Annotated in this window: 39 protein-coding genes and 1 pseudogene (1 of these 40 running past the window's edge); 31 read left to right on the forward strand and 9 right to left on the reverse strand. The window is 37.2% G+C overall.

What is annotated here, in order from left to right; translation table 11 throughout:
- Nucleotides 1–118: 118 nt before the first annotated feature.
- The 27 genes and pseudogenes from F0475_RS09780 to F0475_RS11890 all read left to right on the forward strand — a co-directional run.
- Nucleotides 119–925, forward strand: a pseudogene (locus F0475_RS09780) (bile acid:sodium symporter); the annotation flags it as partial.
- 67 nt (nucleotides 926–992) lie between these two features.
- The gene (locus F0475_RS09785; RefSeq protein ID WP_234422996.1) at nucleotides 993–1,757 is read left to right on the forward strand and encodes an SGNH/GDSL hydrolase family protein; all 765 of its coding nucleotides are present in this window, start codon (nucleotides 993–995) and stop codon (nucleotides 1,755–1,757) included.
- A 438-nt stretch (nucleotides 1,758–2,195) separates the two neighbouring features.
- The gene (locus F0475_RS09790; protein WP_155716487.1) at nucleotides 2,196–3,860 is read left to right on the forward strand and encodes an AMP-binding protein; all 1,665 of its coding nucleotides are present in this window, start codon (nucleotides 2,196–2,198) and stop codon (nucleotides 3,858–3,860) included.
- 374 nt (nucleotides 3,861–4,234) lie between these two features.
- Nucleotides 4,235–5,230 (forward strand): AAA family ATPase, encoded by a 996-nt coding sequence (locus tag F0475_RS09795; protein WP_155716488.1) that lies wholly within the window; start codon nucleotides 4,235–4,237, stop codon nucleotides 5,228–5,230.
- Nucleotides 5,231–5,287: 57 nt separating this feature from the next.
- The gene (locus tag F0475_RS09800) at nucleotides 5,288–6,160 is read left to right on the forward strand and encodes a DUF58 domain-containing protein (RefSeq protein ID WP_004383664.1); all 873 of its coding nucleotides are present in this window, start codon (nucleotides 5,288–5,290) and stop codon (nucleotides 6,158–6,160) included.
- Nucleotides 6,157–7,188, forward strand: a complete 1,032-nt coding sequence (locus tag F0475_RS09805) for a DUF4381 family protein (RefSeq protein ID WP_155716489.1) — start codon at nucleotides 6,157–6,159, stop codon at nucleotides 7,186–7,188. Before F0475_RS09800 ends, F0475_RS09805 begins: the two co-directional genes overlap by 4 nt.
- Nucleotides 7,189–7,205: 17 nt before the next feature.
- Nucleotides 7,206–8,162: a vWA domain-containing protein gene (locus F0475_RS09810; protein ID WP_155716490.1), complete on the forward strand. Its 957-nt coding sequence runs from the start codon at nucleotides 7,206–7,208 to the stop codon at nucleotides 8,160–8,162.
- Nucleotides 8,163–8,217: 55 nt separating this feature from the next.
- Nucleotides 8,218–9,213: a VWA domain-containing protein gene (locus F0475_RS09815; protein ID WP_009434153.1), complete on the forward strand. Its 996-nt coding sequence runs from the start codon at nucleotides 8,218–8,220 to the stop codon at nucleotides 9,211–9,213.
- A gap of 8 nt (nucleotides 9,214–9,221) precedes the next feature.
- A complete protein-coding gene (locus tag F0475_RS09820) occupies nucleotides 9,222–9,914 on the forward strand; it encodes a tetratricopeptide repeat protein (RefSeq protein WP_009434213.1) in 693 nt (230 codons plus the stop codon).
- An 11-nt stretch (nucleotides 9,915–9,925) separates the two neighbouring features.
- On the forward strand, nucleotides 9,926–12,490 hold the full coding sequence (locus F0475_RS09825; protein ID WP_199879807.1) for a BatD family protein: 2,565 nt from the start codon (nucleotides 9,926–9,928) through the stop codon (nucleotides 12,488–12,490).
- A gap of 36 nt (nucleotides 12,491–12,526) precedes the next feature.
- Nucleotides 12,527–13,222, forward strand: a complete 696-nt coding sequence (locus F0475_RS09830; protein WP_155716491.1) for a phosphatase PAP2 family protein — start codon at nucleotides 12,527–12,529, stop codon at nucleotides 13,220–13,222.
- Between the two features lie 10 nt (nucleotides 13,223–13,232).
- Complete coding sequence (locus F0475_RS09835) at nucleotides 13,233–14,504, forward strand: S-adenosylmethionine:tRNA ribosyltransferase-isomerase (protein WP_155716492.1); 1,272 nt, start codon at nucleotides 13,233–13,235, stop codon at nucleotides 14,502–14,504.
- A 132-nt stretch (nucleotides 14,505–14,636) separates the two neighbouring features.
- On the forward strand, nucleotides 14,637–15,857 hold the full coding sequence (locus tag F0475_RS09840) for a DUF2027 domain-containing protein (RefSeq protein WP_155716493.1): 1,221 nt from the start codon (nucleotides 14,637–14,639) through the stop codon (nucleotides 15,855–15,857).
- A gap of 15 nt (nucleotides 15,858–15,872) precedes the next feature.
- Nucleotides 15,873–17,843 (forward strand): NAD(+) synthase, encoded by a 1,971-nt coding sequence (locus F0475_RS09845; protein ID WP_155716494.1) that lies wholly within the window; start codon nucleotides 15,873–15,875, stop codon nucleotides 17,841–17,843.
- Nucleotides 17,840–18,352, forward strand: coding sequence for a hypothetical protein (locus F0475_RS09850; RefSeq protein WP_155716495.1), 513 nt, complete (start codon nucleotides 17,840–17,842; stop codon nucleotides 18,350–18,352). Before F0475_RS09845 ends, F0475_RS09850 begins: the two co-directional genes overlap by 4 nt.
- Nucleotides 18,353–19,282: 930 nt before the next feature.
- A complete protein-coding gene (locus F0475_RS09855) occupies nucleotides 19,283–22,039 on the forward strand; it encodes a hypothetical protein (RefSeq protein WP_155716496.1) in 2,757 nt (918 codons plus the stop codon).
- Between the two features lie 196 nt (nucleotides 22,040–22,235).
- Nucleotides 22,236–24,824 (forward strand): DNA gyrase subunit A, encoded by a 2,589-nt coding sequence (gene gyrA / locus F0475_RS09860; RefSeq protein WP_155716497.1) that lies wholly within the window; start codon nucleotides 22,236–22,238, stop codon nucleotides 24,822–24,824.
- 70 nt (nucleotides 24,825–24,894) lie between these two features.
- Entirely contained in the window at nucleotides 24,895–26,154 is a 1,260-nt protein-coding gene (locus F0475_RS09865; protein WP_004383494.1) for a tetratricopeptide repeat protein, read from the forward strand.
- A 91-nt stretch (nucleotides 26,155–26,245) separates the two neighbouring features.
- On the forward strand, nucleotides 26,246–27,370 hold the full coding sequence (locus F0475_RS09870) for a tetratricopeptide repeat protein (protein ID WP_155716498.1): 1,125 nt from the start codon (nucleotides 26,246–26,248) through the stop codon (nucleotides 27,368–27,370).
- Between the two features lie 37 nt (nucleotides 27,371–27,407).
- Complete coding sequence (locus F0475_RS09875) at nucleotides 27,408–28,574, forward strand: tetratricopeptide repeat protein (RefSeq protein ID WP_155716534.1); 1,167 nt, start codon at nucleotides 27,408–27,410, stop codon at nucleotides 28,572–28,574.
- Complete coding sequence (locus F0475_RS09880; RefSeq protein WP_155716499.1) at nucleotides 28,564–29,880, forward strand: DEAD/DEAH box helicase; 1,317 nt, start codon at nucleotides 28,564–28,566, stop codon at nucleotides 29,878–29,880. Before F0475_RS09875 ends, F0475_RS09880 begins: the two co-directional genes overlap by 11 nt.
- Before the next feature lie 215 nt (nucleotides 29,881–30,095).
- Nucleotides 30,096–31,166 (forward strand): 3-phosphoserine/phosphohydroxythreonine transaminase, encoded by a 1,071-nt coding sequence (gene serC / locus F0475_RS09885; protein WP_155716500.1) that lies wholly within the window; start codon nucleotides 30,096–30,098, stop codon nucleotides 31,164–31,166.
- A gap of 99 nt (nucleotides 31,167–31,265) precedes the next feature.
- Nucleotides 31,266–32,183, forward strand: a complete 918-nt coding sequence (locus F0475_RS09890) for a 3-phosphoglycerate dehydrogenase (protein ID WP_004383499.1) — start codon at nucleotides 31,266–31,268, stop codon at nucleotides 32,181–32,183.
- 90 nt (nucleotides 32,184–32,273) lie between these two features.
- A complete protein-coding gene (locus F0475_RS09895; protein ID WP_155716501.1) occupies nucleotides 32,274–33,521 on the forward strand; it encodes a DUF1015 domain-containing protein in 1,248 nt (415 codons plus the stop codon).
- Between the two features lie 20 nt (nucleotides 33,522–33,541).
- Nucleotides 33,542–34,135, forward strand: coding sequence for an IMPACT family protein (locus F0475_RS09900; protein WP_155716502.1), 594 nt, complete (start codon nucleotides 33,542–33,544; stop codon nucleotides 34,133–34,135).
- Between the two features lie 19 nt (nucleotides 34,136–34,154).
- Nucleotides 34,155–36,539, forward strand: coding sequence for a TonB-dependent receptor domain-containing protein (locus F0475_RS09905; RefSeq protein ID WP_155716503.1), 2,385 nt, complete (start codon nucleotides 34,155–34,157; stop codon nucleotides 36,537–36,539).
- Between the two features lie 232 nt (nucleotides 36,540–36,771).
- Nucleotides 36,772–37,056, forward strand: a complete 285-nt coding sequence (locus F0475_RS11890) for an energy transducer TonB (protein ID WP_262885098.1) — start codon at nucleotides 36,772–36,774, stop codon at nucleotides 37,054–37,056.
- Between the two features lie 99 nt (nucleotides 37,057–37,155).
- On the opposite strand, the gene F0475_RS09915 is transcribed toward F0475_RS11890, so the two are convergent.
- From F0475_RS09915 to F0475_RS09935, 5 genes are all read right to left on the reverse strand, one after another.
- Nucleotides 37,156–37,617 carry an HU family DNA-binding protein gene (locus F0475_RS09915; RefSeq protein WP_009434106.1) on the reverse strand — a complete coding sequence of 154 codons (462 nt, stop codon included), beginning with the start codon at nucleotides 37,615–37,617 and terminating at the stop codon, nucleotides 37,156–37,158.
- Nucleotides 37,618–38,406: 789 nt separating this feature from the next.
- Entirely contained in the window at nucleotides 38,407–41,289 is a 2,883-nt protein-coding gene (locus F0475_RS09920) for a PD-(D/E)XK nuclease family protein (RefSeq protein ID WP_155716504.1), read from the reverse strand.
- Between the two features lie 66 nt (nucleotides 41,290–41,355).
- The gene (locus tag F0475_RS09925) at nucleotides 41,356–44,652 is read right to left on the reverse strand and encodes a UvrD-helicase domain-containing protein (protein ID WP_155716505.1); all 3,297 of its coding nucleotides are present in this window, start codon (nucleotides 44,650–44,652) and stop codon (nucleotides 41,356–41,358) included.
- A 523-nt stretch (nucleotides 44,653–45,175) separates the two neighbouring features.
- Complete coding sequence (locus F0475_RS09930) at nucleotides 45,176–46,792, reverse strand: OmpP1/FadL family transporter (protein ID WP_234422997.1); 1,617 nt, start codon at nucleotides 46,790–46,792, stop codon at nucleotides 45,176–45,178.
- Nucleotides 46,793–46,833: 41 nt separating this feature from the next.
- Nucleotides 46,834–47,853 carry a hypothetical protein gene (locus F0475_RS09935; protein WP_155716507.1) on the reverse strand — a complete coding sequence of 340 codons (1,020 nt, stop codon included), beginning with the start codon at nucleotides 47,851–47,853 and terminating at the stop codon, nucleotides 46,834–46,836.
- Nucleotides 47,854–48,034: 181 nt separating this feature from the next.
- Here F0475_RS09935 and prmA point away from each other — a divergent pair, with 181 nt between their 5' ends.
- A complete protein-coding gene (prmA, locus tag F0475_RS09940; RefSeq protein WP_155716508.1) occupies nucleotides 48,035–48,901 on the forward strand; it encodes a 50S ribosomal protein L11 methyltransferase in 867 nt (288 codons plus the stop codon).
- A 146-nt stretch (nucleotides 48,902–49,047) separates the two neighbouring features.
- Here the strand turns inward: prmA and F0475_RS09945 are convergent, their stop codons facing one another.
- From F0475_RS09945 to F0475_RS09960, 4 genes are all read right to left on the reverse strand, one after another.
- Nucleotides 49,048–50,721: a hypothetical protein gene (locus F0475_RS09945; protein ID WP_155716509.1), complete on the reverse strand. Its 1,674-nt coding sequence runs from the start codon at nucleotides 50,719–50,721 to the stop codon at nucleotides 49,048–49,050.
- Nucleotides 50,722–50,748: 27 nt separating this feature from the next.
- Nucleotides 50,749–50,916: a hypothetical protein gene (locus F0475_RS09950; protein ID WP_155716510.1), complete on the reverse strand. Its 168-nt coding sequence runs from the start codon at nucleotides 50,914–50,916 to the stop codon at nucleotides 50,749–50,751.
- A gap of 824 nt (nucleotides 50,917–51,740) precedes the next feature.
- Complete coding sequence (locus F0475_RS09955) at nucleotides 51,741–52,538, reverse strand: glycoside hydrolase family 25 protein (protein ID WP_155716511.1); 798 nt, start codon at nucleotides 52,536–52,538, stop codon at nucleotides 51,741–51,743.
- A 106-nt stretch (nucleotides 52,539–52,644) separates the two neighbouring features.
- Entirely contained in the window at nucleotides 52,645–54,288 is a 1,644-nt protein-coding gene (locus F0475_RS09960; RefSeq protein WP_004383638.1) for a diphosphate--fructose-6-phosphate 1-phosphotransferase, read from the reverse strand.
- A gap of 203 nt (nucleotides 54,289–54,491) precedes the next feature.
- On the opposite strand from F0475_RS09960, the gene F0475_RS09965 reads away from it, so the two are divergent.
- The 3 genes in view from F0475_RS09965 to F0475_RS09975 are tightly spaced (at most 2 nt apart) and all read left to right on the forward strand, a layout consistent with a single transcriptional unit that may run on beyond the window.
- Nucleotides 54,492–54,764 (forward strand): hypothetical protein, encoded by a 273-nt coding sequence (locus F0475_RS09965; protein WP_004383637.1) that lies wholly within the window; start codon nucleotides 54,492–54,494, stop codon nucleotides 54,762–54,764.
- A 2-nt stretch (nucleotides 54,765–54,766) separates the two neighbouring features.
- Nucleotides 54,767–55,333, forward strand: coding sequence for a 1-acyl-sn-glycerol-3-phosphate acyltransferase (locus tag F0475_RS09970; protein ID WP_155716512.1), 567 nt, complete (start codon nucleotides 54,767–54,769; stop codon nucleotides 55,331–55,333).
- Nucleotides 55,323–57,671, forward strand: the 5' portion of a protein-coding gene (locus tag F0475_RS09975) for a golvesin C-terminal-like domain-containing protein (RefSeq protein WP_155716513.1). 243 nt of this gene lie beyond the right edge of the window; 2,349 of the gene's 2,592 nt are visible here — the first part of the coding sequence; it begins with the start codon at nucleotides 55,323–55,325; its stop codon lies off the right edge, out of view. Before F0475_RS09970 ends, F0475_RS09975 begins: the two co-directional genes overlap by 11 nt.

Genomic DNA, 57,671 nt, shown 5'->3' on the forward strand with positions numbered 1-57,671 from the left:
CTAGTCCTTCTATAGTTTCCCTATCCTGTAGGCTGGTTCTTCCTTTTGACAACAAAGGTAATGAATCAACCTTGCTTCCTAAAGGGGATTATACCCTGTTTAAGTTTCTTGCTGCAAACTTAGAGTTACCTTCTGTAAGGTTGATTACCATAAACTACTTCCCGTGAAGTGGCACTTGTGGGTAGGACTCTTCCAAATAGTTAGCGTAATTGTCATAGTTGGATGGATATTGTACTTCCACGCTACGGGTAAAGCTTTAATTCTTTTAGAAGCTATACTCACCTGTATTATAGGACCTTGCGCCTCAGCTGCTGCCGTCGTTACACAGAAAATTGGAGGTGACTTGACAGAGATGGTTACTTACACTTTCATTTCAAATTTCATTTGCGCTATTCTTATTCCAATTTGTTTCCCTTTGATAGAAACGAACATGGGCTTTACTTTTACTGGAGCCTTCTTGCTCATTCTTAATAAAGTGAGTTTAGTGCTAATCGTACCGATGCTATTGGCATATATTACAAAGCACTGGCACTTGTTACGCCCCCTCTATAGATGGATTATTAATGTGAATGATCTAAGTTATTATCTCTGGTGTGCGTCCTTACTGATTGTTTCTGGAACAACCGTTAAGAATATTGTCCATGCTAATGTAAGTGTTTCTTTCCTCTTACTCATAGCTATTTCTAGTTTGGTACTATGTTTGTTACAATTTATAGCAGGGAAATCAATAGGAGCCTTCTTCCATAATGCAGTCAATTCTGGACAAGCTTTAGGTCAGAAGAATACAACCTTTGCCATTTGGATAGCCAACACTTATCTTAATCCGCTCTCTACAGTAGGACCAGGATGTTATATCCTTTGGCAGAACATTATTAATAGCGTTGAAATTTGGCATTACTCAAAGTCAAAGAAACGCACTAATTAAAATATATTTTGTTGTGAAAAGTATTAAGTATTTAATAGCATTTATTTGTTTACTTTCCGTGCAAGTTATGAAAGCACAGAAAGGTATCGTAGACAACACAAACATTGATCAGGCAATGCGAACCAGGATGGATATTCAACCTGATGAAATGCCCAGCCAGTCTATAAGCCAGAAACCAATAGAAGACGTGAGTGAAATGTCTTTAGAAGCGAAGCCCGTTTCTTCCGTTCAGTCAACAATGCATATTGCTAATTCTCGCAATCAAGTTGTTTTGCTAATTGGTGATTCAATGGTCGATGGGTTAGGTGCTCGTTTTAATGATTACGCAGTAAAGAATGGCTTTGAATTTCACTCAGTTGTATGGTATGGTAGTACCACACGTAATTGGGCTAATACACAAGACCTTCAATACCAAATTGAGAAGTTCCGTCCAACCTATGTAATCATAAGTCTTGGAACAAATGATTTGGGCTATTATGACTTTACTAGACGTTCAGAGGCTATCCAAACTATCTTAGATTGTGTTGGCAATATCCCTTACGTATGGGTTGGACCATTATCATGGCGTAAGATAAAGAATAGAAACATTGTAAATGTAATTCGTGAGCGCACTGGTGCTGAACGTTTCTTTGATAGCAGTTCTATTGTTGCCGCTCGTATAGATGGTATTCATCCTACTCGGCAAGGTGCAGCACACTGGGTAGACAAGATAGTAGAATGGATGGGGGAACCAGAACTTAATGCGAATCCTATAGAGATGGATAAACCAGACTTCACGACAACCTTTCGTCACGATGAGAAGCATGGTATGAGTTATCATGGCAGACGCTAATAAGTTCTCATAACATAAAACTTATTTTATCAATAATAAACAAAGGGACTCCTTAGAGTCCCTTTATTTTTTGTTTCCACCTATTTAAAGTAACACTTGAAATAGACTTATAGTAATTATCTATTTAAAATGCTATATACTATTGTATATCAATATTATATATTCTTTATTTAACTTATGATTTCTCTTAAATCAGTGGGAATTAAATAAACGAATTATTCTCTAACTTAAAGTACGATTGACGTTTAACTTAAAGTACAATCGTTGTTTAACTTAAAGTACGATTGTCGTTTAACTTGAAGTACGATTGACTTACAACAGCGTTGGAATCGTAGTCCCGTTACATAATCCCCGATAGCTAACCTTTATTTATGCACATTTTATTTTGTAATGTGCCAATAAGTATGTACCTTTGCGCACATATTGAAGTAATGTGCAATGGAACAGATTTCGAGTTTTAATGAACTAGTAGAAGAGAGTATCATTAAGTATTGGGACATGGATGCTCTTACAGATTACAAGGGTAAGACCCTTCAGTATCATGATGTTGCCAGAAAGATTGAAAAGCTACATATCATGTTTGAAGCGAGTGGTGTACAGAAAGGCGATAAGATAGCTTTATGTGGACGCAACTCCTCGGCTTGGGCGGCTTCTTTCTTAGCCGTGTTGACCTATGGTGCAGTAGCTGTACCCATCTTGCATGAGTTTATGCCCGAACAAATACATAATATTGTAAACCATTCGGATGCAAAACTTTTATTTGTTGGCGACGTTGTTGTAACCCAGATTGATGCTACAAAGATGCCGAAGTTGGAAGGTATTATTTATATTCCAGATTACTCCTTAGTAGTGAGTCGTACGGAGAAACTAACCTATGCTCGCGAACATCTGAATGAGGAGTTTGGACGCCGTTACCCAAAGTATTTCCGACCAGAGCATGTACATTACTATCATGAGCAAAGCCCCGATGAATTGGCGTTAATTAACTACACAAGTGGTACTACTGGTCGCTCGAAAGGAGTAATGCTTCCTTATCGTTCCTTGTGGAGTAATGCAGACTTTGCTAAACATGTACTTGGAGATGTTGTCAAACCTGGAAGTAATGTTATTAGCATACTCCCAATGGCACACATGTACGGCATGTCCTTTGAGTTCATTTATGAGTTCCTTTCAGGTGTCCATGTATATTACCTTACACGTATACCATCGCCAGCTATAATCTCTCAAGCATTACAAGAGGTAAAGCCTATCATTATGATAGCTGTGCCCCTTGTGATTGAAAAGATTATCCGCAAGAAAGTCTTCCCTAAGATTCAGAACAACAAGATGCGTTTGCTACTGAACATGCCTGTTATAAACAAGAAAGTTCGTGCAAAGATACGTGAGCAGGTTTATCAAGCATTCGGTGGTAATTTGTATGAAATCATCATCGGTGGAGCTGCACTTAATGGAGAGATCGAGAACTTCTTACGCATGATAGAGTTTCCTTATACTGTTGGCTATGGAGCTACAGAATGTGGACCAATCATTTGCTATCGTGATTGGCATACCTTTGCAAAAGGATCGTGCGGGCAGGCTGCACTTCATCAAGAGGTGCGCATAGATAGTCCTGATCCTACTAATGTAGCTGGTGAGATTCTTACAAAGGGACCTAATGTTCTGTTGGGTTATTATAAGAATGAGGAAGATACTGCACGTACCATTGATAAGGAGGGTTGGTTCCACACAGGAGACCTCGGATTAATGGATGAGGATGGTAATGTATTTATAAAGGGACGTTCCAAGAACTTGCTGCTCGGTAGTAACGGACAGAATATCTATCCTGAAGAGATTGAGGATAAGTTGAACTCCTTGGCACTAGTAAGTGAATGTTTGGTTATTCAGAAGGGTGAGAAACTCATAGCTTTGGTTTATCCAGACTATGACGAAGCACAGAGTCTTGGACTCAATGCGGAGGATATCAAGAATATAATGGAAGAAAACCGCACACAGTTGAATACCATCGTACCAGCTTATTGTAAGGTGGCAGAGATTCGTGTTCAAGAAGAAGAGTTTGAGAAAACCCCGAAGAAGTCTATTAAACGTTATCTCTATACTGAATAAGATAAGTTTAAATATTTATAGCACCTAAGGTGCTAATGACATAAGCCTTAGAGTAGGAGTGTGTCAATCATATAAATAAGGGCAAATATCCCTACCTATTTGTAGAATCATTGATTCATTGAATAGACGAGGATATTTGCCTTTATATGTATTTCTTACCTATTTAAATTTACGTAGAATCACTTCGCTAATTACCTTTATTTAAGGATGAAAACATAGACGTTAACCTATTTCAATTAAAAAAGTCTTTAAAAACCAACACTAAGTTTTTATTTAATATAATTTAGATACAAATATTCGCCCTATCCGCTTTTATGTTGTACTTTTGTGACTCGTTGAATGATACATAAGAGTACAATATAAATTGTGAGATAATGGTGGAATCTATTGATATTAGAGAGTTAAATGAGAGAATCGAACGGCAGAGTTCTTTTGTGACAGACCTTACGACAGGAATGAATCAAATAATAGTTGGACAAAAGCATCTAATTGATTCGTTACTTATATCTTTACTTAGTGATGGTCACATCCTATTAGAGGGTGTCCCTGGTCTAGCAAAGACACTTGCTATCAAGACGCTATCACAGCTCATTGATGTGCGTTATAGTCGTATTCAGTTCACTCCAGATTTGTTGCCTGCTGATGTTATTGGTACACAAATCTATTCGCAAAAGGACGAAACCTTCCACGTAAAGAAAGGACCTATCTTCTCTAACTTTATACTTGCTGATGAGATTAATCGTGCGCCTGCAAAGGTTCAAAGTGCACTATTGGAAGCAATGCAAGAACATCAAGTTACCATTGGTGAGTCTACATTCACCTTGCCTGATCCTTTCCTTGTCATGGCAACACAGAATCCAATAGAGCAAGAGGGTACTTATATGTTACCAGAAGCACAGGTGGATCGATTCATGTTGAAGGTTGTTCTTGATTATCCAACATTAGATGAAGAGAAACTTGTTGTTCGAATGAATCTACAAGGCAATGCTCCTGTAATTCGCCCTGTTATTGGTACTAAAGAAATCCTTGAAGCAAGAAAGGTTGTTGAGGATGTTTACTTGGATGACAAGATTATGCAGTATATTACTGATATCGTCTTTGCTACAAGATATCCTGAACGTTATCAGTTAGCTGACTTGAAAGAGATGATAACCTTTGGTGGTAGTCCACGTGCAAGTATCAATCTTGCCAGAGCTAGCCGTGCATACGCCTTTATCAAGCACCGTGGCTATGTAGTACCAGAAGATGTACGTGCTGTCGCACATGATGTTCTTCGTCACAGAATTGGTTTATCATACGAGGCAGAAGCTGCTAACTTAACTACAGAGACAATCGTTAGTGAGATAATTAACAAGGTGCAAGTACCTTAATGATTCTCGTTTCATTGTTAAGTGTATTGTAAGAAAAGATAGTTTTCATCATTGTATATGGATACAACTGAGTTACTAAAGAAAGTACGTAAAATAGAGATTAAAGCTCTAGGCTTGAGCCAGAATATATTTGCTGGTCAATATCATTCTGTCTTTAAGGGTAGAGGTATGGCGTTTTCTGAAGTACGCGAGTATCAGTATGGCGATGATGTTCGTGATATTGATTGGAATGTTACGGGTCGCTTTCATCGTCCTTACGTAAAAGTCTTTGAAGAAGAACGCGAACTGACTGTAATGTTGGTGATAGATGTGAGTGGTTCTTTAGATTTCGGTACCGCTGGACAACTTAAACGTGAATGTGTGACGGAGATAGCTGCTACATTAGCATTCTCGGCTATTCAAAACAATGATAAGATTGGTGTTATCTTCTTTTCTGATCACGTTGAGAAGTATATCCCACCCAAGAAGGGTAGGAAACATATTCTTTATTTAATTAGAGAGATGTTGACATTTACGCCAAATAGTAAGAAGACAGATGTTGGAGTAGGACTGGAATATCTTAATAAGGTTGTCAAACGTCGTTGTACAGCTTTTGTTATTAGCGATTTCTATACAAGGAAGGATTTTAGTCAGGAATTACGTATTACAAATAGAAAACATGACGTTGTTGCCATTCAAGTATATGACCCACGTGCAAAGGTAATGCCTGATGTCGGCTTGCTGAAAGTTATTGATGCAGAGACAGGACATGAGATGTATGTTGATACACATGATATTCGTGTTCGAAAGGCCCACAATACCTATTGGGAAGAGCGTGAACAACGATTGCATGATACTTTAACGCAAAGTCACGTTGATAGTGTGGCTATAGCTACTAATGACGATTATGTCAAGATGTTGATAACGTTATTTTTAAAGAGAAGACGATGAAAAGGTTTTTGGTGATAATAGCGTTATTGTCTATAGTTGGTATCAGCTATGCACAGATAAATGTTAAAGCTAGTATTGATTCTACCCATATATTAATAGGTGGAAGAACTAGTTATAGTATTGTCGTAGATGTTCCCCGTGGTACAAAGGTTTCCTTTCCTAAACAGATTGTACCGAAAGAGTATGCACAAGACGTGGAAGTGCTAAAGGTGAATCGTAGTGTTACGGATTCTTTTAATCATCAGTTGAATAAACGTACCTATGTGTTGACGGCATGGAATGCAAAGCATTATACCATTCCTGCACAGAAGGTTGTTATTAATGGTAAGACGAGTTTGACGAAAGCCCTTAGCTTTGATGTCCGTTCTATTCCTGTTGATACGGTCAAGAATACACCAATGCCACCTGATGATATTCAGCAGGTTAGCCTTACTTTCGCCGAGTGGCTTCCCGTCATTCTAATTGGATTGTTGATTCTCATACTTTTAGGGCTTGCTTATTATCTCTATAAGTCATTAAGTAGACGTAAGGTTAGTAAGAAGGAGCGTGTATTGTCTTCTTATGAACAAGCACTAAATGAGTTGGAGGAGATTCGTTCACAAATAAAGTCTTATTCAGATCAAAAGACCTATTATACTCATGTAACTGATGTCTTGAGAAGATATATTTCTAAGCGTTATAAGTTTAATGCCTTAGAGATGACCTCTTCTGAAATCTTGGATAAACTACATGATGAATGTAAGGAGACAGATCTTAAAGAGTTAGAAGAAATTTTCAATACAGTAGATCTCGTAAAGTTTGCTAAATACCAAACGGGTGAAAATGATAAGAACTACTATTTCGATAATGTAGTACGTTTCATAGAAACAACAAAGAAAGATGATATTGTTCCAATAGTTGACAAGACTGAGGAGACAAGGAGTCAGCGTACTCGTAAAATTATCAAGTTGGCTATCATATTATTATTAGTTTGTTCTGTGGCTCTGTTCATATATTTCGTGTCAGAGATTATAGGACTTCTAGTATAATGTAAATTGATGTAGAAATGGAATTTGCCAATAGTGGATACCTTCTTTTACTTATCTTGTTAATACCTTATTTATTATGGTATTTCCTTTGTGGTAAAGGTAAGGAACCAACCATAAAGATGAGCGATACATTCGCTTATCAACATATCTCAAAGAGTTGGAGGATTCGGATGATCCATCTTCCAATGTTTCTGCGTTGTCTAGTTTATACTTTGGTGGTCATTGTGTTAGCACGCCCACAAACGTATAACTCCTGGGATAATAAGGATGCTGAAGGAATTGATATCATGTTGACGATGGATATTTCAGCAAGTATGTTGACAGAAGATGTGTTCCCTAATCGTATAGAAGTAGCAAAGGAAGTGGCTTCAGATTTTATTAGTGGACGCCCTAATGATAACATCGGTCTGACAATATTTGCAGGAGAGGCTTTCACACAATGTCCAATGACAGTTGACCATGCCGCTTTATTAAATCTTCTTCATAATGTACGTACAGATTTAGTAGTGAAAGGATTAATACAGGATGGAACAGCTATTGGGATGGGACTTGCTAATTCGGTTAGTCGGCTAAAAGACTCGAAAGCAAAGAGTAAGGTTATCATTCTGTTGACTGATGGTAGTAATAATGTCGGTTCTATCTCTCCAATGACAGCTGCGTCTATTGCTAAGAAGTATGGTATAAGAATCTATACTATAGGTTTGGGTAAGGAGTCAGAAGGAGATTTAGGAGCAATAGACTATAAGACATTACAAAATATAGCTGTATCAACAAATGGAGAGTTTTATAGAGCGCAAAGCCAAGCTGAACTTTCCAAGATTTATCAAGATATTGATAAATTAGAGAAGACGAAATTGAGAGTAAAAGCTTATAGTCATTTGCATGAGGCTTATATGCCCTTTGCATGGCTGGCATTGTTCCTCTTCTGTTTAGATTTACTATTACGTCTGACGGTTTTTAGAAGATTACCATAAGTGATTTGCCTATATATAATAAGGTGAATAACTTATTTAATGTGATAAATGAAGAATGTTTAGATTTGATAATCCTACATATTTATGGTTGTTATTGCTGATACCTCTATTAGCAATGATTTATCTATATTCTCTTCGCCAAAGTAAACGTAGACTTAAACGATTTGGTTCGCTAAAGTTAATGCATCAATTATCTCCTATGGCAAGTCCAAGAAGGAAGTTGATAAAGTTTGTTTTGGCAGAACTAATATTGACATTGCTTATATTGATAGTAGCTCGTCCACAGATTGGTAATAAGATTGCAAATAATACAAGTAGAGAGGGCATCGAAGTTATTATGGCGCTTGATATTAGTAACTCTATGTTGGCTACAGATGTTGTACCTTCACGTTTAGATAAGAGTAAACTTATGGTTGAGGGACTCATGAATAAGTTTACGAAGAACAAACTAGGTTTAATTGTCTTTGCGGGTGACGCTTTTGTTCAACTACCAATAACGAGTGATTATGTTTCGGCAAAGATGTTCTTGGATAATATAAATCCTTCATTAATTGGAACACAAGGAACAGACATAGGTAAAGCGATTAACTTAGCTATGCACAGTTTTACACCTAATACTCAAACAGGTAAAGCGATTGTCGTCATTACAGATGGTGAAGATAATGAGGGAGGTGCAGAAGCTATGGCAAAACAAGCGCAAGAAAAGGGTATTAAGGTGTTTATACTTGGTATAGGTTCTACACAAGGAACTACTATTCCAATGCCTAATGGTGAGGACTTGAGAGATGCCAATGGTAATATTGTTAAGACACATCTCAATGAAGAAATGTGTAAGAAAATAGCAGATGCAGGGCACGGAGTATATATACACGTAGATAATAGTAGTGTTGCTGATGCCCTTCTGGAGAGAGAACTTGGAAAACTTCAAAAGGGAGAGATAAATAATGTTGTATATAGTGATTATGATGAGCAATTCCAGGCGTTTGCACTACTTGCCGTCTTATCACTCATCATTGATGTCTTTATTCTAGAAAGAAAGAGAAAGTATTAAATAAGTATATGTTTAAGCGGCTTTATTTTATAGTATGTCTTTTGATGATATCGTTTGTTACGCTTAATGCTCAAACGAGTAATCAGTTAATTAGGAAAGGAAATAAGAACTTTTCCTCAAAGAACTATGCACAAGCTGAGGTCTTTTATCGTAAGGCTATCGATAAGGAACCTAATAATGCTATTGGCAATTATAATTTAGCTAGATGTTTACAGGCGCAACATAAGAATGCAGAAGCAAAAAAGATTTACGAGAAAGCGGCTAAATTAGAAACAGATCCTATTCGCCAGGCTAGTAGCTATAATAATCTTGGTACTATTTATCAAGGAGAGAAAAACTATAGTAAGGCTATTGATTATTATAAGAAGGCAATGCGTGATAACCCTTCTCATAATAATGCACGTTATAACTTCGAGTTATGTCAACGTCAGCAGAAGAAACAGAATAATAAGAAGAACTCTGGTGGGTCTAAAAATAATCAGAATAAAAACAAACAAAATAAGAATCAATCGAACAAAGATAATAAACAGAAGAAGAAGGATAATTCTCAGCAAAAGCCTCAAAACAATAATAATGATATGAGCAAGAGTAATGCTGAACAATTATTGAATGCGGCTATGCAACAGGAAAAAGAGACTCAAAAGAGGCTGGCAAAGGCAATGCAACAACCTTCAGATAAAAAACTTGATAAAAATTGGTAACTATTAGAAATATGAAACGATATATATTTTTACTTTTCATACTTTTATGTACGCTTGGAATGAAGGCACAATATGTTCGTGTCGTAGCTCCTAAGCATGTATCAGTGGGAGAGGAGTTCCAAGTTGAATATACAGTATATACTCAGGATGTTCGTAGATTTCAGTTAGGTAGATTATCTAATGGACTTGAGAAAGTATATGGACCTGCAACATCCTCTCAGTCTAATTATCAGTTTATTAATGGTCATGCTAGTAGTTCCTCTACAGTCACGTTTGCGTATGTCTTTGTGGCTACAAAAAAGGGTAACCTCGGGATAGGACCAGCGAAGATTGTAGTTAATGGTCAAGAGATTGCATCTACGCCTGTAAGAATTAATGCATCTGGTAATGCAAAGGGAGCTTATGCTTCTTCAAAGGGAAGTTACAATGACGTTCAAGATGATCCACGTTCTTCCTCCTCACATATTAGCTCTAAAGATTTATTCATTAAGGTTTCTGCAAATAAAACAACAGTTTACGAACAAGAACCAGTCCTTTTAACTTATAAAGTTTATACAACAAAGAATCTGCGTCAGTTAATTGGTAAAATGCCTGATTTAACGGGTTTCCACGTCCAAGAAGTTAATTTGCCACAACAAAAGACTTTCCATAAAGAGCGTGTAGGTAATCGAGTTTATAACTGTGTTACATGGAGTAAGTATGTCATGTACCCACAGATGACAGGAACTTTAAAAGTACCTGCCTTAACTTTCCATGGCTTAGTTCAAGAGAGTAATAACTTTAATCCATTTGAAGCTTTTGGTATCGATGATGGTATCACGAATATAAAGAAAGATATTCTTGCATCTGGCTTGTCGATAAAAGTTTTACCATTACCAACTCCCCCTTCTGATTTCTCTGGAGGTGTTGGTCATTTTAACCTTTCAGGACAATTAAATAAGAAAGAAGTCAAAGCTGGTGATCCTGTTTCTATTCGTGTTGTAGTAAGTGGAGCTGGTAATCTGAAATTGATAAAACAACCTATTATTCAGATACCTAAGGGGTTTGAAAAATACGATGTGAAGATTACCGACAAGACACAATTAACAGAAAATGGAGTTGAAGGAAATATAATTTATGACCAAGTTATTGTTCCTCAACAAGAAGGAGTAGTTTCCATTCCTCCAGTTAAATTTGTTTATTATGATTTGGTTCAGCATAAGTATGTTACCCTTCAGACTTCTCCGATGGAATTGAAGGTTATGCGAGGTGATGGTAGTTCTAAAGATATTTTATCAGTAGATTTACCTAATGAAGATATTTTACCTTTGAAGGTTGGGGATAGTGCATTGGATAAGGTAGGTCATTTCTTCTTTGGTTCTATTCCATATTATATTATTCTTTTGTTACTACTTGTTAGTGGATCTATTTTAGCTTATAAATATAGAGATCGTTTCGCTCATCGTGTTGATATGGTTTTGAAGCGAGGTAAAAATGCAAGTAGGATAGCTACTTCTCGCTTGCATTCAGCTAATCTATTAAAGATGAAAGGGAGAAATATAGAGTTCTATGATGAGATCTTACAAGCACTTTGGGGTTATGTTAGTGATAAATTAAATCTCCCAGTCGAACAATTGTCACGTGATAATATTAGTGAACAATTAATGGCTATCAATGTACCAATGGAGGTTATTGACAAGTTCATTATGGCTATTGATGAATGCGAGTATGAACGTTATGCTCCTGGAAATGAGAAAGGGAATATGCAAAAGACATTTGATGTAGCAATGAAAGCCATTTCAGATATGGAAGAAGCAATCAAAAAAGTAAAGGTTCAGAAGTCTAAGAATACTAATGTTCTTTCCTTTTTGATGATAGCTTTATTAGCTCTCCCTATCCATGCTTTCTCTCAAACTAAGTCAGATGTTGACAAATTATATCAAAAGGGAAACTATGCACAAGCTGTAAAGGGATATGAAAAGTTATTGGAGCAAGGCGAGTCTGCGGCTTTATACTATAATTTAGGGAATTGTTATTATCGTCTCGATAATATACCTCATGCTGTACTAGCTTATGAACGTGCCCAACGTTTGGCTCCTAGTGATGATGACATTCGTTTTAATCTTCAGTTGGCTCAATCAAAAACAATTGATAAGTTAACGCCAGAATCAGAAATGTTTTTCGTTACTTGGTATAAGGCTCTTGTAAATCTTTTGAGTGTAGATTGTTGGGCTTATTTGAGCCTTGTTTCTCTATTTCTAGCTTTATTATCTTTGGTGGTATATATTTTTGTAGAGAGAGAACTTTTACAGAAATTGTCAAGAGGAACACTCCCTTTATTTTTTGTCCTATTTATTCTTACCACATTTTTTGCCATCCAACAAGTATGTTTGTTAGATGCAAGTAATCATGGTATCATAATGTTACCATCAGCTGTAGTAAGAGAAACACCTGATCAAAAGTCTAAAGAGATATTCATTCTTCATGAAGGGTCTAAAGTAAAGATTACTGATCAAGGTTTGAGTAAATGGACAGGTGTTCAACTTAATGATGGACGACAAGGTTGGGTACAAACCTCTTGTATTGAAGCAATTTAATAAGTTATATATAAGTTTATTAGTCATTAATTTTGTATGAGTTTTGAAGCCTTACATACAATTGATAAGTGCGTACTACTTACTCTGAATGGAAGCAATAATTTGTTTCTAGACAACCTAGTCGTGACTTTGACTTCTGCCTATACGTGGATATTGTTGTATGGAGCTTTACTTTATTTAGTTATAAAAAATAATGAAAATTGGTGGAAGATAATGCTTATTGTCGGTACCATAGGAATAGGATTATTGATTGTTGATGGTGTGAATCTTGGCATTGTAAAACCCCTTATTGCACGCCCACGCCCTTTAAATAGTCCTGAATTACAAGGAATCGTTCAATCAGCAAATGGTTATTATGCAAGCGGATATAGCTTTTTCTCTTCCCATACGGCAAATGCTTTTCTAATAGCTGTATTCTTTTGTTTATTAGTACGTGATAAGATTTTTTCTTGTTTCATGTTCTTGTGGGCTATAATCGTATCATTAACTCGTCCATATTTAGGCGTACATTATCCTTCAGATATATTTGTTGGTGCAATTTTTGGGACTACAATTGCCATTCTCATTTATTTTTTATATCTTCGCATTTACATTCGATTCAGTGATAAACTTCATTATATTTCCACACGGTACACCCGTACAGGTTATAGCTTTGCAGATATAGATCTTGTCTTAACTGTACTTGTCTTAACATTTATATATACGGTATTTCGTGCTTTATTATTAATATAAAAACCATATTATGTCTGAAGATACAAAACATATTAGCATTTCTGATTACAACTATCCCCTCCCTGATGAGCGCATCGCCAAATTTCCGTTGACAGAGCGCGACCATAGTAAGCTGTTGCTTTATAAGCATGGTGATGTATCGGAGGACATTTTTTATAATCTTCCTGAATATTTGCCTAAGGGTGCGTTGATGGTTTTCAATAATACGAAAGTCATTCAGGCACGTATGCACTTCCGCAAGGAGACTGGAGCACTCATAGAGGTGTTTCTTATGGAACCAGCACAGCCAACAGATTATGAATTGATGTTTCAAACAAATCATGAGTGTGCATGGCTTTGTATGGTTGGCAACCTTAAGAAGTGGAAGGAAGGTGCATTAAAGCGTGCATTTGAAATCAAAGGGCATAAGCTGACACTTACAGCGACAATGGACCGCAGTAAGGTTCAAGAGCAAGCTGGTGGAACTAATCACTGGATTCAATTTGAGTGGGATAATACAAACATATCATTTGCTGAGATTCTTGAAGCCGTAGGTGAATTACCTATTCCTCCATATCTTAACCGTGCTACAGAGGAAAGTGATAAAGAAACTTATCAAACCGTATATTCAAAGATTAAAGGTTCAGTGGCAGCGCCTACAGCTGGACTTCACTTTACCGATAAAGTGCTGAAAGCCTTGGATGAACATGGTGTTGATCGTGAGGAACTTACACTTCATGTGGGAGCCGGAACTTTCAAACCTGTGAAGAGTCAGGAGATTGAGGGGCATAATATGCACACGGAGTTTGTTGTTGTTCGTCGTCAGACCTTAGAGAAACTTCTAAAGCATAAATGTCACGCTGTTGCTGTAGGAACAACAAGTGTTAGAACACTGGAAAGCCTTTATTATATGGGTGTTAAGTTGGTATTGTCTCCAGAAACGGCAGAGAAAGACCTTCATGTCAATCAATGGGAGCCATATGACTTACCACATAATGAAGAAGGATTGGTCATTGTGAATGGCAAGGCGATAACTGCAGAGGATTCAATCCGTCATTTGCTTGCCTATTTGAATAAAGACGGATTAAATGTGTTACATTCAAGTACACAGATTATCATTGCTCCTGGCTATACCTATAAGATTGTCAAAGCGCTCGTTACCAATTTCCATCAACCACAATCAACGTTGTTGCTCTTAGTGAGTGCTTTCTTAAAGGGCGATTGGCGTAAGGTTTATGACTATGCCCTCAGCCATGACTTCCGTTTCCTTAGCTATGGAGATTCTTCATTATTGATACCATAGTATTATTCCCTCAGCGTGAGGATTTATAAAACTTATTTATTATAAGTAGACTTGGTATTTAAAAGAGGGAGGAAATGCAGCTAATTGATAAGATATTGGTTGTATTCTTTATAAACATTAAGAAGAAAAAAAATGAAAATAGGTGATAAAGTTAGATTTTTAAGCTCTACTGGTGGTGGAGTCATTGCAGGTTTCAAAGGTAAAATTGTTTTGGTTGAAGACGAAGATGGTTTTCAGATTCCAACAGTAGCCAGTGAGGTTGTTGTTGTTGAAGATGCCGCTACTGACCGTGCAAAACTGCGTATCGACCAGCAGCAACGTAAGATGGAGAAAGGCGAGGATACTCGCAGTATCAAGCAACGTCTGACCGCTACAGGTGCTGAAGAAGAGGAAGTAGGGGATAATTGGCGTGATGTTGATGCAGACATAGAACCGCATGACGACCCTTCTGTTAATTTTGAAGCTCCAGTGAGAGAACGTGTTGGTGGTGATGAGTTGTCTATATATCTTGCTTTCACACCTACCGATATAAAGAACCTCACGACTACGCACTTCAAGTCTTATCTTGTCAACGATTCAAATTATTATGTTCATTTCTCCTACTCTTTAAAGCAGGAAGATAAGTGGGTATTGAAGGCTGTTGGCGAATTGGAACCAAATATGAAGTTGCTGATAGAGGACTTCACACTTGCCGACCTCAACGATATGCTACAAGGATGTGTCCAACTTCACAGCTATAAAAAGGATAAGCCTTTCGCACTCAAGCCTACTTGTGACCTTCAGGTGAAGATTGATGCCGTGAAGTTCTATAAGCTCAATACTTTCCACGAGAGTGTTTTCTTTGAGCAGCCAGCATTGATATACACGTTGATTGAGAAGGATAAGCCTGCTCAGCACCCGATGTTGGAACCTTTGACAAGAAAGGCAGAGGACGAAGCTACTGAGAAGCTAAAGGTGGGATATTCTTCCCCAAGCCGTCTGTCAGAAGAAGAGATTGATAAGAAGACGGAGGAACTTGCCAAGCGTTATAAGTTTGAGCGTAAGAAACCTGCTAAACAGATTCTTAGCGATGACAAAATTATCATAGACCTTCATGCTGATGAATTGCTCGAGACGACAGCGGGTATGACTGCGGCAGATATTCTTGAATATCAATTAGATGTCTTCCGTCGTACGCTCGACCAATACAAGGCTCATCGTGGTAAGAAACTCATTTTTATCCACGGAAAGGGCGAAGGCGTATTGCGTCATGCTATCATTCATGAACTTAATTATAAATACAAACATTATTCTTACCAAGATGCTTCTTTCCGTGAATACGGCTACGGAGCTACTCAGGTAACAATTAAATAATTTTTTTCATTCAATATGAAACACGGACTTATAAAGGTGGCTGCAGCTATTCCTGCAGTGAAGGTTGCAGATACAAAGTTCAACCTTATAGAAACAGAAAAGCAGATTGCTATTGCTGAAGGGCAGGGCGTAGAGATTATTGTCTTCCCAGAGCTTTCAATAACGGGTTACACTTGTCAGGACCTTTTCCAGCAGCAACTTCTTCTTGACGATACTGAGCAGGCTGTCATCGACCTGCTCGAATTTACTCGCCAATTAGATATCACCGTCATTGTCGGTGCGCCTGTAGCTGTGGGAGCATTGCTCCTTAATTGCGCATTGGTCATTCAACAAGGAAAACTCTTAGGCATCGTAGCAAAGACCTTCCTGCCTAACTACAGCGAGTTCTATGAGAAACGATGGTTTGCATCTTCACAAGACTTGCGTCCACAGCACATTCGCTTTGCAGGGAATAATATTCGCGTGACACCAGAGTTGCAGATTTTCCGCACATCTGAGGGGGCTACCTTTGCCATAGAAATATGTGAGGATGTATGGGCACCAACACCACCGAGCAATCATCTTGCCTTGGCAGGTGCAGAGATTATCTTCAACCTTTCTACCAGCGACGAACTCATCGGAAAGCACACTTACTTGAAGTCACTGCTTGCCCAGCAAAGCGCACGCACTATCAGCGGATACGTTTATAGTAGTAGTGGCTTTGGTGAGAGTACGCAGGATGTTGTCTTTGGCGGAAATGCATTGATTTTTGAGAATGGCTCACTTGTTAAGCAGTCAGAGCGTTTTCAGATTGACCCACAGTTAGTTATATCTGAAATTGATATTGAAAATTTACGTAGCGAACGTCGTACCAATAGTACCTTTGTCAACGCGCAGCGTCCTGTTGCGTCAGGATTAGCTGGTGTTACTGGTCAGATTGATGAACTCGCCTTGCACGTAGATTGCTTGCCACCGCTCAAGCCTATGCGTGAGTTTACGCTGACACGCGAGTTCGACCAGCATCCTTTTATTCCTAAGACAGAGAATATGCAGGAATCTTGCGATGAAATCTATAATATTCAGGTGAGTGGATTGGCAAAAAGATTGGTACATACTAATTGCAAATCAGCAATTATCGGTATCAGTGGTGGACTTGATTCCACCCTTGCCCTCCTTGTTGTTGTCAAGACTTTTGATAAGCTTGGGCTTGACCGTAAGGGAATTGTAGGCGTTACCATGCCAGGGTTCGGAACAACGGGCAGAACCTATAAGAATGCAATGGCACTGATGGAACATCTCGGTATCACGATTCGTGAGATTGATATTAAAGCCTCTGTTTTACAGCATTTTAAGGATATTGGTCATGACCCAGAGGTGCACGATTCTACTTATGAGAACGCACAGGCTCGTGAGCGTACGCAGATTTTGATGGATTTAAGCAATCAGATGAACGGACTTGTCATTGGTACGGGCGACCTTAGCGAACTTGCCTTGGGATGGTGCACCTATAATGGCGACCACATGAGTATGTATGCCGTGAATGCAGGTGTGCCAAAGACGCTGACGCAATATCTTGTGCGTTATGCTGCTGACACAACTAAGGATGAAAATGTACGTAAGACATTGATAGACATCGTGGAAACTCCAATCTCACCAGAGCTAAAACCTGCTGATGATAAGGGAGAAATTGCACAGAAGACAGAAGACCTTGTTGGTCCTTACGAGCTTCACGATTTCTTCCTCTATTATGTTCTTCGCTGCGGTTTCCGCCCTTCAAAAATCTATTGGATGGCGCAGAATGCCTTTCGTGGTGTTTACCCCGACAGCGTCATTCTTCATTGGATGCGCATCTTCTTCCGTAGGTTCTTCTCTCAGCAATTCAAACGTTCATGCTTGCCAGACGGACCAAAGGTGGGCAGCGTGAGCCTTTCGCCACGTGGCGACTGGAGAATGCCTTCTGATGCAATGTCAACCAACTGGCTAAACGAGTTGGAAGGACTGTCATGAAGCGAATAATCTTTCAACTTATTTTCCTACTGATTCCTCTGTGCACACCTGCGCAGGGGAATCTTCCTTTACTTCCATTGCCTGTGCTTGAATTATTGCAATATCAGGTGCAGAAAGGGAAGCGGGCGGTTGCACCTTATCTTTTCAGTAAGTATGGACTCAGACGAATTCCGACAGAGTTAGTAGCTGATGACACACGTCAGTTGTGGGGGTGGCACGTCGGTCCTAATGCTGACTTCGACCAATCAAAACAACCTTTCTACAGGCTCTTTGCAAAGAAGGATAATTCAAGCCTTGCTGTCATTGACGATAGGGGAGGAGCGTTGCAAATCGTCTTTTGGGACAAGGGATATTATCATACATTGGCGTCTGGTCTTCGGGCGCATGGCTACCAGCTGCAGCATGTGAAGCCTGCGACTAATGTTCTTCGTTTTCAGCGTGAGGGCAGCTCTGTGATAGCAGACGTGACGGTGTGGGCAGATATGTACGTCTTAGAGCTTCATAACTGATAACGACTTGTTTTCTACTTTCTTCTCTTGTTTTTCATTTTGACGATATAAAGATAAGTTTTAATTTCTAAGATTGCAAGAAAAGTGAGTGTTATAAAATGTTATTTTGATTATAATGCGTTATTAATCAGTATTTTACAAAATGATTAGCAGTTATCGCATAGGCTAATAACAATACGCTCATTATTTATTTTTTTTCGCATAGAGGTTCTCTCTAAGCTTCTTTGATGCCATATCTATACGATGCAGATGCGCCTTTTATGGTGAATAGATAGGCTAAAAACATCATTTTATTTCTTGTATAAGACGTTAAGACCTAACTTTTTACAATAGTGAGAGTGAGAATAATATTTCTGTTTTGATTGATAATCAGTAATATAACTTCTTTGCTACTTTCCTCCGATTACAAAATTACAAATTACATATTACATTAAGGACCATCAGACTTTTCGTATGGTGCCGAATAGGTGAAAAATGATAGTTTTATAATGAATAAAATAATAATTTATAATATAAATATTTTTATTATTATATATAATATATATTATATATAATAATAAACTTATGTTCCTTAGCTGCTGGCAGACATACCCCCACGACCTTAATGTAATTTGTAATTTGTAATTTGTAATTTTGAGAACTGATAATACAACCATAAATTGTCCGTATACATAAGGGGGGATACTTGCTCAATAAAAGATAACTCATGATATATCAAAAAGTTAGACTTAAAATAACATTTTTTAAAGTAATAGATTCTTGGAATCACAAAGATTTGTTCGTAACTTTACACGTATATAAAAGAAACTTCTACATAGAAATCTACTTACATCTTCCTTGCTTTTTTATCAGATATTCTTTATCTTTGCATGCACCATTTGACATTGGACAATCTTTATCAAAAATAAATCTATTTCTAAAAAGCATCTTATGAGAAACGGACTACTTTTGTTGTTAATGTTATTATTTTGCTGCAGTAATGTACATGCAAAAGATGACGCAATCCCTGTTCAAGGTAGAGTACTTGACAACATGACAGGGGAAGGAATACCAGGGGCAAAAGTTTACTTGATGACATCAGACAGTGTGGTCATTGATAGTATGATTACCTATCCTGCAGAGGCTGGAGAAGATGTGGGATTCTACCGCTTTGAACACTTGACAAAAGTCGGGAATTACATCGTACGTGCAAGTGCTGAGGGGTATGAGGACGGCTATATGCACTGTGTGTTGAGGAGTAAGCGTGAGTTTTTTGTATCTGTAAAGCCTATACGATTGGCAAAGGCGCACGAATTGGCAGAAGTGACCGTAAAGGCTACAAAGGTTAAGATGGTTGTTGCGGGCGATACGATTGTTTATAATGCTGATGCTTTCAACCTTGCAGAGGGGAGCATGCTCGATGCGCTAATTAGCAAGTTGCCAGGCGCACGACTGACCAAAGATGGGCAAATATTCGTCAATGGCAAGTATATTCAAAGCCTTTTAGTCAACGGACGAGAGTTTTTCAGTGGGAATCCTAAGTTGGCACTGGAGAATCTACCTGCCTATACGGTTAATAAAATCAAGGTTTTTAACAAGTCGGGAGCAGCTTCAAAGTTGGCAGGACGTGATATGGGCGACAAGAACTATGTGATGGATGTAAAGCTGAAGAAGGAGTATGCCGTAGGCTATATGGGTAACGTTGAAGCTGGTGCAGGTTCGAACAACAGATATAAGCTACGTGGCTTAGCCATAAAGTTCTCTGACAAAGAACGCATCGGAATATTTGCCAATAGCAACAACCTTAACGACAATCAGCGAGCGGCACTCAATGGCGAGTGGAGTCCACAAGATGTAGGGAGTGGATTGCAGACGACTAAAACGGTTGGTGCTCAATATATGCGCTTTTTAGGAAATGAATTTTCTTGGTTCGACCTTAGTAGCCTTTGGAATCATACAAATACTGATGACGAATCTCTCTCTTCAAAACAAACGTTTTTATATGGTGGAGACTCTTATCAGCATAGCAGGTATAAGTCGTTAGGAAGCTCTGATAATTGGACAGCGGGTAGCAATTTATGCATCCAAAAAGACGAATATTATACGATTAATAATCTTTCCTTTTCCTATGCCCATAGCCATGGCCTGAACAACAGCAATATCGAGACGTCTGACAATCAATCGTTGCTTAACCGTATGTTGTCGGCAAATAGCCTTGAATCGAGGAATGTTGATTTTAATCTTCAAAATAGAAATGGTATCAGCATTATTGCTGATATGATTAGGTGGAATTTTGGAATCAATTATAACCGTAACACGCAAAAGACCTTTTCTCTACAGGATTTGACCTATCTACAGCATAGCCTTCCACGTGATTATCGTAATCAATATATAAACCGCCTTAATCAAAACCTTAAGTTATCAGCTGGTATCAGTTATAATTGGGCTTTTAGAAATATCAGCTTACAACCTGAGTATAATTACGCATATTCATATATAAAAACGGATAATCCACTCTATCGTCTTGATAAGATTTCTGGACGTGATAGCAGCTTGTTCGATAGATTGCCCTCTGCCACAAACATCTTGGCTACAGTCCTTGATAATGGGAATACTTATCACTTTACAGAATATCAAAATAGTCATCGCTTTAACTTCTGCTATAGAGATTTGCATAGTAAATTCTTGAAGTGTGAGATAAGTGTCAATCTGCCTGTTCGTATAGCTCATGCCAACCTTTATTATCAACGCATGGGACGACACGATGTGTCTCGGCAGAGTATATTCTTTGAACCTAATATATGGTTGAGGGGTAACGCATGGGAGATAAAAGCTAAGATGAATTCTGAATTACCTGACCTCACAACAATGGTTAATTATCGTGATGACAGCAATCCTATGAATATTATATTAGGCAATATGCAGCTTCGTAATATTCATTATTATGACATAGAAGGTGGTAAGACATTTGAGGGGAAGAAACATAGTCGCCTTAACATTAATATGGGTTATCATCAGACGGATAATGCTGTGGCTTATAGTCTTGTATTTGATAAACAAACAGGTGTTTCAACCGTTCAGCCCATTAGCGTAAATGGTAATTATCGCATTGATTTAGGAATAGGATATACTCGTCCACTGGATAAAAAAGAGAAATTAAGTATTGATAATCAAGCATCTTTTAACTATAATCATAACGTTGACATGGCAATGGTACAAGGGGCTACACAAAGTCAACGAAGTATTGTAAATAACTGGAAGATAAGTAACGTCTTGAAACTAAATTATCGTCTCGATGATAACTATGAGTTCACACTCCATGGCGGAGGTACATATTATCTTATCAAGAGTCAGCGTGAGGGATTTAGCAATATTCATGCAGGAGATTATAATATAGGTGTGAATGTGCAGGTAGCTTTGCCTTGGAAACTACAATTAACAACTGACCTAACAATGTTTGCTCGCCGTGGTTATCAGCTCTCAGAGATGAATACTACTGACTGGATATGGAATGCACAACTTAGTCGCAGTTTCATAAATAAGAAACTTTTAGTTAAGTTGCAAGGCTTTGACATACTCCGTCAGCTCTCTAATACTCAATACTTAATGAACGCACAAGGAAGAACGGAAACATGGAATAATAGTATTCCACGATATATGATGTTATCCTTGTCATGGCGATTTAATGTAAATCCTAAAAAGAAATAAACGCTTCAAAATAATAGGTCTTGATAACATTTTTTCGTTATAAGCCCTTTGTGGTATCAAAAAATATTCGTATCTTTACACCTTGAAAAAGTACGAAAACGGCTCAGAAAGGAAATAAAGGCTATTGTGGGCAATTTTAGCCTTATGGGGATGAGCTCGTTAAAGTGATAGAAATTTATAACAGAAAAAATATATAATGGACGAAAATCAGACAATTGATCAGGACAGAATTATGAAGATCAACATCGAGGAGGAGATGAAAAGCTCCTACATCGACTACTCAATGTCGGTGATTGTGGCACGTGCCCTCCCTGATGTTCGTGACGGTTTTAAGCCTGTTCACCGCCGTATCCTCTTCGGTATGCGTGGTATCGGTAACTTTAGCAACCAGCCTTACAAGAAGTGTGCCCGCGTTGTCGGTGAGGTACTTGGTAAGTATCACCCACATGGTGACTCTTCTGTTTACGGTGCGCTTGTGCGTATGGGGCAGGACTGGAATATGCGCTACAAGTTGGTTGATGGACAGGGTAACTTTGGTTCTGTCGATGGTGACTCTGCTGCTGCGATGCGTTATACTGAGTGCCGCCTCTCAAAGATGGGTGAGCACGTTATGGACGATATCGAGAAGGATACGGTTGACATGGTCAACAACTTCGACGATACGTTGCGTGAGCCTGCTGTGATGCCTACAAAGATTCCTAACCTGCTTGTAAATGGTGGTAATGGTATCGCTGTGGGTATGGCAACAAATATTCCTACACATAATCTTGGCGAAGTTATTGATGGATGTTGTGCTTATATTGACAATCCAGAGATTTCTACTGATGGATTAATGGAATTTATCCCAGCTCCAGACTTCCCAACAGGTGCATATATTTATGGTCTTCAAGGTGTTAAGGATGCCTATGAAACTGGTCGTGGCCGTGTCGTTATGCGTGCAAAGGCTGAGATTGAGAGCGATGAGAGCCATGATAAGATTGTTGTGACAGAGATTCCTTACGGAGTTAATAAGCAGCAACTTATTGAATATATTGCTGACCTCGTGAAGGAAGGCAAGCTTGAAGGTATCTCTAACGTAAATGACGAGACGGGCCGTCAGGGTATGCGTATCGTTGTTGACGTGAAGCGTGATGCCAATGCAAACGTCATTCTGAATAAGCTTTTCAAGATGACAGCATTGCAGAGTTCTTTCTCTGTAAACTGTATCGCATTGGTAGCGGGTCGTCCACGTCTGTTGAGCCTTCGTGAGTGCATTAAGTACTTTGTTGAACATCGTCATGATGTAACCATCCGTCGTGCTCAGTTTGACCTTAAGAAGGCACAAGAGCGTGCACATATCTTAGAGGCACTGATTAAGGCTTGTGACAATATTGATGAGGTTGTACGTATTATTCGTGCCAGCAAGACACCTTCAGAGGCACAAAGAAACCTTGAGAAACGTTTTGACTTCGATGAGCTTCAATCAAGAGCTATCGTTGATATGCGTTTGTCACAGCTGACTGGTCTGCGTCTTGATCAGTTGCATCAGGAGTTTGAGGAATTGATGCAAACCATCAAGGACCTGCAGGAGATTCTTAATAACCCTGAGCGTTGTAAGGAAGTGATGAAGGAAGAGTTGCAGGAGGTTAAGGAGAAGTATGGCGATGACCGTCGTACAGAGATTATCCCTGATGAGCATGAGTTTAATGCTGAGGACTTCTATCCTAATGACCCTGTTGTTATTACTATTAGTCACCTTGGTTATATCAAGCGCACTCCACTTGCAGACTTTAAGGAGCAGGCTCGTGGTGGAGTAGGTTCTAAGGGTGCTCGCACACGTGAGAAAGATTTCACCGAATATATCTATCCAGCAACAATGCACCAGACAATGCTGTTCTTTACTCGTAAGGGACGCTGCTACTGGATGAAGTGTTATGACATCCCAGAGGGTGATAAGAATTCAAAGGGCCGTGCTATTCAGAATATGCTTTCACTTGAGCCGGGCGACTCTGTTAATGCATTCTTGCGTATTCAGGGCTTGGATGATGATGAGTTCCTCGATTCTCACTATGTAGTATTTGCTACAAAGCAGGGTATCGTTAAGAAGACTTCACTCCGTGCTTACTCACGCCCTCGTACCAATGGTGTGATTGCTATTAACATCAATGAGGGAGATGAGGTTGTAGACGTTCGTCTGACAAATGGTCATAACGAACTTATCATCGCTGACCGCAATGGTCGTGCTTGTCGCTTCGATGAGTCAAATATCCGTACTATGGGGCGTGTGTCTACAGGTGTACGTGGTATGCGTTTGGACGAAGATGGTCAGGACGAAGTTGTTGGTATGATTGTTGTTAATGACCCTGTTAACGAGACGGTTATGGTAGTATCTGAGGAGGGTTACGGAAAGCGCTCACAGGTAGAGGACTATCGATTAACTAATCGTGGCGGTAAGGGTGTTAAGACGCTGAATATCACGGATAAGACTGGTAAACTTGTTGCTATCAAGAACGTTACTGATGATAACGACTTGATGATTATCAACAAGAGCGGTATTGTTATTCGTATGTCGGTTGCCGAATGCCGTGTAATGGGTCGAGCAACACAAGGTGTGCGCCTAATAAACCTCGCTAAAAAGAATGATGTTATCGCATCTGTATGTAAGGTGATGAGTTCTGAGATGGAGTCACAGGTTGAGGATGAGAGTCGTGAAGAATGGGCTAAAACCAGTGAAGAAATCAAGAGTGACATAAACTTATCATCAGAAATTGGTGAGCCTGATGTAACCCCTGTCGACTTCGATTAATCCATTGGCACATTATATCATCTAATTAAATGTAAAATAAGATTATAAACCTTTTAAAATTATAACTAATATGAAAAAGTTAATGATCGCAGCAATGATGCTTTTTAGTGTATCAGCTGCATTCGCTGGAGACAGTGAACCATTGAAGGCTATCTTGAAGGCGCAGACTTATTCCGAAGCTGCAGAATTATTGAATTCTAATCTTGCTCAGATTACTGATAATGCTGAGAAAGCCAAAGCCTATGATAAGCTATTTGAGCTTGCAATGAAGAAGGTAAGTGCAGAGCAGGGTGTCCAACTTGAGAATGAAACTAACAAGCAAATGGGCAAAGAAGGAAATAAACCTGTCGATGAAAAGGGCTTATATGAGGCTGTAGGTCAGGCTTTTGATGCCGCTTCTGAGGTAATAAAGTATGACAACATGCCTAACGCAAAGGGTAAAGTTAAGCCAAGATATAGTGACTTAGCTGATAAGCTCTATCCTCTTCGTGGTCAGCTGATCAATGGTGGTATTTACTTCCAGGGAGCTAAGGACGATGCAAATGCTTATAAATACCTTGCTCGCTATGTAGATACAGCGGATGATCCAATCTTTTCAAAGTTCGATAAGTCAAAAGATGAGAACTTAAATGAGATTGCTTATTTCGCTACATATTATGCTTATCAGAATAAGGATTTCAAGAAGGCAGAGAAGTATGTATCTTATGCTTTGAAGAGCAAGGATCGTGCAAAAGATGCTCAACAATTACAGCTAGCCATCTTAGGTTCACAGCTCAAGACACGTCAGGATTCTTTAAATTATGCTGACAAACTCGCTGGTATTTATGCTCAGGATCCTGAGAATGATGCAGTACTGACCACATTGACTTCTACTTATAGTGCACTTGGTATGCAAAATAAGGCTGAAGAAATCGTAAATTCAGCATTAGCAAAGAATCCTAATAGTTATGGTGCATTGGTAATGATGGGTCAGTTTGCAAGTCAAAAGAAAGACTATGAGACAGCTGCTAATTACCTTTCTAAGGCTTTGGAACAGGCAAAGGATGATAATGCAAGAATTGCTATCAATGCTTCAATTGGTCAGTGTTGGTTCTATAAGGCTCAAGAGCGTGTAGCTGCTGTTAAGGGAGTTCTTTCTCCAGCTGCTCGTGCTCAGTTTAATGAGGTATATAACAAGGCTATCTCTTATCTTGAGACAGCAAAGAAACTTGACACTCTCAAAGAGCAAAAGTCTGCATGGGCTTATCCTCTTTATGGATGCTACTACTTTGTAAAGGGTGCTCAAGCTCCTGAGACTCTAGCAGCAGCAGCTGACGCTGGTGTACAGTAATCAGCAGTAATAAGTCCTCTCTTATGTGTAAGTTATCTTCTTAGGATAATATACATAAGAGGGGAATATTTTTTTTACTAAAATGTCATAAATGAGAAGGCTACTAATACTATTTTTCTGTGCGTTATTCTGCATTCAAATTGTAGAAGCACAAGATATGCATAAGCAAGCGGAGTCTTTTAATCGCCTGGCTAGGAACGCTTTTTCCAAAATAGAGAAACAATCGGATAGGGATTCTATTACCATTTTTAAGACAGTTGTTGATGGGGTAGAATATTCTCTAAAATGTGATGAGTTTGATAGAATGCCTAATCGAAAGGGGAAAATCTTACCAGAGTATGAGGAGGAGAATAAGAAACGTTTGGCTATATTGCATCCTATGCTGATTGATGCAGGGAAATATTTTTACAAAAAGTCTTATTTAAAGCAAGAGGGGATTGATGCTCTGAAGCTCTATTTAGAAACTAGAAAATCGCCATTAGTAAAAGATAATATTGACGAATCCGGAGTTGCTGCATACTATTTAGCTTATTTTTATTTGAAATCTCGTAATTTAAAAATGGCTAATGAGTATGCTGATATAGCCATGCAATATGATGAAAGTGCCCAAGCCTCAGCAGAGATAAAAGCTCAGTGTATGCACGATCAAATGGTTAATGCGGAAGACTCTCTTCGCTATTTATCTGTTATACAGAGATTGTATCGTTCAGATCCAACAAATGAAACCTATTTCTCATGGATTATGAAATTTTATCAGAATCCAACTCCAAGATTTAATTTAGAAGATTTTGTAGATGATTGTTTAGAAAATAATACAAATTCTATAGTACCTTGGATTTTAAAGGGAGAGATAGCTATGCGTGCCGAACGTTGGGAAGAGGCAATAGATGCGTATAGGCAAGCGGATGAGATCGATCCTAGTAATATCCCAGTGGCTTATAATATAGGGGTATGTTTGAATAGTTTAGGGATGGTTTTACGTGATTCTGTCTTGGCAAAACGAAAGAAGGGAGATAATGTTTCGGATAATGAGTTTATGACAGTCTTTGCACAGGCTCGCACCTATTTAGAACGTGTAAGGGCAAAAGATCCACGTCGAAACAAAGTTGATTGGGTGGCACCGCTCTACCTAACTTATACAATACTGAATGATAAAATAAAGGCTGAGGAATTAGAGCCTTTAGTAACGAAATATCAGAAGAGTGAAAACGATTAAGGTTCTTATATTATATATTTGTTTTATTTTACCATCTATGTGTTACGCACAAAAGAAACAATTACAAACAGTGCGTGACCAGATAAAGTCTGGTAAGGAACTCTCAAAAGCCGAAGGAACACTTCGCGGACTATTAGTAGATTCAACGTCAAGAAATAATCATAAGATATGGTTACTATTATGTGATGTTCTAACAAAACAATACGAGCAAGGGAATGAAAAGCTCTATCTAAAAGAAAAATATGATACAGCTGCTTTCTTCTCAATAACGAAACGATTGTATGAGACGATGTCTAGCTTCGATTCTATTGATGCACAAGCTGATAAAAGAGGGCTGGTTCATCCTAAATACAGGGAGAAACATGCTTCGTTTTTAAATTCTATTCGCCCAAATCTATTTAATGGAGGTAGTTATTTCATCCATAAAAATGATTATAAAACAGCATTTGAGTATTATCGTGATTATTTATTATCTGCTGAGTATCCACTTTTTACCGGATATAACTATTTGCAAAGTGATGCTTTGATACCTCATGCTGCTTATTGGTCAATGTTCTGTGGTTATAAATTAGGAGATGCTGATAAGATTATGCGTTTTAAAGATTTGGCAGAACGTGATACTTCTATGCTTAATTTTGTTAAACAATATGAGGCCGAGGCCTATTGGATTCAGAAAGATACGACTATGTATGTAAAGTCGCTGCAAGAAGGGTTTAAGCAATACCCTAATTTTGCTTTTTTCTTTCCTAGGCTTGTGGAATATTATACTAAAAAAGGTGAACATGATTCTACACTTGTTATATCAGAACGAGCCTTAAAAGCTGATTCCACTAGTTTATTATTTATGTTTGCTAAGAGTACAGCTCTTCTTAACCTAGGTAGATATAATGATTGTATAAAGATTTGTAACGATATAATTAAGAGAAATGACGCTTATGTAGATGCCTATTATAACATTGGATTAGCTTACTTTAATCAAGCCATAGAAATGAATAAGGATAAGCAGCAATATAGGAGTAAGCGTGCAAAGATTATTGAGTTATATGGATTATCTCGCCCTTATATGGAGAAATTTAGGCAGTTAGCACCTGATGATAAAGGGAAATGGCTAGCACCATTATATACTATTTATTTGAATCTCAATATGGGCAAGGAATTTGATGAAATTGATAAGATAAGAAAAGAGGTTAAATATGAACAATAACAATGTTATAGATAAGCTAGGTCTCCAACTGAATGAAATGCAAAAGGCAACGGAAGAGGCTGTCCTTTATACAGGGAAAGATGTTGTTGTGATGTCACCTACGGGGTCAGGTAAGACTTATGCTTATCTGCTTCCATTGATTCGACGCCTAGACGCAAATTCTGATGAATTACAAGCTGTTGTCTTATTGCCTGGACGTGAATTAGCGCTTCAATCTACTATGGTTTTAAAAGATATGGGAAGTGGATTAAGAGCAATGGCATTATATGGTGGTAGACCTACGATGGATGAGCATCGAGTGCTTAGAGATGTTAAACCCCAGATAGTATTTGTAACTCCAGGTCGATTGAATGATCATTTAGACAAGAAAAATCTTAATGCAGAAACGATTAAATGGTTAGTAATTGATGAGTTTGATAAATGTCTTGAACTTGGCTTCCAGGGAGAGATGATGAGCATTCTCAATAAATTATCGAATATAGAACGAAGAATCCTACTCTCTGCCACAGAGTCAGAGTCTATCCCTGCCTTTGTTTCTATGGGTAGAACCATTTATCTAGACTATAGAACGGATGATGATAATATTCCAGATAGGGTACATCTTTATACGGTCACAAGTCCAGAGAAAGATAAACTTGATTCGCTTAAACGACTCTTACTTTCGTTGGGGAATGAAAGTACAATTGTATTCTTAAATTATCGTGAATCTGTAGAGCGGGTAGCTACCTTCCTAAAAGAGAATGGCTTTATTGTGAGTTGGTACCATGGTGGTTTAGAACAAGATGAGCGTGAGGCTGCTCTTTATCGTTTCTCAAATGGCTCTGTTTCTATACTTATAAGTACAGACTTAGCTTCTCGAGGATTGGATATACCTGATGTTGATAATATCATTCATTATCATATACCAGAAACAGAAGATAATTATATTCATAGAGTAGGGCGTACAGCTCGTTGGGATAAGGAAGGAAGAACTTTCTTTATTCTCGGACCAGGAGAAACGTTACCTGAATATGTTAGTAAGGAGAACGAAGAATACCAACTTCCGACGCATCTTCCTAAACCTTCTTTGCCACGCATGGCTACTATATATATAGGTAAGGGGAAAAAGAATAAAATCTCCAAGATAGATATTGTAGGTTTCCTTTGCAAGAAAATAGGTTTACAATCGTCAGAAATTGGGAAGATAGATATTAAAGACAGGTATTGTTATGTAGCTATTGACCGAACAAAAGTAAAAAAGGTTATTTTGGCTTCTAAAGGACAGAAAATTAAAGGAATCAAAACAATAGTGGAAGAAGTAAGGTGATCGTTTTAACAAAACGTCACCTTCTCTTTAATTCTGTTTATTTACAAGTTTACTACAGGCGTGTAGTATTTGAAATATTTTATCTTTGTTTATTTGGAAGTACCAAAATAAAAACGTATCTTCGCACACATAAAGCCATAAGAAGTTAGAGATTTAATACTGAAGTAAGAATAATAACTATACAACTTAAGTCAAACTTAAACTAAACAGATCAGATGAAGAAGTATAACTTTAATGCGGGTCCTTGTATCCTTCCTAGAGAAGTGATTGAGAATACTGCAAAACAGATTTTGGATTTCAATGGTATTGGACTATCTTTGGCAGAAATAAGCCATAGATCAAAGGACTTCCAACCAGTAATTGATGAAGCTTCAGCTTTAGTTAAGGAGCTTTTAGACGTTCCTGAAGGTTACTCCGTGCTCTTCTTGGGTGGTGGTGCATCACTTGAGTTCCACATGATTCCAATGAATTTCCTTGTAAAAAAAGCTGGTTATCTGAATACTGGTGTTTGGGCAAAGAAAGCCATCAAGGAAGCTAAGATGTTGGGTGATGTTCTAGAAGTGGCATCTTCTGCTGATGATAATTACACTTATATTCCTAAGGGTTATGAGGTTCCAACAGATCTTGATTATCTTCACATCACTACCAATAATACCATTTATGGTACAGAACTTCACAATGATCCTGATGTTCCAGTACGTCTGATAGGTGATATGTCTTCAGACTTTTTGAGTCGTCCTGTTGATGTAGCAAAGTATGATTGTATCTATGGTGGAGCACAAAAGAACCTTTCAATGGCTGGTGTTACATTTGTTATCGTAAAGGATGATGCCTTAGGCAAGGTTGAACGTCAGATTCCTACAATGCTCGATTATCGAACACATGTAGATAAGGGTTCTATGTTTAATACTCCGCCTGTTGTACCAATCTATACAGCATTGGAAAATCTTCGTTGGGTGAAGGCTCAGGGTGGAGTAGAAGCAATGGCTAAGATTGCGAAGGAACGTGCTGACCTCCTTTATGGTGAAATCGATAGAAATAAGCTCTTCCGTGGTACTGTTAAGAATGAAGAAGATCGTTCTTACATGAATATCTGTTTCGTTCTTAATGATGAGTACAACGACCTTCAGCAAGAGTTCTTTGACTTTGCAACGGCTCGTGGAATGGTTGGTATTAAGGGACATCGCAGTGTTGGTGGGTTCCGTGCTAGCTGTTATAACGCTCAAACAATAGAAGGTGTTCAAGCTCTTGTTGATACAATGAAAGAGTTTGAAGCTCAACATTAATAACATTGTTGAATCTATAATTCATACATATCAGACTTGGCTACATATGGTCAAGTCTGAATCTAATCTTTACTAAAATTATGCCTAAACATTGAAGCTATGAAGATTTTAATTGCAACTGAAAAGCCATTTGCACCTGCTGCTGTAAAGAATATAACATCAGAGTTAGAGGGTGCTGGACATGAAGTACTCCTATTAGAAAAGTATACAGATAAGGCTCAATTATTAGAAGCTGTAAAGGATGTCGATGCGATGATTGTTCGTTCTGACAAGATTACACCAGATGTATTAGATGCTGCTAATCAATTAAAGATTATCGTTCGAGCTGGTGCTGGATATGATTCTATTGATACTAAATATGCTAAGGAAAAGAATGTTGTTGTTGAGAATACTCCTGGACAGAATTCTAATGCAGTAGCGGAGCTTGTCTTTGGTATGTTGGTATATGCAATCCGAAACTTCTATAATGGTAAGTCTGGTACAGAGTTAAAGGGTAAGAAACTTGGAATACTTGCATTTGGAAACGTTGGTCGTAATGTTGCACGTATTGCAAAGGGCTTTGATATGGATGTTTATGCTTATGATGCATTCTGCCCAGCCGAGGCAATCGAAGCTGCTGGAGTTCATGCTGTAAAGACACAAAACGATTTGTTCAAGGTTTCTGATGTTTTGTCATTACATATTCCAGCAACACCAGATACTATTAAGAGTATTAATTATGAAATGGTTAATCAACTTCCGAAGAAAGCGATCTTATTGAATACCGCACGTAAAGAGGTGATTAACGAAGAAGAACTCTTAAAGTTGATGGCTGAACGTGAAGATCTTAAATTCATTACAGACATCAAACCTGATGCTGACGAAGAATTCTTGAAATTCACTGGGCGTTACTTCTCTACACCAAAGAAGATGGGTGCACAAACAGCTGAAGCTAACTTAAATGCTGGTGTAGCAGCTGCAAAGCAAATCAATGCTTTCTTTGAGACTGGTGACACTACTTTCCAAGTAAATAAGTAAATCTTAAACAAAACAAAGAATGATAGCCTAGAATAGTAATCATAACTTCTAGGCTGTCATACTTTTATTTACCTAAAAACCTAGAATACAATGGCTATTATTAAACCGTTTAGAGGTGTTCGTCCTCCTAAGATGTTAGTTGAATCAATTGCAAGTCGTCCTTATGATGTACTAGATTCTGAAGAAGCACGCATGGAGGCGGGGGATAATGAGAAGAGTTTATATCACATTATCAAACCAGAGATTAATTTCGAATCCACCATAGATGAGTCTGACCCACGAGCTTATGATAGTGCAATAGAGCACTTCCAGAAGTTTCAAGATAAAGGCTGGTTAGTTCAAGACGATAAGGATTGTTATTATATATATGCACAGACCATGAATGGTAAAACGCAGTATGGACTTGTGGTTGGTGCCTATGTTGACGATTATCTGAATGGGAATATTAAGAAGCATGAGCTAACACGCCGTGATAAAGAAGAAGATCGAATGAAGCATGTTCGTGTTTGCAATGCGAATGTAGAGCCCGTGTTCTTTGCTTATCCAGATAACAATGTATTGGACACATTGTTAAGTCGCTATGCACAAACAACTCCAGAGTATGATTTTGTTGCACCTGACGATGGATTCCGTCACCAGTTTTGGGTTGTTAGTGATAAAGCTGACATCGATACGATTACTGAAGAATTTAAGAAGATGCCAAGCCTTTATATCGCAGACGGACATCATCGTTCAGCTGCTGCAGCCTTAGTTGGTGCAGAGAAAGCGAAGAATAATGCAGGACATAAAGGCGATGAAGAGTATAATTACTTCATGGCTGTTTGCTTCCAATCTAGTCAATTAACCATTCTAGACTATAATCGTGTAGTTAAGGACTTAAATGGCATGGAAGTTGCAGAGTTCTTACAAGCATTAGAGAAGAACTTTATTGTAGAACTAAAGGGAGAGGAAGAATATCGCCCTACCAAATTACATGAGTTCTCCTTATATATTGATCACAATTGGTATAGCTTAGAGGCAAAACCAGGTACATACGATGATACCGACCCTATAGGTGTGCTTGATGTTGACATCTCTAGTCGACTGATTTTGGACGAACTAATGGGTATTAAAGACCTCCGTTCAGACAAACGTATTGATTTCGTTGGTGGTCTACGTGGACTTAAGGAACTTAAACGTCGTGTTGATAGTGGAGAAATGCGTTGGGCACTAGCACTTTATCCAGTCTCTATGCAACAGATTATGGATATAGCTGATAGTGGAAAGATCATGCCACCAAAAGCTACTTGGTTTGAGCCAAAGCTACGTTCTGGTCTTGTGATTCACAAGCTAGATTAGGCGATGGTTATTATTATTGAATGGACAACGATAAATATAAAACAATAACAGAAAAAGCAATAGGTGAGGGATTTTACTCTGAAAGTCGGAGTAAGTTCCTCGCTTTTGCCCATCATGTAGACTCTGTTGAGCAAGCTTTAGAGATAGTAAAAGAGTATAGAAAGAAGTACTATAATGCGCGCCATTGCTGTTATGCTTACAGGATTGGCTTCCTAGGAGAAGAATTCCGAATGAATGATGATGGGGAGCCATCATCTACTGCAGGTAAACCCATTCTAGGACAAATAGATAGCAATGGATTGACAAATACTCTTATTATTGTTGTACGTTATTTTGGTGGAGTCAAACTTGGTACAAGTGGACTAATAGTGGCTTATCGGGAAGCATCATCCGATGCCATTGCTCATTGTGACATCGAAGAAAGATTTATAGAAGAGCAGATTAAGTTTACTTTCTCCTATCCAATGATGAATGCAGTCATGAAGATAGTAAAGGATATGAATCCACGAATCATCAATCAGGTGTTTGATAATACTTGTGAGCTAACCCTCTCCATTCGCAAATCTTTTGCAGACAAATTGAAAACCCGTCTGAACAAATTATCTTTTGAGTAACAAGTATTTATTAAAGACTATGAAGTTTTTTTTGAAAGTAATCTTATCTTGTATTGGAATACTATATTCTGTCTCATTGAGTGCACAGAATAATGCAAGCGGAAGGATTGTTGATAAGCAAAGTAAGGGAATTGATGCCGCTGTTGTTATGCTAATTTCTTTACCTGATAGTATCCTTATAGAAACGACACTTACTGATGATAATGGAGACTTTCAACTTCCAGAGCAAACAGGACATTTCCTTTTATATATAAGGGCATTAGGTTATAAAGAATTTAAGAAAGATATAACAATCACCGCATCGGAGATTCTTCCAACTATCCAGTTAGAAGCAGATAATGTTGTCTTGAAAGATGTTGTCGTTACAGCTCGCAAGTCACGCCCATTAACTAGCTTATCTAATGGCAAATTACAGATAAATGTGGCACAAACTTATCTTACCGATATCGGAAATGCTTTAGATGTTTTAAAGCATTCACCCGGAATATCGGTAAATAGTAAGGGAGATATATCTTTAGCAACTCTTGGAGGAACCGCCATATACATAAATGGAAAGAAACTTATGTTACAAGGAGAAGAGCTTTCTGCTTATCTTCGCTCTCTGCCCTCATCGAAAATTACTCGCATTGAAAGTTCTACTAATCCTAATGCGAGTTTTGGTACTGATGGAGCAGGAGGAGTTATTAATATTATCTTGAAAAGCAATGAAAGAACTGGTACCTTCCTTACAACTTCACATAGTTTGTCTTACTGGAAGAACATAAGGCAAAACTCTGATATTTCTTTCTCCTTCAACAAAAGCAAATGGCAATTAGGTTTGAACTATAGCCATAGCTTAGGACATTATGCAATGAAGTATGGCTTTGAGAAAGTTCAAGATGGAAATAAAAGTATATCAGAAACATCTGATACTGATAAGCGGAACACTTACTCTGTAGGTGTTGATTTCTCTTGGCAACCTAATCAAAAGAATAAATTGTATTTTAATAGTACGATGAATCTGCTTGTTGGACCTGGTTTGACAGAGACAACAACACAGGTATATAATGGTACTTCTACGTTAGATGGAATCCTAAAGGCACGCAATGACTATGTAAAGCAGAAGACAATTCAATATAATAACAGTATAAACTATCTATACCAACCATCAGAGAGTCGTCAATTATCTTTTTCTGTTGATTGGACACACTTTGATGGTAAAGCTCGTTGCAAACAACCCAATGATTATTTTTCATCTAATAACATACTTATTCGTTCTGATTTATTCTATTCTCAACCTGACAAAGATATTGATATTTATGCCTTATTAGCTGACTATAAATATAAACCTAATGCACAGAATGAATGGCTAATAGGTGCTAAGACTTCATTGATAAAGAGTAATAATATCTTTCTTTTTAAAAAGAATGGGCTAATAGACTCACAACGCTCAAACAGATTTAAGTACAACGAAGATAATATTGAAACTTATGTGCAATACACACTCTCTTTGAATAAACTAGAGTTAAGTACTGGGCTACGTATGGAGTATATGTATACCAATAATAAGCTACACTCTTATGCTAACCAGTTGATAGAAGAAAATAATCGAAGGAAGTTGAATCTATTCCCCAACATGTCAGTATCTTATGCTTTCAATGATAAGAACAAAGTAGCTCTTTCATACAGTAGGCGACAAGATAAACCTCGGTATGAAGATCTTAATCCTTTTGAATATTTATTAGATGAGTTATCTTATTGGAAAGGCAATCCTTTTCTTAAGCCTCAGATAAGCAATAAGATTATACTGAACTATACATGGAGTAGTTTATCTTTAAGCTTATATTATAATAAGCTAGATGATTACTTTACGTCACTTACCGATTTATTTGAGCATAACAAGACGATAATGACAACTAAAAATATAGGGACACAACAGCAAATAGGAATAGAAGCGGTCTATTCTAAGCGTCTTACTTCATGGTGGGATATTAATTCCAACATAGGATTTTACTATTTTGATAATAAGTTGAATTACGAGAACTATAAGCAAGAATATAAACGTCCATCATGTTTCTTATCCGCAAATAATAATTTTCATTTACCTTTGGGTATCGACCTAGAGCTTTCAGGACGATACTATTCAAAACGTCAAGGAGGAAGTTATGAAGTGAATAAGTCAACAGGTGGTATTGATTTAGACTTAAATAAATCATGGAATAATAATCGTTTCCGCCTCTCACTATTGATGACAGACCTGTTACATACAGAGCGTTGGGATAGCTATGGAATAAAAGATAGCTTGGATCTATCGTCTTGGGGATATGGAGAGAGTCGGAAGATCATGTTGCGTTTCACTTATAGTGTTGGTAAACAAAAGTTTGAAAAAGAAGAGAAGAATCTTGAAGAATTAAAGCGATTGTAACTTCTTATTCTCTTAGAAATCTTTACTTTCGTAGTAGTTTATACTGATAGAGTTCTTACCGATTCTCAAAGAACATATCATCCAAACCTAATAAAAAAGAAGCCAAATGAAGAAATTTATATTCATATTATTTCTGTTTTTAGTGACGGATACGACTATAACTCAAGCATTCAGTAGCTTTCAAAATGATTTCGTAGAAAATGGAAAGAAGGTCTACACAGTTGTTGAAGAGATGCCAAGCTTTAAAGGTAACGTTAATACTTGGTTAATATCCCACCTTCGTTTTTCCAAAAGGATAATTAGAGAAGGAGTATATGTAAGAGTAATGGTAAAGTTTATTGTAAAGTCAGATGGCAGATTGTCTGATTTTAGTATTTACAGAAGCACTAACCATGAGCTTGATACGAAAGTACTTCGTGTAATGAAGAAGATGCCTAAATGGAATCCAGGAAAGCATAATGGGATTCCCGTTTCATGCTATTATATCTTGCCAATTATGCTGTGCCCAAGATATTGATTCTACATATATTATAAATAAAAACAGGAGGTAAACAACTACACGTAGTGTTTACCTCCCATTCGATTAGAGTAAAGCAACATTCACATCATGAATGGCTTAGGAATTAGCTACCGGGCCGTTTTCCTCTTCTTTCTTGTCAGGCTTAGGTTTAGTCGGCTTCTCCTTCTTTCGTAGAGGATTATCCACTTCCACTTGTAGATTCTTTAAAGCCTTACTCACAGAGTGTTTCCATGTCACAACAATGCGAGGCTTTTTCAATGAGGCGACGCTTACGTCTTTCTCATTGTTTTCCATCTTGGAGTGAATAACTGTTCGAAGGGAGAAGATGTCCCCTAAATCAAGTGATCCGCCTAGTTGTACAACCTCTTTGACAATGTTTCGTAACGTTATTAACACGTTATGCACATCGCCTTCGCTCAAAGAAGTCTCTCGAACAATACGCTCAATAAGCCATGTTGAAGAGAACTTGTTAGGAGCCTTAGGTACTGCACTAAAGGCTTTCTGACCTTTGTTAGGACCAACCCGATGGACTGATCTTTTAACTTTTAAGTAAATCATAAGTACGATTTTTTAAAAATTAATATATGAGGTATAACACATAGGTGCACACCCCGTTAATACTACAAAAATCTTATCATAAATCCTTCTTCACTTCTGAGCTGTAAAAGGCTCTTGTTCAGAAGAATTTAGTACTTTGACTTAAACGTTATTGTACTTTAACCTTAGCGTGAGTTGTACATTAACTTAAACGTCAATCGTACTTTAACTTAAACGCTAATCGTACTTTAACTTAAACTTGCTGGGAACTAAAATTATAGAAGTTCGTCAGGTTTGTTATTCTACATCATAGAGACTCATTAGGTTCTCCAAAGTCATTATACTTTATCATGCTAACCTCTCTTTCTTATAAAGGGAGATTACAACAATGACATTACTTATATTATTGCAATTACTTAATTGTAGATTCGTTTATTTAAACTCAGTTGTAAAAGAACGCTTTGTCTATAAAAGACTATAACAAATATTATTTGTATATTAAGTTGTATCTGTGACAAAGGTATAAATTTAGTTTGAAACGTCCAAATAATTAGAAACTTTTTTCTTATAAAGTTGATATAAATTGCGAAAATAACTATTTAATTCAATCAACGAGGCTTACCACCTGTTAATAAGGGTAATAAGTACAAGGAAGAACATCAACCTAAACTATAGATCTTACATTAAAAAGAGAAACAAACATCCTCATTTATTCAACATATTTGTAAAATAGTTAAAAAGCTGAAGATGTTTGTTCATGTAAAATCAAATCAAAACAATAAGAATTGAATTATACTTATAATTAAACCATTATCTACCACACATTTGTTTATAGGGGCAATAGGAACAAGCATTAAGATCATCAGTAGGGCTAAAAGCAATATTGCGATTAAAGAGATCCTCCAATTGTTGAATGAGATGTTCAAAGAAAGGTTCCTTATATTCCGTAACATCTGTTATTTCTTTCCCTTCCATTGACAATATTGGTGAATAATTATCACCGCCAGCGTGTTGAATAAAGAGTAATGCAGGGCTAACCGCATGATGCAAAGGATTAAGCTTATCATCATGTTCTGCTTCAATTAAGCTATAAAACATAGCTTGCATTGTATAGTCACTCTTTTTAAAAGCAACATTCTTTGGATCAAATACCTCTTCAATAGATTTCAGTGGTGCTGCAACTCTACCACCAGTTTTATAATCTACGACACGTAATTGTGCCTTGTCACTATCTGAAAAGACCTCATCTAGTCGATCAACACGCCCGCCAACTCTTAACTTCTTTTCTCTATCACCCACCTTGATAGTTATACTTCTATTCACATCAAACTCATGTGCAAGTACTCTTAAAGGTGCAGAGCGTTGGTCGATTCGTAATAACTGACGTAAATATTTCACGATGACTTCGCGGTTTATTAGCTGTAAACCATTTAGCTTGGGATAGGTTCTTGTTCCTGCTTCTTTATTAAAGAGTGTCGTGGCAAAGGCTTCATCAACAATGTCCTCCAAAGTTAATTGTGAGTTACCTGATGTAATTGACTGTGAACTCTTGCCTGTCTTTAATAGATCATCAATGTTCTTAGCTGTAATGATGTCTCTTGGTAGTAACTTTTCATACATCAACTGAGCTGCACAATGAAAGATGTTACCAAATAAACGTCCATCAATATCATCTTCTTCAACATCTTCTAATTCACTTATTCCTACAATGTATTTAAAGTAGAACTTTAACGAACAACGAATATAAGTATTAATGGCAGTAGGGGAGAAACGACTAATCTCATCCAACTTATTCATGACAGCATCATCCTTATATACGATCTCTGTATCAATCCTCATCGGTTCTTGACCAGCCTTTAATGCAAGTCGATGAATTGGATGATTCCACTCCACCATTAGTTGTAACATAAAGCGACTCATCTCTCCAGTTTGACTACCTTGCGTGGAATTATTATATAAGAAGGTTACATCTTTTGCTCTTTGAATCAAACCATGGAAATAATAACTATAGATAGACACCTTGTTATCAATGGTCGTTAGTCCATAAGCCTTACGAATCAAGTGGGGGATAAATGAGGCATCATCAACTCCCTTAGGCATATTACCTTCATTGCATGAGAGAACAAGGACATGATCAAAGTCGAGATTACGAGTTTCTAGTACGCCCATGACTTGCACGCCTTGAGCTGGTTCCCCATGAAAAGGAATGCTTGTTGTGGTAATGAGTTGATTTAATAATCTTCGGAAAATTATCTTATCAGCCTCAAGATCCCCACTTGACATTAAGTCGTATAGGCGTGTAAGTAAGGTGTACATTCTAAACACTGACTCCTGGAAAAGAGGATCTTTATTTACAGCTGCACCATTCATTCCAATGATACGGATAGCATCAGATAGCCAATGGACAAGTTCTAGTAAATGTTGTTTATCACTTTGATGATAAGTTAGTTGTGAAATTTCATTCACGTTTACATAAAACTCTTTTTCCTCCTTTATCTTTTCTATCAATTTCTCTGCCTCTGGAATTAGATATTTACCATACGGATGTCGTAACACCCTACTAAGATAACGTAGCCTATAACCCTGCTCCGATTGAGAGTAACCTTCTAATTGTAGTGCTAAGAGTTGCATTACCATGGAAGCAATAGGAGTTTGCTTTAAAGGGAAACCAGTTGTTATATTCAATGTCTTTACTTCGTCAGGGATACAATGGATAACAGTTTGTAATAAGTGTTCATCACATAAAACAATAACTGTTCGCTTGCCATCCTTATAACGATTGTCCTCTTTTAACCATTCTGTAATGTATCGAGCTTGCAGATTTTCTGTAGGAGCTGATATAAAATTTATTTGTTTATCATTCCCAAGGTTATCGTATATCTCATCGTTATCATTAGGCAAACTGTTCGGAAATTTATCCAACCATTGATGTATATATGTGCCAGCCTCGTTATTTGAGTTCATGTAATATCGATCATAATCCCAATAGAAACTAGCCTTATTATCTTTCTTTAAATGCTTGAATAAGTGCTGTTCGACTTTCTGTAGAACGTTGAAACCGATGAAAATGTAATGTTCATACTTTGTTTCAATAGAATTTTGTTCGGCTACATCTCTATATAGCATACCCTCATAAGCAAGCCCTTGTGAACGAAGTCTTTGCTTAAAGTTGTCATATATGTCCATCAGTCTAGCCCAAAGTGTGATAAACTTTTCACGAATACCCTCTGGGTTATCATCGAAATTAGCGAAGAAACGGCGTAATTCAGTCTTCTGCTCATTTGTAAGATAACTGACATCATCTAACTCATGCAAGTCTCTGATATTTGCAAAGACCATCTTTGTATCAGCCATGTTTTTATCGATGTCATCGAAGTCGGCTAATAGTAGTTGTCCCCATCCATAGAATTGATCTAAAGTTTCTTCAACATGACCTGTTACCTCTATGTAGCTCTTATATAAATCGCAAACACTTTTGATAGGATCGGCTACAGTTAGTTCCGAATGTTGACGGAAGAAATCTGATATTGTAATATAAGCGGGACTCCATATTGGCTTACCAGCTAGACGGGCTAGTTCTTGATTGAGGAATAAAGACGCACGTTTGTTAGGAAAGACAACGGCAATATGTGCCAAATCAGTTCCGTATTTATCGAGTAAATCTTTTGCTATATGTTCGAGAAATGATTTCATTTGTTTTGAATGATTGAATGATGTAAATACGATTTGTTACGATACTTTTAATGCTGAATAATACTACTATTGAGTAATATTGACTTCTTCAACTTCATTACGCATGACATACCACAAATAACCAGATATGTTCTTATGCCCCATACGTTTAAGTAATTCAATATATTGTTTTACTTGCTCATGATACTCTGTGCGTGGTTTACCAAATTTGAAATCAACGATAATTATTTCGTTTCCATCGGTCATAACGCGGTCAGGTCTATGTTCACGAACAACTCCATCTTGGTTGTCATATTCAATTATTGTACATTCATTGAATAATTCCCATCGATCAGAGAACCACGATTTAACTTTCTCATTTCTTAAAGCATTAGCTATTTTATTCCGTAGTTCTGCCGAGGTTACTTCATCATTATAAACAACACCTTGCAGTTCTAAATCCTTTAAACGTGGTTCTATATCTTCCTCCGTTAAAATGGTAGAAAATAGTTGATGAAGGATGTTACCAATCTTGATATATCGATTAGCGTCAGAAGGATCAACATCCTCACCTTTAATAAACTCTTCACTCTTATTACTTTGTCTGAACTCGGCAGGGTGGGGGAAGGTTTCTATTTTAATTAGCTTCGACTCTATAGTTTCACTGAAAGGATTTTTATTTAATAATTGATTATCAACTGGTTTTGTACTATTGTCAGCGTCTTTACATAATGTGCCAAACTCAAATTCTAATGGCTCTGACTCCTTACCATCGCAAAGTGTTGCACCATCCAACTTAGAGCTAAGCGACTCTGTTATTAGTTGTATTATTTGTGAGCGATTACTATTAGTGGGGTTGCTTTCAAGTTCTTTCAGTTTTTTATCCTTCATCCTTTTGCCAGAGATAAAGAGATTCTTACTCGCTCGAGTGAAAGCAACATATAAAAGATTCATGTTATCAACTATATTCTGTAAATGCTCCTCTTTATAGTCATCTTCAAAGATAGTTCCCATCATACTTTTCTTAGAGAAGTCGATAGGGATTAAAGGTAATTGATTGAAAGGTTCCTCTTTATCCTTACCATTACACCAAATAGTATTACCAGTGGTCTTCTCTAATTCCCAATCACAGAAAGGGATTAGAACATTATCATATTCTAAGCCCTTACTTTTGTGTATAGTAATAATACGTATACCATCAACTTCATCACTTTGTATAGTATTCTGTGACAAAGACTTTTCCCATTCTTCGATGAAATCGTCAATATCTGCAGGATTATCACGTAGATATTCATTCAACGTATCATAGAAAGCACATACATAAGCACTTTGTCCTTCAAGCTCTTTTAAACCGAACATTTCATAGATTTGATCTACTAAATCTATCAATGATAAATTGGGTAATTGCTTGAATTGTTCAATATAACTGCTTGGCAAGTTTTTAAATATGTTATCTCCTGGCTGAACTAATATCTCATTACTATTGCTACTATCTTTTAGAACCTGCTGATGGTACAACTTTAACAACTTACTTGCTGTAAGTTTATCATCGGGATGTACTAGTAGTCGGAGGGCAAGAATAATTACATTTACAGCGAGAGACGCATCTAAGCGGAATGCTTCGTCTGAAACAATACTGATAGCACTACCGAAATGATGTTGAAAGGTATCAACTATATCTTGAATTACACCTTTAGTACGCACAAGAATTGTGATACTCTTTTGTCTATATCCTAAATCAAGTAGTTGTTGTACGTTATTTGTTAGTTCATTTAAGACATCTTCTTCGTAATTGTCAGAGGGAAATAGCTTTACACTGACATAACCCTTATGATTATTCTTTTTAGGTTGCTGAATAATCTCTTTATATGCCTCAGTAAGTTGCTCAAAATTACCAATATTATCTTGTTGTAATTCCTTGATAGATTGCTCTATTGCTAGAGTAAAGAAGGCATTATTGAATAGGATAATATTTTCTTCGGAACGATAATTGGTATTTAAAGGTTTAATCGATAATTGTTCTGTAGAGAACTCTTTTTCTATGTTGTTTAAGAGTCTCCAGTCTCCTTGTCTCCAACGATAAATACTTTGTTTGACATCACCTACAATTAGGTTATGAGAATCGCCCTGAGACATACAGTTGATAAGAAGTTTCTTAAAGTTGTTCCATTGTATTGTACTAGTATCTTGAAACTCATCTATCATGATATGTTTTAAATAAGCTCCAATCTTTTCAAAGACAAAAGGGGTGTCACTATCTTTCATTAAATTACTAAGTAAGGATTGTGTATTACTTAGCATAAATCTATTCATGTCTTTGTTTAGTTCGTCCACAGCTTCTGAAATAGAATGAAGTAAACGTAATTGAGAAAGATGTCTTAGTGTAAGGTTACATGATTGATATTCTTTCCAGTTGTTCAGACGATACTCTTCCAATAATTTAAGATCATTGCATAAGGACTTTGAAGCTAGATCTATAATAATTGTTTTAATTTCCTTTGGACACTTACCAGCAGGCCATTTGTCGGCATTTTCAATACAAGTTTGGACATACTGCGGGGCTAAATCTCCCGTTGGTTTATTTTGAGTTAATTTGCTGATATAGTTATAGATACCTTTTGTACCACGATTAAATAAAGCTGGATTATCGAGATTAGCCTTACTAATTACTGACATCAACTCTTTTGCCATGCTAGTCAGTTTATTAGCGATAGTATTACGTCTTTTTCTAAGATCTTTTATGAAGTTATCAAAGAACCCTTCGTTATTAAAGCATTTGTCCAGAGCTTCCTTATTTTCCTTATAGAAGTCTTGAAATATATTCCTACCAAAGTCTTTAATTTGATCAATTACGTTCCATCCTTGATTATCTTCAATGTTTCTATCAATATAGTCACTAATCCATATAAGTACATCTTTTCCTTCCTCAAGGTCATTAACAAGATTATCAACAGCTTGAGCTTCTACTTGAGTATCATTGAGATCAATGCGCAGGTTAGCTGTAAGATTAAGTTCACGTGCAAGATTACGTAAAATCGCTTGAAAAAAAGCATCAATTGTTAATACACGGAAGTAGTTATAATGATGCGTAAGTAATGATAATGCTTCGGCTGCATTTTCACGAATAGTAATCTCTGGTAAATCGGTCTTTGTTTGGACTTGTTCAAAGTAAGGCTGTGATTCCTTTAGAGAATGGGCAATACCATAAAGCTGTGTAAGAATACGCATCTTCATTTCTTGTGTAGCTTTATTGGTAAAGGTAACAGCTAGTATACGACTATAATCCTGGGGATTCTTAACTACAAGTGTAATGTATTCTGAAGCTAATGTGAATGTTTTGCCAGAGCCTGCTGATGCCTTATAAATTGTCAGTGCTTTTTCCATGTTTGAATAGCTTAATTCTTGAGTATATAATAAGAACTCTTTTTGCTTTTAGTTGTTTACTCTTATTGCCTTTAACTGGGTACTCTTATTGCTTTAAGTTATTTATTCTTAACCTACAAAATTAATGAATATATTTCATTCAATTTAGCTTTTAATGTTTTTTAGACTATAAGTACCATTGAAATATAAGTATAATATCAATAGTAATGATGGTTATGATAAATAAATTAAAGAAAGTCTCTCCTTTTGTGCTTTAAGGTTGTCATTGTTGATGAGGAAAGGCTGTTATGTGAAAAAGAAAATGTGTTCTATGTAAAAGAATAGTTGTTATATGAAAATAGAAATCCCGAAAGCCTGATGAAAGAACTTTCGGGATTATCCTCTTTATAGTTATATTCTTACTTTTGAAAAGATTATTCTTGATCTTTTTTAATCAGGTTATTGATCCAAACTTGAATATCCTAATATTTAAAGTAAGAATATTATTCTATCTATTGTTTACTGTTTAAGAATATGTGTCAGGTTAAAAGCGGTAACCTAAGGTCAATAGTAATTGACTCTTATCATTCTTAACTTTAGTTCCTGTTGCTATATTATTATATGTAGTTGAGTTGATATTTATATTCTTTACATTTGAGAATGGATAAAAATCACCAGACTGACTACTATATTGATAAGCTAAGTCTATATTAAACTTATCAATCTGATAACCAACACCTAAAGTAAAACGATTCGTTGCCTTCCAGTCGGTATAATCAGTTGCTGAAGCATAAGATGTTCCTAATGAAGATAGACCTGGGTCTTTCTGTCCATCGCTAAAATACATTGGACTTACATAATTATAACCAGCACGTAATGCGAGGTTTGTTGTTGGCTTATACTCAATACCTAACTTTAAAGTGCTAACAGCTTTTAGAACTTCTCGTGTGTGATTGTTCATTTGAGTATCAGCGATAGATGAATCATAATAACTACCAGTCCAATAATCAATGTAACCACCATCATTGATTCTCGTATTGATGCGACTATAATCTTCATACTCATAAGTTGCACCTAAAGCAAGAGAACTTCCGATAGTATGACCTAATGAGAAACCAAACTTCCAAGGAGTCCATATCTTAAAGTCATAAGAGTTGTTTACGTACTTGCTATTATTTGCAGCACCATAGTTTCTATAATCTATAAGACTAGTTGTGTTAGATGTGGTCAAATCATACCATGTTGGAGTCTTTACATACGCACCAATTCTAAATGGTGAAGATTCAATTGGACGTACAATTACACCTGCTGTAACATCAAAACCACTACCAGTGATACTTCTATTATCTGCTACCGAAGCACGCGCACCACTAACTAAATTCTCAGAGTATTCGCTATATGCGTTATAGTGTACATCCTTTATACCGAAAGTAACACCGAGATATACCCTATCATTCAGGTTCCCACTAACACTGAAATCGTAGTTACCTATATAACCATTGTGAGCACGATTGAAAGTATAATCATTTCCTCCATCATAGTCATAAGGTTTCGTAGGATTGTTAGTTGGAATTAAAGTGTTCCAATAGAGATAATCTATCTGACTAAATGTATAAGCATTGCTTTTCTTATTTAAGTCAGAATATCCAACATTAGCATTTGTTTTAGGATCTCTATCTACATAAAAGCCACCATTGCCTTCACTACCAACTAATCCCTTAATAAATGATTGCTTATTTTGTGAACTACCATTCAATGAATTTGCTGCATTCAGGATATAATCAAAGTTCTTACCTTTATGATAGTTGAAACCAAAGTTAAGGAAAGACTTTGCTCCAGTGCGAGTTGAATATACTCCACCTATTTGGTCAAAGCTAGCATTAGTCTTATTACCATTAGTAAACTCCTTACCATTTGATTGCATGAGTAGACCACCACTAACACTGAGATTACTATGTCTGAACAAACCAAGACCAGCAGGGTTGGTTCCTATTGTTGATATGTCGGCACCCAATGCTTCCATAGCACCACCCATACCTACATAGCGAGCTGTTCCATTGAGATCCTCCCCTACTAACTTTGCATTCTCATAAGTTTCCTGAGCATTTGCTGACATTGCAATCATTAATGCTGTCGCAAATAAAAAATATCTATTCTTCATAATGATAAACATTATTTCCTTTAACTTCTAACTACTTTAAATTATCTGTGTCCTCCAAATACAGAACCGCTACCGCCACGTGCGCCACCAAAGCTTGCTCCTCCGCCTTGTGAACCACCGAAGCCACCACCAAAGGAACCTCTACTAGCTCCACCAAAGGAATTATTCTCTGGCATTGAATAAACCTGGCGAGTCTGATTCTGGAAGTCACTTTGACGTTGACCGCCAAATCTATCCTGGTAACTTCTCAGATCATTAGGCTGAGTATTCGTGGTATTTCTGTTCTGACCAGAATAGGTGTGAGGATAGTTTGAATATGTGCGATTTCTATTATAGTTATAATCTCCTGCTGTAGTTCCCCAATGGTTAGCCGTACCAGTATGCCCATTGCGATAAGTTACGTAAGCTCCTCTATAACCATAATATGGATAGCCCCAACCATAACCATAGTATCCTCTCCAAGGATTATACCATCCATAACCTGCATAACCATAATAAGGATAACCGCCGTAATAGCTGTAGTATGGATATCCGCCATAATAACTGTAATAAGGATAACCACCATAATAGCCGTAATACCATGGATCGTTCCAAGTGTCATACCAGCCACCATAGAAAGGAGAACCCAAGCCCCAACCTACATATATTGAAGAACGACCAGCAAACCATGGATCATAATATCCGCCCCAATAACCATCGAAGCGACTCATGCGACGACTATAAGCAAAATCATCATTATTACTATCATATCTACGTGTTAATCCACCATAAATAGTATCCAATACAACTGAATCGCCATGCAAAGTTGAAATACGTGACATAAAAATATCATTACCCAAAGAGTCTACTCCAACTTTCTTATAGCTGTATTGCCCCCGACGATTATACTCATCATTTGATTTACCAATACCGCTATAGTAAACTGGGCGATCCTCTTCTACCCTATCCTTTAGATATTTTGCTTGTTCCGCCTTTGAAGGTGTGAAATAAAGGTCATCCTGCGCCATTGATAATAATGGCATGGCTCCAAATAAAACCGAAAGTAATACTACTCGTTTCATATGCCTTTTATTTTTTAATTTGTAACTTGTTTAACACCAATTTATTCTCCAATGCACTTAATATACACTTTCGATAGTGCAAAAATAGAATAACTTTCTTTGCAAATATACAGAATTTCCCTAATCCATGGTAGGTTTTTCCCTAATTTTTATAAATTTGCAATAGAAATTTAACACCATTATGAGATATATACAAGTAGAATTTACTGCAAAGCCTGATAATCAGGATATAAGAGACATTATTGCTGCTCTTACTGGTGAGATCGGTTTTGAATCTTTTTCCGATGAAAATGGGAAATTGATTGGTTATTGTCAAGAAGAACTCTTTCATGCGGAGAGTTTGGAAAACACACTTCAGAACTTTCCGATACCAGATGTCGAAATAACGTTTACTGCTAGTAACGTTGAAGATAGGAATTGGAATGAAGAATGGGAGAAAGCGGGCTTCGATCCGATAATTATTGACAATCAATGTGCTATTGTTTGTGGCAATAAACTAGAGGATGCGAATCATCAGCAAAATATCGAATCGATTCCAATGAAGATAGTTATTGATGCAAAACAAGCCTTTGGAACGGGAACGCATGAGACAACTCAGATGATTGTTTCGCTTCTTTTGAACCAAAATCTAACGGGAAAAAGAGTTTTAGATTGTGGCTGCGGAACAGGAATCCTAGGTATTGTGGCTGCAAAATATGGAGCAAAAGAGGTTGTAGCTTATGATATTGACGAATGGAGCGTTAATAATGCGCAACATAATGCAGAATTAAATGAGGTTGAATTAGATGTTCTGGAAGGCGATAAGCGTGTACTATCTCACATAAGTGGAGTATTCGATTTCGTTTTGGCTAATATTAATCGAAATATAATTCTTGAGGATTTGTCAGCTTTTGTGAGTGTGATGACAACTAATTCTAGGATTATTTTAAGCGGATTCTATGAGCAAGACGCTGAAATTATTTTAAAGGAAGCGAAAAACTTAGGTTTAGAAGAGTGCAAACGAATTATGAATCATGACTGGTGCTGCCTATTGCTTGAGAAGATTTAAATATTAAATTACAATCTTATTGATTGCATTATATATAAAATGGACTAACTTGCATGAAACTTTAAACTATAAATCTTTAAAGTTTAAACAAGAGTTAGTCCATTTCTTTGTATTGATTAATAGTAATCAATATTGATAGTTGAAGTTTAATACTTTATGAAAGCACGAACTTTATATTCATAATTAGGATATTGAGAGCCAAAGATTGTTGCTATTCCTTGGAATTCAACTTGACCTCCACCATTAAAGGCAGTACTTGTCCAGAAGTGCATGGTATCTTCATCATTTAAGAAAGGCTTACCGCCAGCTTCTTTAAATGCACGCTCAAACAATAGTCCATACATAGAATAAGCCTTGTATAAGCCTTTCAATTCGGCTTTCTCTGTGAATCCAAGGGTTACAACAGCATAAAAGTAATCTAATTCAGATGGCAAGAACCATTTCTTTCCCACTAATGAACCTGTTACACCTACAGATGGGGTGAAGTGAGCAGCAGCATAAAAAGCTGGGAAATCAGGGTTTTCACCTCTCACTTTGTTACCCTCAACAATGCTACTACTGGTAGAGGCATCCCATGTGTTGTCATAACCACTCTCACCATTTGTGAAAGTGTAATCTAAATAGGGCATCCAATTATCAGCAACAATCTTTGCTGCTGTATGATTATACCCATACTTTGCGGCTTGCCAAACATATTTTGCTCCATTCCCTGCTTCTTCTATAGCAGCCGCAAGACGTTGGTCAGCATCAACAACAACAGCCACAGCATGCTTATTAGGGTTTGCAGCCAATGAGCCTGTTGTTCCGTCACTAAAAAGATAAGTATAAACAGGTTTCATCGGTACTCTTGCTGAGTAAGTTCCATTTGCTGCTACTATATAATCACTAATAGTTAATTTTGGAATATTACCAGCAATGTTCTTCCAATAAACCTGCCCTTCAGTGATGTCCATTTGGAAATGATTTACATTTGTGCCTGGCAACACGTAATGCCAAGGTCCGCAAGAAGTAAAACCAGGAAAGCCACCATAACCTGATCCTGAGAATTTAGTTTCAGTACTTAGCGGAGAGTTATTTTCTTCTGGTGCAAATGCTGCAGAAGATAATGTGGTATAACTATTGGTAAGTGGGTTAAAGGAAACCTTTGTTGGAATATCAGGTGTGTTAGAAGAGAACGTTGCCTTAAATGGTTTTACAATATGCTTATAAGCCATTATCTTTGTCCTTACTCTTGCGCCAGCATGTTTAGCAACAATCTTTATCATAGCAGTACTTCCATCACCACTTGTTGTGAATGTACTACGTCCAATACGAGCTGTAGCAGCCTTAGCTAATACTACTTCTAAATTGTCGCCATTAGAATCAACGTCATCATTAAAACATACAAATGTATAAGTTGTATTACGTTTTAAGTCTAATTGGTTACTTGTACCTGCATCTGGAGTAAAGCTATTCCCAGCTAACACGCCACTCAACTCACCAACCTTAGTAGAACCTTGATAAACACGTACTTTATAATGTGTTGGTGTAGTGATTGCTCTTGTAGCAGCTCTTTCGTCTTTTGCTGTATCACTTTCTACATCTGTAGCAACACTACAATCCGAAATTTGTGTAAGCTCTGGAAGATTCTCTAAGTTTGTCTCGTTAACATGAGCACGTGTATGGGTACTAATATCTTCATAATTACTTTCAGTAATCTCAATAATCACCTTACTTTTACTATTTGTTCCTCCGTTTTCAATCTCTTCAGTATTGTTACAAGCCGAAAACGTAAAGATTGCTACTAACAATCCCCATTTCATATTCTTTCTTATCATCATTTCTTCGTGTCTAATTTGTTCTTAATTTTATTCAAAACCATATTCATTATTGTCAATATCTCTATTATTATCCCAGTCAGATTCTTCTGAATTTGCGGAATCAAGTTCTGTGGGCTTACTCCCACATATCATACTCACATACTCGCACATAATCACTTTTAACTCTGGAGTCATGTACTCTTTTTTTCGTTTCATACAATAAATTTTATTATTTAGTTTACGTAACACTTCTATCTATATATCCTTAAAGGAATAAGATAATGAAGATATATTTTTTTATATTTGGTAGTTCTGTTAGTTCTCTCTTTAATTTGCGTGCAAAGTTATTTAAAAATTATTATTTACCCCCCCCATTTTGTTAAACTACATTAAATATTCTGATTTTGTTAATTAGAAATTAGCAAAAATAGAGTATAATGATAAAATTTTTGATAGTTAAGAAATATTGGATTGATATTTCAAACTTGAATGCTATTATAGTATATCAACAAAATAGTATACTTGTTACACATCAAAAATACGTAAGTTAAATATTAATCAATAAAGTATTCTTTGTAATAAAATATTGCCTTTTTAGTGGCTTATAATTACGTTATTCTGAAATGGGGGCTTATTTTTCTCAAATATCGTATTTATGAAAGTGAAATTTTAGTTTCGTTTTAAGTATTTGAATTATAGGTAATTATAAATTTCTGTAGAAGTTCCAATCGAATTGATAGGAGGTTTTAATTTAAAAGAACTATCGTTTTAGGTGAAAAGTACTATCGTTTTGGACAAAAAGTACTATCGTTTTAGGTAAAATGGAGGTAGATTTTTGCTAAAATGGAGGTTGGTTTTCATCAAAACGGAGGTCGGTTTTGAAGAAAACGGAGGTACATTTTACTAAAAACGTATATACGATTTGGGAAAAAGCAAGATTAAAAGTCGTTTTTACGTATAATATTTACGCAAAGAGTCTATATTGAGGAAAATAAATGTAAATATCTTTTCTGTAAAATAATACACTCGATTTGGGTTGCTTATGGTATTAACATACGTTGCAGACTATAGAAACTTCCATTATATATATCTAAGTCTACATAGCCTTTAATGCCCGGCAACTTGCCCGCATCAGTATGTTGCCAGAATTTCCACGCTCCTTGATAACCCATTTGATCTACGTAATAATGTGCAATCCAATAAGGATATTCGTCGAAGCGAGAATCGGATAGGTATTGATCTTTAAACTTATAATAAGTATAGATAATTGGTTTTACATGATATTTCTGTTCTACAATACGCAACCATGTAAGGATATTTTGTTGAAACTCCTTAGTGCTGATATTGTTTGGTTTTGATTCTACATCTAAAACAGGGGGGAGGTCGCCCGATTCTAACTTTACCATTGCCAGGAAGAAATAAGCCTGTCTGTTTGGAGATGAGTTATTGCTCCAAAAATGGTACACACCTCGGATGAATCCCGATTCTTTCGCATTATAGAAATTATCCCTGAAAGTTGCGTCTAAGTGGCTATCTCCTTCTGTAGATTTAATGAAAACAAATCGAATTGGTGACCGCTCAATCATCGCATTTCTTAGTCGATTCCAATTGATTGTACCTTGATATCGGCTTACGTCAATACCATGGATTGTGTAACCTGTTGGATAATTCGGGTCGCCATATATACCGCGCCATCTGAAACCAGTAGGGGCTACGAATAAGAGATAGAATGAAATACTATAAATACAAGCTAAACATAGTGCACCCAATACTTTCGCCCAACGTGGAATGATAATCCAAAGATGAAATAAATGTTGAGGTAGCTTTGAGAATTGCATTATGCCTGAAGGTAAAATGAGGTTTCGCTAGATTATAAAAGTAGGTGTGCCAAATATTTAACCTTATTAGTTTTTATTTGACACACCTTTCTTATTATGGGTATGCTTACTTAGTTTGCTCTAAGACAAGGGTCTTAGTTGTTTGATCGCAAACTGAAGAAGGTCCCCAATACTGGATAGGACCTGGATAAACGTAGCATGTTTCCTTAGCCCACTTATCACGCTGTGCAGCGAAAGTCTTGAATGGAGTTCCATCAAGTTCTACAAGAGCTTTACGGATAACTGGTTTCATTTCACCATTACGCTTCTCCATGTTCATCATCATTGTGATAGGCACACCTCCAGCCTTCCATTGGTCTGTACCAGCAGTCGTATTCTTTACGATAGCCATGTAGCCAGTTTTGCCATTAGCGATTAGTTGAGCAGCTGAAGAACCTAGTGCATAACAGTAGTCAGCGTCGAAGTTAGATGGAGCAGCGCAACGACCTTCGTAACCGAAGAAGTGGTGCTGAGCAGCAAATTTGCCTTCATATTTGCCTTCTTTCTTCCATTGATCGAGCTTAGCAGCAACCATCTCTGAGATAAGTTTCTCGGTCTCGATGAGAGAAACCTGTACGTTTCCGTGTGGATCACGGTCGAGAGAAAGCTGACGAGCAACGCCTTCAGGAAGAGTTTCGAATGTAGCTTTGTTTTCTGCAGATAGGTGTTCGAGGATATACTTACGCTGTGCATCCTTGTCGAGGTTCATATAATCAGCACCATGAGCAGCCAACAAATCATTCAATTCCTGAATAAGACGACCGATAGCTGGGATAAATTCTATGAGACCTTCTGGGATTAAAACAACACCGAAGTTATTGCCTTGTGCTGCACGATATGCAACAACGCCTGCAATGTACTCAACGATGTCATTCAAAGTCTGATCCTTTGCCTGGATTTCCTCAGAGATAAGACAGATATTTGGCTGTGTCTGTAATGCGCACTCAAGTGCAATGTGAGAAGCAGAACGCCCCATCAACTTAACAAAGTGCCAGTATTTACGAGCAGAGTTGCAATCACGCTCGATGTTACCGATAAGCTCAGAGTAAGTTTTAGTAGCTGTATCGAAACCGAAAGAGGTTTCAATCTGATCATTCTTTAAGTCGCCGTCAATAGTCTTTGGGCAACCAATAACCTGTACGCCATATTGTTTTGCTGCATAATATTCAGCCAAAACACAAGCGTTTGTGTTAGAATCGTCACCACCGATGATAACAACAGCCTTGATGTCTAGTTTCTTAATGATCTCAAGTCCCTTCTCAAACTGATCTTCCTTCTCAAGTTTAGTTCTTCCTGAACCAATCATATCGAAACCACCAGTGTTGCGATAAGCCTGAAGGTTCTCAGCTGTAATCTCAATATAATTGTGATCAACAAGACCACCAGGTCCCATAAGGAAACCATAGAGGCGGTTGTCTGGATTCAACTTCTTAACTTCATCAAATAAGCCAGAGATAACGTTGTGACCACCAGGTGCCTGACCACCTGATAAGATTACACCAACATTCATCTTTGCATTATTAGCAGAGTCAGCTGGTTCGAACTCTACGAGAGGCATTCCGTATGTATTAGGAAACAACTTCTTGATGTCCTCCTGATTATCAACACTCTGTGTAGGAGCACCTTCTTTTACCTTTACTGCACCCTGAAGAGCTTTTGGTAACTTTGGTTGGTAACCTGCTCTTTCCTTCTGCAATGCGCTAATTTCCATTGTGTAAATAAAATGATTTAAATGTATGAATTATTAATAATTTATCTATGATGCAAAATTACTTTTTTTATCTGATAAATAAAAAGAAATGGCATTAATTTATTCTTTTAACTCTATTTTAGTAGGAGATATATTTGTATTTCTAATTATTTTATCTATCTTTGAGCATTTAAAAGTTAAATAATAGATTATTTAGGATTAATATGAGCAACAAAAGAGATCTTAAGCGCACCATTAATTATATTTGTGGTGACTTGTTTGTAGAGGGTATTGCAGCTTCTCTCTATGGTGAGAGTCGTGAGTCAGACAATATAGAGGCTCTCCTCACTTCTATTTTGTCTATGCACAATAATTATATTAGACGCGTCTCACATGTTGAGCCTGGTATGCCTGCTAAGGTATATTTTAAAGACCTCAAAGATAAATTCAGTAAGGAAGTCAATGAAGTTATTGACCAACTTAATAACCTTGCGTAGTAATGTTGCAATCTCTTTCAAAGTGGCTTTTATATAAACGTATGGGGTGGAAGAAAGATGTTCGTTTCACTTTACCCAATAAAGCTATTATCTGTCTTGCGCCTCATACAAGTAATTGGGATTTTATTATAGGGCAGTTGTATGCACGAGCAGAAGGGCTTCATAGCAATTTCTTGATGAAAAAGGAATGGTTTATTTGGCCTTTAGGTTGGATGTTTCGTAAACTTGGAGGAATACCTGTTTGGCGTGATAAGCACACGAGTATGACAGATCGATTAGCTGAATATGCTATGAGGGCTGACTCTTTCCAACTTTGTGTTACTCCAGAGGGAACTAGAAGTTTAAATGCAGAATGGAAGAAAGGCTTTTATTATATAGCAATGAAAGCAAAATTGCCAATCTTCCTCTATGGTGTCGATTTTGAAAAGAAATTGATAGTATGCTCTAAAGTGATAACTCCGACAGGGGATATAGAGAAAGAATTGAAAGAGATAAAATTATATTTCAAAGATTTTAAAGGTAGACATCCAGAGCTATTCACAATTGGAGAGATAAATAATGAAGATTAAATGGTTGTGTACAGCGTTTATTGCTGTATCTACTCTACATTTACATGCACAAACGGGCAAAATAACATGGGATAAGACCGATTATCAGGGGAAGCCATGGGTAAAGAATGTGTCTCGTCCAAATGAGATTTCTGAAGGATTGCAGAATAGACACCTTTCTATATGGGCATCTCATGGGAGATATTACGATTCAAAGAAAGGTACATGGAAATGGCAACGGCCAATTCTGTTTGGAACAACAGAAGATCTATATACTCAAACAATAGTACTCCCCTACCTCATTCCAATGCTAGAGAATGCTGGTGCAATAGTCTTTACTCCTCGTGAAAGAGATTGGCAAAAGAATGAAGTAATTGTTGATAACGATAGTAAGTATAACGGTTATAAAGAAGAAAGTCTGAAAAAGAAGTGGGAGAATACATCTGTACCAGGCTTTGCACAGCATTATGGTAGTTATAGCGATGGTGAGAATCCCTTCATAGCAGGTACTGCCCGCCAAGTAAAGTCCCGTAAGCGTAAAAGTAAATTAAGTTCAGTTGTTTATCAACCGACAATTCCTGAGTCTGGACGTTATGCTGTATATGTAAGCTATCAAACACAGAAGAAGAGTGTCGATGATGCAGAATATATTGTATTTCATAAAGGGCAGGAAACACATTTCCATGTTAATCAAAGAATGGGCGGAGGAACATGGGTATATCTTGGTACTTTCGAATTTGATAAAGGAAATAGTATCAATAACTCTGTAGTACTCACCAATCGTAGTGCTCACAAGGGGATTGTCACTGCTGATGCTGTTCGCTTTGGTGGTGGTATGGGCAATATTGTTCGTGGAACTTCTGTTAGTGGATTACCACGTTTCCTAGAAGGTGCTCGATATTATACTCAATGGGCTGGTGCTCCAAGGAATGTTGTAAGCACAAGCAATGGTTCTAATGATTATAATGATGACATCAATTCTCGTTCACTAATGACAAATTGGCTAGCTGGTGGATCTTCTTATCTTCCTCATGTGAAAGATGGTAAGATGGTTCCTATAGAACTTTCTTTAGCTGTACACAGTGATGCGGGGGTAAAGTCTGATGGTAGTCTGGTTGGAACGTTAGGAATATGTACAACACAACAAGGTAACAGTACATTGGGTGATGGTCTTTCTCGTCAAGCATCTAAGACATTGGCTCAACAGCTTGTTGCAAATGCAAAGAAAGATATCGAAAAGAGCCTTAATATCTCTTGGCAAACACGTTCTGTATGGGATCGTAATTATAGTGAAACAAGATTACCAGCAATTCCTTCCGCAATATTAGAGACTTTATCACATCAAAACTTCCCTGATATCAAGTTGGGACAAGATCCTAATTTTAAGTTTACACTTGCACGTTCTATATATAAGACTATTCTGAAGTATGAAGCAGATATGCATCATACAAGATACGTGGTTCAACCACTTGCTCCTAATAGCTTTAAAATAGAATATATTTCTGCCAAGAAGATACGTTTGCAGTGGAAAGCAACATCAGATGTAAGTGAGCCAACAGCTATACCAACTTCATATAATGTTTATACATCTATCGGAAACAGTGGCTTTGATAATGGTGTGAATGTGCGTGATTCTTATTACGACATTGAATTAGAACCAGGGATGGTCTATAATTTTAAGATTACAGCTTGTAATCGTGGTGGAGAAAGTTTCCCAACAGAGATATTATCTGCTTTCCAACGTAATGGTGCAAAACAGACCATTTTAATTATCAATGGTTTTCATCGTCTTTCTTCTCCAGCTGTTATCAATAACAACTTAGAGCAAGGATTTGATATAGAAGCTGACCCTGGTTTAAGCTACATTAATAATGCAGGCTGGAGTGGTAGGCAGAGCAACTTCGATGTTTCTATGATGGGAAAAGAAGGTGTAGATGCTCTCGGTTATGGTGGTGAAGAACTTGTTGGTAAAGTTATAGCAGGTAATAACTTTAGTTATACACGTGAACATGCGGAAGCTTTATCACATGCTGGTAATTATAATATTGTTAGTTGTAGTAGTAAAGCTGTAGAAAATGGCGAGATTGATCTTTCCAAATATACCCTTGTTGATTTAGTACTTGGAAATGAGAAAGATGATGGGCATAGTCTTATTTATTATAAAAGTTTTAAACCATCTCTTCGTCAAAAACTTTCGGCGTATCTTCAGAAGCACGGTAAGTTGCTTGTTAGTGGTTCCTATCTTGCTTCAGATATGCAAGGTGCAGATGAACAACTTTGGTTGAAGAACTATCTTAAAGTTTCTTATGATGGTTCTAATGCCGATAATTACAATTCTACAGTTAGTGGAATGGGAACG

It is taken from the genome of Prevotella vespertina (genome assembly GCF_009728485.1).
Lineage (GTDB): Bacteria > Bacteroidota > Bacteroidia > Bacteroidales > Bacteroidaceae > Prevotella > Prevotella vespertina.

Excerpts from the sequence above, each read along its gene's own strand:
- F0475_RS09785 (WP_234422996.1), top strand. The coding sequence starts at position 993 with ATGAAAGCACAGAAAGGTATCGTAGACAACACAAACATTGATCAGGCA.
- F0475_RS09790 (WP_155716487.1), top strand. The coding sequence starts at position 2,196 with ATGGAACAGATTTCGAGTTTTAATGAACTAGTAGAAGAGAGTATCATT.
- F0475_RS09795 (WP_155716488.1), top strand. The coding sequence starts at position 4,235 with ATGGTGGAATCTATTGATATTAGAGAGTTAAATGAGAGAATCGAACGG.
- F0475_RS09800 (WP_004383664.1), top strand. The coding sequence starts at position 5,288 with ATGGATACAACTGAGTTACTAAAGAAAGTACGTAAAATAGAGATTAAA.
- F0475_RS09805 (WP_155716489.1), top strand. The coding sequence starts at position 6,157 with ATGAAAAGGTTTTTGGTGATAATAGCGTTATTGTCTATAGTTGGTATC.
- F0475_RS09810 (WP_155716490.1), top strand. The coding sequence starts at position 7,206 with ATGGAATTTGCCAATAGTGGATACCTTCTTTTACTTATCTTGTTAATA.
- F0475_RS09815 (WP_009434153.1), top strand. The coding sequence starts at position 8,218 with ATGTTTAGATTTGATAATCCTACATATTTATGGTTGTTATTGCTGATA.
- F0475_RS09820 (WP_009434213.1), top strand. The coding sequence starts at position 9,222 with ATGTTTAAGCGGCTTTATTTTATAGTATGTCTTTTGATGATATCGTTT.
- F0475_RS09825 (WP_199879807.1), top strand. The coding sequence starts at position 9,926 with ATGAAACGATATATATTTTTACTTTTCATACTTTTATGTACGCTTGGA.
- F0475_RS09830 (WP_155716491.1), top strand. The coding sequence starts at position 12,527 with ATGAGTTTTGAAGCCTTACATACAATTGATAAGTGCGTACTACTTACT.
- F0475_RS09835 (WP_155716492.1), top strand. The coding sequence starts at position 13,233 with ATGTCTGAAGATACAAAACATATTAGCATTTCTGATTACAACTATCCC.
- F0475_RS09840 (WP_155716493.1), top strand. The coding sequence starts at position 14,637 with ATGAAAATAGGTGATAAAGTTAGATTTTTAAGCTCTACTGGTGGTGGA.
- F0475_RS09845 (WP_155716494.1), top strand. The coding sequence starts at position 15,873 with ATGAAACACGGACTTATAAAGGTGGCTGCAGCTATTCCTGCAGTGAAG.
- F0475_RS09850 (WP_155716495.1), top strand. The coding sequence starts at position 17,840 with ATGAAGCGAATAATCTTTCAACTTATTTTCCTACTGATTCCTCTGTGC.
- F0475_RS09855 (WP_155716496.1), top strand. The coding sequence starts at position 19,283 with ATGAGAAACGGACTACTTTTGTTGTTAATGTTATTATTTTGCTGCAGT.
- gyrA (WP_155716497.1), top strand. The coding sequence starts at position 22,236 with ATGGACGAAAATCAGACAATTGATCAGGACAGAATTATGAAGATCAAC.
- F0475_RS09865 (WP_004383494.1), top strand. The coding sequence starts at position 24,895 with ATGAAAAAGTTAATGATCGCAGCAATGATGCTTTTTAGTGTATCAGCT.
- F0475_RS09870 (WP_155716498.1), top strand. The coding sequence starts at position 26,246 with ATGAGAAGGCTACTAATACTATTTTTCTGTGCGTTATTCTGCATTCAA.
- F0475_RS09875 (WP_155716534.1), top strand. The coding sequence starts at position 27,408 with ATGTGTTACGCACAAAAGAAACAATTACAAACAGTGCGTGACCAGATA.
- F0475_RS09880 (WP_155716499.1), top strand. The coding sequence starts at position 28,564 with ATGAACAATAACAATGTTATAGATAAGCTAGGTCTCCAACTGAATGAA.
- serC (WP_155716500.1), top strand. The coding sequence starts at position 30,096 with ATGAAGAAGTATAACTTTAATGCGGGTCCTTGTATCCTTCCTAGAGAA.
- F0475_RS09890 (WP_004383499.1), top strand. The coding sequence starts at position 31,266 with ATGAAGATTTTAATTGCAACTGAAAAGCCATTTGCACCTGCTGCTGTA.
- F0475_RS09895 (WP_155716501.1), top strand. The coding sequence starts at position 32,274 with ATGGCTATTATTAAACCGTTTAGAGGTGTTCGTCCTCCTAAGATGTTA.
- F0475_RS09900 (WP_155716502.1), top strand. The coding sequence starts at position 33,542 with ATGGACAACGATAAATATAAAACAATAACAGAAAAAGCAATAGGTGAG.
- F0475_RS09905 (WP_155716503.1), top strand. The coding sequence starts at position 34,155 with ATGAAGTTTTTTTTGAAAGTAATCTTATCTTGTATTGGAATACTATAT.
- F0475_RS11890 (WP_262885098.1), top strand. The coding sequence starts at position 36,772 with ATGCCAAGCTTTAAAGGTAACGTTAATACTTGGTTAATATCCCACCTT.
- F0475_RS09915 (WP_009434106.1), bottom strand. The coding sequence starts at position 37,617 with ATGATTTACTTAAAAGTTAAAAGATCAGTCCATCGGGTTGGTCCTAAC.
- F0475_RS09920 (WP_155716504.1), bottom strand. The coding sequence starts at position 41,289 with ATGAAATCATTTCTCGAACATATAGCAAAAGATTTACTCGATAAATAC.
- F0475_RS09925 (WP_155716505.1), bottom strand. The coding sequence starts at position 44,652 with ATGGAAAAAGCACTGACAATTTATAAGGCATCAGCAGGCTCTGGCAAA.
- F0475_RS09930 (WP_234422997.1), bottom strand. The coding sequence starts at position 46,792 with ATGAAGAATAGATATTTTTTATTTGCGACAGCATTAATGATTGCAATG.
- F0475_RS09935 (WP_155716507.1), bottom strand. The coding sequence starts at position 47,853 with ATGAAACGAGTAGTATTACTTTCGGTTTTATTTGGAGCCATGCCATTA.
- prmA (WP_155716508.1), top strand. The coding sequence starts at position 48,035 with ATGAGATATATACAAGTAGAATTTACTGCAAAGCCTGATAATCAGGAT.
- F0475_RS09945 (WP_155716509.1), bottom strand. The coding sequence starts at position 50,721 with ATGATGATAAGAAAGAATATGAAATGGGGATTGTTAGTAGCAATCTTT.
- F0475_RS09950 (WP_155716510.1), bottom strand. The coding sequence starts at position 50,916 with ATGAAACGAAAAAAAGAGTACATGACTCCAGAGTTAAAAGTGATTATG.
- F0475_RS09955 (WP_155716511.1), bottom strand. The coding sequence starts at position 52,538 with ATGCAATTCTCAAAGCTACCTCAACATTTATTTCATCTTTGGATTATC.
- F0475_RS09960 (WP_004383638.1), bottom strand. The coding sequence starts at position 54,288 with ATGGAAATTAGCGCATTGCAGAAGGAAAGAGCAGGTTACCAACCAAAG.
- F0475_RS09965 (WP_004383637.1), top strand. The coding sequence starts at position 54,492 with ATGAGCAACAAAAGAGATCTTAAGCGCACCATTAATTATATTTGTGGT.
- F0475_RS09970 (WP_155716512.1), top strand. The coding sequence starts at position 54,767 with ATGTTGCAATCTCTTTCAAAGTGGCTTTTATATAAACGTATGGGGTGG.